Here is a 55,468-nt window from a genome sequence, read left to right on the forward strand (position 1 = left end):
GGAGGCCGGTGTAGCCGGCCGACTCACGTCCCGCGGTGGTCGGGGAGCCGAAGACCAGGGGTTCGGCACGGAGGTTGGCGAGGTGGACCGACCAGTCGAGGACCCAGGCGCCGGCCTCGCGGTCGACCGAGTGGACGGTCAGTCCCCGGGTCTCGCGCGCCCATTCGCCGCCGCCGTTCTCGATCCAGGTGAGTTCCTCGGTGAGAGCGAGCCGGTCGTCCTCCACGGTGAACGCGGGGAAGCCGTCGTGCCGCATGGAGCCGATGCGCTCGGGCAGGGGCAGGTAACCCCGGCCGTGGACATAGGAGTTGCCGCCCCAGAAGTTCTGGCCGGAGAGATGACTGGCCGTCAGCTGAAGCCCCTTGTGCCAGCGGTGGTCGCTCGGGCGGTAGCCGGTGACCGTGCGTCCGGCGAGGGTGCGCACGGGATGGGCGTAGGGCTTGCGCGACTCGAACGCCTCCGGGTCGGGGCGGTAGACGTAGCGGAGGATCTCGGTTCCGTCCGCCGCGGCGACCGCGACGTGCTCGCCGTGCGTGTGGCTGACGCGGATGCTCATGCGCGCTCCTTGGGGGCCCAGTCGGGGTGGCCGCCGTGCATGGCCGGGTAGTACGGGTCGCCGGGGCCGATCTCCCCCGCGTGCACGGGCCGTCCCGTGAAGGCCGACTTGTAGAGGGCCGCCGCGAACTCCAGGGTGGCGCGGGCGTCCGCTCCGCTGCCCGGAGGCCGCACCCCGCTGTCGTACGCGTCGAGGAGGGCGCCGAGCTGCGCGGTGTGCGAGCTGGGCACGTCCGCCGCGGGGACCCGCCAGGCGGCGGCCCGCTCGGCCGGCACGTGGGGCGCCGGGGTGTAGACCCAGTCGTCGTTGCGGTGGCCGTACAGGTGGGTGAGTTCGACGGTCGCGTCGGCGCAGTCGACGCGAACACGGCTCACCTCGTCGGGGGACAGCACGCTGTTGACGACGGTGGCGAGGGCGCCGCCGCGGAAGCGGACGAGGGCCGTCGAGACGTCCTCGCTCTCGGTGTCGTGCACCAGGCGGGCCGCCATCGCCCGCACCTCCGTCCACGGGCCGAGCAGATGCAGCAGCAGGTCGTACTGGTGGATGCCGTGGCCCATCGTCGGTCCGCCGCCCTCGGTGGCCCACCGCCCGCGCCACGGCACCGCGTAGTAACCGGTGTCGCGGTGCCAGGTGGTCTGACAGTGCGCGACCCGCGGGGCACCGAGTTCGCCGCCGGCGATCAGGCGGCGGGCGTGCACGGCGCCGGATCCGTAGCGGTGCTGGAAGACGACGGCCGCGTAGGCCCCGGACGCCTCCTCGGCGGCGGCGATCTCGTCGTACTCCGCCAGCGACAGGCACAGCGGCTTCTCGCACAGCACCCAGGCGCCGGCCTTGAGCGCGGCCACCGTCTGCTCGCGGTGCAGCGACGGGGGCGTGCCGATGAGCACCAGATCAGGACGTACGGCGTCGAGCATCGCCTCGACCGAGGTGTACCCGGCGACCTCCTCGCCCGCGAGCGCCCGGAAGTTGCCGAGCCGCTCCTCGTCCACGTCGACGGCGGCGACCAGTTCGACCCGCTCGGCGTGGGCCCGGAGCGCGGGGAGGTGGCTGCCGCCGACGATGGCGCCGGTGCCGACCACGGCGGCGCGGCGACGGACTGGGCGTGCGGGCATGCGGTCCTCCTGGGACAGCCGCGGACAAGGCATGGAGAAAGCGCTTGCTCTCGCAGGCGACCCTAAGTGAGCCCCGAATGTCAGGACAACCCCTCCACGGCGACGGAAGGAAAAGTCCCGCCGAAAGGACGCGGGACCGGCGAGCGGGCCGTGCCCTCGGCTTCGGGCCTGGCGGAGGCCCGCGTTGGTCCCGGCGGAGGCCCGCGTCGGTCCCGGCGGAGGTCCCCGTGCGTTCCGGCAAGGGTCCACGTGGGTTCAAGCGGTGGCCCGCGTGGGTTTCGGCGGAGGCCCGCGAGTCCCGCCGAGGCCCGCGTGGGTTCAAGCGGGCCCGCGTGACGTCTGGCGAGGGTCCGGGTCCGCGTGGGTGAGGCGGATCTTGGACTGGCCGTGCGGCAGCTCCTCCCAGTCGTCCATGAAGCGGGCGCGCAGGCCGTGCTCGGCGGCCAGCGCCACCAGCGTCTCGGTGCGGTAGTAGAAGTCCTCCCGCAGGACGTGGTGCTCCTCGCCCTCGGTGCGGTCGAAGGTGAAGTCGAACCAGCCACCCGGCGCCAGCACCCGGCCGACGTTGGCCAGGCACTCCTCGATGACCGGGAGCGGCGAGTGCGAGAAGACGCTGTGCGCGTGCACCACGTCGAAATGGGCGTCGGGCAGGAACCGCAGCGTCAGGTCGCGTACCGGGGCCAGTACCGGAAGCCGCTTCTGCAGCCCCATCTCCACCACGGTGTCCTGCGCGGAGAGCAGGATGTCGGGTGAGATGTCGATGCCGTAGTAGTGGCCGGGCTCCAGGTGCCGGACGAACCGCCAGCCACCGCGCAGGTTGCCGCACCCGATCTCCAGCATGCGGTGGCCGGGCAGCAGACCGTGGCCGAGCAGGTAGTCGAACTGCATGGCTCCCAGCGCCAGCCACCGCTCGCGGCTGCGGCTGCCGACGGCCGCGTCCGGGTCGGCCCGGGTGTCGGAGCGCATCACCGCCCGGTAGTAGGACACGTGGTCCGGGTGGCGGTGGCGGAGCCACATGTCCCGCGCGGTACGGACGAGATGGCGCGGCACCCGCTCGGGGTGGCGCAGGGCGTAGCCGACGCGGTGGCCGAGGGCGGCGCGGTTGACGGTGACGTTCTTGGCGGGCACGAGGTCCTTGCCTTTCCGGGTGACGTCTCCCGAGCGGTGCGGACCGTCCGGGACCTGATGCCAGCCTCGGTGCGGACACGGCCGGTACGGCTCGGACAACCGGATGCACAGGGCGGGAGGTTCGGGTGACAGGCGGGTCAACCGATCGGTTGATGCGGGCCGTCGCGTCGCGCGGTAGACACGGGGGATGGACCACACCGATCCGGACGAGCGCTGGCTGCTCGCGGTCGTGCACGCCGCGTTCTTCGTGCTGCTCGGCTCCTCACTCGCCCGCTTCCTGAGCCGCGACCGGGGTGAGGCGCGGACCGGGTGGGTGGTGGCGTTATTCGCGGTCTTCTGTGTGCTCTACGTCCTCGGACGCTTCCTGGCCCCGGCTCCCCGCCCCGGTTGCGAGCCCACCATCCGGTATCTGGTCTGGCTGGGCTCGGCGACCGCTGTGTGGATCGTCCTGCTCGCCCTCGCGCCGAGCGCCACCTGGTGTGCCATGCCCCTGCTGTTCGCGGGCCTGCACGCGCTGCCCACGCGGTGGGCGGTGCCGCTGGCGGGCGCGCTGACCGCGCTGGTGGTCGCCTCCGAGGTGCGGGTGGCCGAGGGCACGCTCAACCCCAACATGGTCCTCGCCCCGCCGGCCGTCGCCGCGGTCGCCACCGCCGTACTCGTGCATCTGCGGCGCCAGGGAGCCCGGCAGCGCCTGCTGATCGAGGATCTGGTCCGCACCCGGCGCGAGCTCGCGGCCACCGAACGCCGGGCGGGGATCCTCGCGGAGCGCCAGCGGTTGTCCACCGAGATCCACGACACCCTCGCGCAGGGCCTGTCCAGCCAGCAGATGCTGCTCCAGGCCGCCGAGCGCTTCTGGACGACGGACCCGGACACGGCCCGTGGGCACGTCCGCGAAGCGGCGGACATCACCTCCCGGGGCCTCGCGGAGGCGCGCCGTTTCGTGCACGATCTGGCGCCCGCCGACCTGGCCGAGCAGTCGCTCCCCGACGCGCTCGCCGGGCTCGCCGAGCGGGAGGGCCGTCCGGGCCTGAGTGTGGAGTTCCGGCTCGACGGCACCCCGGGCGCGGGCACGCTGCCGGAACGGGCCGAGGCGGCACTTCTGCGTATCGCCCAGGGGGCGTTGGCCAATGTGCGGGAGCACGCGGCGGCGACCAGGGCCGTGCTGACCCTGACCTGCCTCGACGACCAGATCTCGCTGGACATCGCCGACAACGGCCGCGGCTTCGACATGGGGAGTGCGCGTGGGACGGCGGGGGACGCCATGAACCGCCCGCGCGAGGTGACGGGTCACGGCATGAACGGCCAGGGTGACGTGCCGAGTCACGGTGTGAACGCCGCCGGGGGCGTGCCGGGCCTCGGCACCGAACACCCTCGCGACGCGCCGAGTTGCGACACGAACGACCCCCGCCGTGGGCCGGGACATCGCCCTGACGACTCCCCCGCCCTGCCGGAGCACGGCGCCAACGACCCGCCTGGCGCGACCGGTTCGCCCGACCAGGACCGCGCCCCGGCGTCCGTGCCGGACCGGGTGCGCGGGCACGGGCTGCCGGCCATGCGTATCCGGGCCCGGCAGGCGGGCGGCACACTCACCGTGGAGTCCACGCCGGGCGAGGGCACCGTCGTGACGGCGGCCCTCCCCTGGTCCCCCTCGACAGCCACCGGTCCCGACGTCCCGGACAGCCACAAGGAGCTCGCCCTGTGATCACACCGGAGCCCCCGCCCCCCGTCTCCCCCGGCTGCCCCGTCCGGCTGCTGCTGTGCGACGACCATGCCGTGGTCCGCGCCGGGCTGCGCGCCCTGCTGGCCAGTGCCGACGGCATCGAGGTGGTCGGTGAGGCGGCCGACGGGGAGGAGGCGCTCGCCATGTCCGCGCGCCTGCGCCCCGACGTCGTACTCATGGATCTGCAGCTCGACGGCGGTATGGACGGCGTGACGGCCACCCGGAGTCTCACCTCCGGCGGTACCGGTCCGCGCGTCCTCGTGCTCACCATGTTCGACACCGACGCCGACGTCACCCGCGCCATCGAGGCGGGGGCCACCGGCTACCTGCTCAAGGCCGAACGGCCCGAGGAACTGTTCACGGCGATACGCGACGCGGCGTCCGGCCGCACGGCCCTGTCCGCCCCCGTGGCCGACCGGCTGCTGACCCGGCTGCGCAGCCCGCGCCCCGCCCTGTCGGCCCGCGAGCACGAGATCCTCGGGCAGCTCGCCCGCGGCCTGGGCAACCGGGAGATCGCCCGCGCCCTGTTCATCAGCGAGGCGACGGTCAAAACCCATCTCGGGCGCATCTACGGCAAGTTGGGCGTGGAGACCCGCTCCGGCGCGGTGGCGGCGGCCAACCGACTCCGGCTCCTGCCGTGACCGGCGACCTCCGAGCACCGGACTCCCGCGGTCACCGAAGACCGACACGCTCCGGACTCCGGCCGTGACCACGACCGAGAACGTGAGCCTCGTGCCATGACCGACCTCCGGCGCCGAGCGGGGAACGGACGCGGTGGCCCCGCGACGCTTGTGGCGGCACGGACCGACCGCGCTCGGCGCCGCACATACGCGCCTACGTGCGGCGCACCGGCGCACCCGGCCCCCTGACCCCGCCGCGGCCCGGCCCGGCCGGCCGCGGTGCGGGTGCGTCACGGCCGGCCGGGTCTCGCACGGCGTGTCCGGATGCCGGACGGCGGCCGGTCAGGGACGGACGGGCTTGCCGCGTCCCCAGGCCCAGGCGAGCCGGTCGGCGCCGGACTGGTTGGTGGTGGCCAGCCAGGGCCGGGAGGCGGGACCGGTCAGCTTCTGGACCGAGTAGATGTCGTCGGTGCGCAGGCCGGGCCAGTACACGGACCCCATCTTGAGCTCGCGGAAGGTGTCGGTCACGGCCTGGACGTAGTTGACGAAGTTGTCGGACGGAGCCGGTTTGTCGTAGTCGAGGCCGGTGGTCATCGGGGCACCGAACTCGTCGGCCACGGTCCGGCCGGCGCAGTCACCGATGCGCTCCTTCAGGTCGGCCACCCACTGGTCGTAGGTCGCGTACTCCTTCCAGAACCCGTAGTGGTGCAGCGACAGATACGTGCCCTTGAGGCGCGGGTCGGCGCAGACCGAGGTGACGTGGTCGTTGTAGCCGGCGCCGCTGACGAAGACCCGGTCGCGCGGGACCGACGGGTAGGTCTGCAGCCACTTCGCCGCGATGTCGGCCCACTCGGTCTCGGTGTAGCCGTGCGGCTCGTTCATCGGCTCGAAGTAGACGTGCCTGTCGTTCTTGTAGGCCTTGACGACGGTGTTCCACATGGGCCAGTAGGTGGCCTGGTCGTCGATGAAGCCGTCCTTCTGGGCGCCCGTGCCCTCCCAGTAGGAGACGATGACCTTGAAGCCCTTGGCGGAGGCCGCGTCGATGACCCCGCGGTAGGACTTCCAGTAGGCGCCGTTGACCGTGTACGGGTTGATGGGCAGGCGCACGGTGTTCGCGCCGAGGTTCGCGCGGAACGCCGAGATGATCCGGCTCGCCTTGGCGTACGTCTGCGCGTAGCTGTCGGAGAGGGACAGCCCGGACAGCACCACCGGGTCGTCGGCGAAGTTGTCGCGCGGGTCGGCCCAGTTGACGCCCTTGAACTGCGTGGTGTCGTGCCTCGTCGCGGCGGAGGCGGGGCTGCCGGCGATGGTCGTACCGCCGATCGCGGCGATCGCGACCGCCACGAGGGCGGCACGCCGCCGGGGGGTGATCCGGCTTCCGGTGGGGGTCTTGCGCATCAGCTTGCCCTTTCAGGAGTGGCGGCTCGGCGCAGGGGGGTCGCGCGTGGACGAGCCGCCGTCAGAACGTGTACCGGGCCGGACGGGCGGACCCTGTGGGCCGACGCGTTCTCGACCGCACCGCTGGGGACCATCCGCTCCGCTCCTCCCTGCACTGTCGACCGCCCGTCATGTTTGCGTAAACATCCCGCCGACAGGTGGGGGCCTGTTCTGGGCCGGATGGCCCGCGGGGCGGGGATGTTTACGTAAACGTCGGGGCGTCGGCATCGTGGCACCCGCCCCAGCGACCGTCAAGGTTTCCCACGCGTAACATCCGCCGCGCCGCCGGGAACGGGTGCGGAGGGCTTCGACGCTCCTACGGCCCCGGAGTGTGCCCCGCCGGCCGGTCCCGAGCCGGCGCTCACCGGGGGATCGACACTGCGGCCGGTTTTGCAGGTGCCAACGGAACGGCACGGCTGGGTGGCCGTGTTGACGGCGCCGCGTGGCCTTGCTCGTCGCACGCCGGCCCTCTCACCGCAGAGCGCCCTTCGTCGCGTCGGCGATGAATCCGCGGGCGAAGAAGGCGAACACCGTCACCAGGGGGACGACGGACAGCAGCACTCCGGCCACCACGATGCCAACTCGGTGGAGTGTCCGGCGTACAACCGTGCCAGCGCGACCTGGAGGGTGAGCCGGTCGGGGTCGACCGACGTCACCAACGGCAGGATGTAGTCGTTCCAGGCGCCGATGAAGGTGTGGATGCCGAGGAACGCCAGGGCCGGGCGGACGCACGGCAGTACCACGTGCCGGTACAGGCGGAGGAAGGCCGACCCCCTCGGTGCGGGCGGTGTCCAGCAGTTCGTCGGGGACTCCGCTGCCGGTGTACTGGCGCATCCGGAAGATGCCGAAGGCGTTGGCGGCGGCCGGGGCGATCAGCGCTTTGAGGGTGCCCAGCCAGCCCAGCCGCACCATGATCTCGTACTGCGGGATGATCGCGAGCTGGGTCGACGGACGTACATCGCCAGCAGGACGCCGAACAGGAACTTCTTCCCGGGGAAGTCGTACTTGGCGAAGGCGAACGCCGCCGGCGGGTCGAAGAACAGCACGAGGAGCGTCGTACAGACCGCCACCGTCACCGTTGGACGGCGAGACGGTTCTGCTCGGCCGGACCACGCCGGCCGGCAGGATCAGCTGCACGGCCCTGCCGTCCTGGAGCTCCTCGTAGACGGCCAGCTTGCTGGTGATCACGGTGAGGGCCCGGCCGTGCAGATGGCGGGCCACCCGGTGCGCCGTGGTGCCGATGTCCTCACCGAGGACAACCTGCGGCGGATCCACGCCGACCGGCTGTTCCTCGGTACCAGCGGGTCCGCCCCGACGGCCAGGTGCTGGACACCACCGCCGTGGAGGTGCCGGTCAAGCGGGCGATGATCGCCGCCAGCGCCCAGGTGGTCCCGCTCGCCGACGCGGGCAAGTTCCCCGGCACCGGAATGGCCCGGCTGTGCGGGCCGCAGGACCTCGACATCGTGGTCACCAACGCCGGGGCCGACGGCAGGACCTGCACCCGGTTGCTCGAGGCGGGGGCCGAGGTGATCGAGGTGTGAGACGCGGTTCCGCGGGTTCGCGCGACCCTCGTGGAACCACGGCCTTATTGTCCGCTCGCGGGCGGCGGCTTTGCCTGATTTTGTGCCGCTTATAAACAAACTCGGGGCGCGCGCCCCGGCCCGGGACAGTGCCCTCACCAGGCTCCGCGTGGTCCTCACCGTCTTCTTCGCGCTCGACGGCTTCCTCTTCGCCGGCTGGGTCGTCCGCATCCCCGCCGTCAAGCAGCAGACGCACAGCTCCACCGGCGCCCTGGGTCTGGCACTGCTGGGGGTCTCCGCCGGCGCGGTCCTCACCATGGTGTTCACGGGACGGCTCTGCCGCCGCTACGGCAGCCACCCGGTCACCGTCGCCTGCGCCGTCCTTCTCTCCCTCAGCATCGCGCTGCCCCCGCTGACCCACTCCGCACCCGCCCTCGGCGCGGCGCTCTTCGTGCTCGGCGCGGGCTACGGCGGCATCAACGTGGCCTTCAACAGCGCGGCCGTGGAACTGGTGAACGCCCTCGGCCGGCCCATCATGCCCAGCTTCCACGCCGCGTTCAGCCTGGGCGGGATGGCCGGCGCGGGCCTGGGCGGACTCGTCGCCGGCCAACTGTCGCCCATGCGGCACCTGTTCGGGCTCACTCTCGTCGGACTGGCGGTGACCGCCGTGGCCGGTCGCGTCCTGCTGCGCACCGATCCCCCGACACCCGCGGACGACGCCCCTCGGCAGGAGGGCGTGCCCCGGCAGAAGGGCGAACCCGGGCAGGAGGGCGCGCCTCGCCGCCTCGACGGCCGTACCCGCGGTCTCGTCATCGTGTTCGGCCTCATCGCGCTGTGCACCGCGTACGGCGAAGGCGCCCTGGCCGACTGGGGCGCGCTGCACCTGCAGCAGGATCTCGACGCCTCCCCCGGTCTCGCGGCCGCGGGCTACTCCTGTTTCGCGCTGGCCATGACGGTCGGCCGGCTCGGCGGCACCAGGCTCCTCGAACGTCTGGGCCGGACCCGTACCGTCGTCGCGGGCGGTACCACGGCCGCGTCGGGCATGCTGGCCGGCTCGCTCGCCCCCACGGTCTGGCTGGTGCTGCTGGGCTTCGCCGTCACCGGACTCGGTCTCGCCAACATCTTCCCGGTGGCGATCGAACGCGCCGGCACGGCGGCCGGCCCCACCGGTGTCGCCGTCGCGTCCACCCTCGGCTACGGCGGCATGCTGCTGGGGCCGCCGGCCATCGGCTTCATGGCCGCATGGTTCTCCCTGCCCGTCGCCCTCACCAGCGTCGCGGCGCTCGCGGCCGTCGCCGCACTCGTCGGCCTCACCACCCACCGGACGTGACCCTGCCCAGCCCCGCGCGTCCGGCGGCGCGCCCTCGTCCGCGTCGATGCCCCGACCATCGCCGGAGCCTCGCTTCGTCAGGCAGACTCACCCGCATGGAGACTGCCGAGTTCGTCGAGATCCTGGACCGGGAGGGCCGCGCGCTGGCCGTGGCCGCCGAGGCGGCCGGTCTGGGTGCCAAGGTGCCCACCTGCCCGGAGTGGCAGGTGCGCGACCTGGTGCGACACACCGGCATGGTGCACCGTTGGGCAGCCGCGTTCGTCACGGAGGGGTACACCACCTGGCATCCGGACGGTGGCCTGCCCGACCTCGACGGCGCCGGGCTGCCGACCTGGTTCCGTGAGGGGCATCGGCACCTGGTGGACAGCCTCCGCTCCGCCCCGCCCGGCCTCGCGTGCTGGTCCTTCCTGCCCGCCCCCTCGCCGCTCGCGTTCTGGGCGCGGCGGCAGGCGCACGAGACGACCGTGCACCGGTTCGACGCGCAGTCGGCGCGCGGCGGAACCCCCGACACCGTCGCTCCCGGCTTCGCGGCCGACGGCATCGACGAGTTGCTGCGCGCTTTCCACGCCCGCCCCAGGAGCCGGCTCCGCAGCGACCGGCCCCGTGTGCTGCGGGTGCGGGCGACGGACGCGGAGGACGCCGTGTGGACGGTGCGCCTGTCCCCCGAGCCGCCCGCGGCCGTCCGGGGCGAGGACGGTGACGCCGACTGCGAGATTGCCGGACCGGCCGCCCAGGTGTACCTGTCGCTGTGGAACCGGCTGCCGTTCCCGGAGGTCACCGGCGACCGCGCGATCGCCGACCTGTGGCGCGAGAGGTCCGCCGTCACCTGGAGCTGAGCGCGCGGGGCACCCCGGCGGAGCGGCACGGGCACCCCGGGTCGGGACGCTGAGCGCGAGGGGGCGCCCCCGGCCAGTGCGGCACCGGCGCCCCGAGTCGGGGCGGCGGGTGATGACGCGTCGTCAGGTCGCCAACATGCGCGTCAGGACCGCGCGTTGCACCGGCAGGACGTCGACGTGCAGCGTGCGCCCCTTCGCCGTGAGCGCCACCCGTACGCCCCGCCGGTCCTCCGGGCACATCTTCCGCTCGACGAGGCCGTCCTTCTCCAGCCGGGCGATGAGCCGGGACAGCGCGCTCTGGCTGAGGTGGACCCGTTCGGCGATCTCCTGGACGCGGTAGGTGCAGGCGCCGTCTGCGGAGCGGGCCTCGGCCAGCACGTCGAGCACCTCGAAGTCGCTGGCGCCCAGGCCGTGTTGGTGCAGGACGCGGTCGAGTTCGCACTGGGTGCGCGCGTGCAGCGCCAGGATGTCCCGCCACTGGTCCACGAGCGCCTGCTCGGCCTTCTCCGCCGCCATGGCCGCACCGTAGCAGAGCCAGGAATTTATTGCATCAGCATTAAATGCGTTTGCATTGAATGCATGCGCATGTAGTGTCTCCGGCATGACCTCTCCGCTCACCCACCCCGTGTCCGAGGGACGCTGGACGCCCCGGCTGTGGGGCACTCTCCTGGTGCTGTGCGCCGCCATGTTCCTGGACGCGCTGGACGTGTCGATGGTCGGCGTCGCCCTGCCGTCCATCGGTTCAGAGCTCGATCTCTCCACCTCGACGCTGCAATGGATCGTCAGCGGCTACATCCTCGGCTACGGCGGCCTGCTCCTGCTCGGCGGACGCACCGCCGACCTGCTGGGCCGGCGTCAGGTCTTCCTGGTGGCCCTCGGTGTCTTCGCGCTCGCCTCCCTGCTCGGCGGACTCGTCGACTCCGGGCCACTGCTGATCGCCAGCCGTTTCATCAAGGGGCTGAGCGCCGCCTTCACGGCGCCCGCCGGCCTCTCGATCATCACCACGACCTTCGCCGAGGGCCCGCTGCGCAACCGCGCGCTGTCCATCTACACCACCTGCGCGGCCACCGGCTTCTCGATGGGCCTGGTCCTGTCCGGCCTGCTGACGGAGGCCAGTTGGCGCCTCACCATGCTGCTGCCCGCGCCGATCGCCCTGATCGCCCTGGTGGCGGGCCTGAAGCTGCTGCCGCGCAGCGAGCGGGAGAAGGACCACAACGGGTACGACGTCCCCGGCGCCGTCCTCGGCACCGCGTCGATGCTGCTGCTGGTCTTCACCGTCGTACAGGCCCCGCGGGAGGGCTGGACATCGGCCCGCACGCTGTTGTCCTTCCTGGCCGTCGCCGTGCTGCTGACCGTGTTCGTCGCGGTCGAGCGGCGCTCGGCGGGTCCGCTGATCCGGCTCGGCGTGCTGCGCTCCGGCAGCCAGGTCCGCGCCCAGCTCGGCGCCATGGCCTTCTTCGGGTCGTACGTCGGCTTCCAATTTCTGGTCACGCTCTACATGCAGTCGCTGCTCGGCTGGTCCGCCCTGCACACGGCGCTCGCGTTCCTGCCGGCGGGCGCGCTGGTGGCCGTGTCCTCGACCAAGGTGGGCTCGATCGTCGACCGCTTCGGCACCCAGCGGCTGATCGCGGCCGGCTTCGCGCTGATGGTCGTCGGGTACGCGCTGTTCCTGCGGGTGAACCTCGACCCCGTGTACGCCGTGGTCGTACTGCCGTCGATGCTGCTCATCGGCGCGGCCTGCGCGCTGGTCTTCCCCTCGCTCAACATCCAGGCCACCAACGGCGTCGAGGACCACGAGCAGGGCATGGTCTCGGGGCTGCTCAACACCTCGGTGCAGGTGGGCGGGGCGATCTTCCTGGCCGTCGTGACCGCCGTGGTCACGGCCGGCACCCCCGAGGACGCGGGGCCGCTGGCCGTCCTCGACAGCTACCGGCCCGGACTGGTGGTGGTGACCGGCATCGCCGTCGCCGGCCTGCTGATCAGCCTGACCGGGCTGCGCAACGGACGCCCGCGCCAGTCCGTCGTGGTCGCCAAGTCGCCTTCTTCGAGCGCGACTTCGGCCGACACCTCGCTCGCACCTTCGTCCGCCACGCCGTCCCCGGAGGCGGAGCGGGTGACGGTGCGCGACTAGTCGCACCGGCCGCGGCCGATCACCGGCCCGTCCATCGACCCGGTGTGAGGCGCCCCGTCAGGCGCCGATCACCTCGCCAGGAGCGCGTCGCGACCGGGCCGACGGCCCGAAGCCGGCTGCCGGGCCCGGTCCGGGGGAACGCCTCCGACACCGTGTGCCCGGCGGGGCCCGCTTGCCCCGCCGGGCGCACGGCTGTGACACTCGGGCGCATGGAGAGCTACGGGGGACGGCGTGGTCAGGCCGAGCGGGACGCGATCACCGTCGAGATCGGATACGCCCTGTGCAGCGCGCTGTTCGCGGCGGCGGTCGTCTTCGGGGCGATCGCCGGTCCCGCCCTGCTGTTCGAGCTGCCGGACACCGTCAGCCGGCTGATGCTGCGCGCGGGACTCGTCCTCGCCCCCGCCCTGTTCGCCATCCGTACGATCAGTGTGCTGATGCGCTTCCGGCCCGGGTCTCAGCCCAGCCAGCCCGGCCGTACCAACCCCGACTCGTAGGCCAGCACCACCAGTTGGGCTCTGTCTCGGGCACCCAGCTTCACCATCGTGCGGCTCACGTGGGTCTTGGCGGTGAGCGGGCTGACCACCAGCCGGCGGGCGATCTCCTCGTTGGACAGACCGATCCCGACCAGGGCCATCACCTCCCGCTCCCGCTCGGTCAGTCCGGCGAGCGCGCCGTCGGCCGCGGGCTCCTTGGAACGGGCCGCGAACTCGGCGATCAGCCGGCGGGTCACCCCCGGGGAGAGCAGCGCGTCGCCCCCCACCACCGCCCTTACGGCGCGCAGGAGTTCCTCGGGCTCGGTGTCCTTCACCAGAAAGCCGGAGGCGCCCGAGCGGATCGCCTCGAAGACGTACTCGTCGAGTTCGAAGGTGGTGAGCATGACGACCCTGACGTCCGCGAGCTCCGTGTCGGCCGAGATACGGCGGGTCGCGGCCAGTCCGTCGAGGGCGGGCATGCGGATGTCCATCAGGACGACGTTGGGGCGCAGTTCACGTGCCTGGCGCAGCGCCTCCGCGCCGTCCGCGGCCTCCCCGGCCACCTCGATGTCCGGCTGTGCGTCGAGCAGTGCCCGGAAGCCGGCCCGCACCAGTGCCTGGTCGTCGGCGAGCAGTACGCGGATCACCGGTCCTCCTCGGTCGTGAGCGGCAGGACGGCGAGCACCTCGAAGCCGCCGTCCGGGCGCGGGCCCGCCTCGATCGTGCCACCCAGGGCGGCGGCCCGCTCCCGCATCCCGGCCAGCCCGTTGCCGCTGCCGCCCGGGTGGCCGCCGGTGGCCGGCCCGTCGTCGTCGATCCGCAGCCGCAGCGCCGCATCGCCGTGTTCGAGGCGCACGTGCGCGCGGCGGGAGCCGGAGTGCCGTACGACATTGGTGAGGGCCTCCTGGACGATGCGGAAGGCCGCGAGGTCGGCGGCGGGGGCGAGGCCGGGCGGCCGGCCCTCGACGTCGACCGTGAGGCCCGCGGCCGCCGCCTGCTCCACCAGTTCCGGCAGGCGGTCCAGGCCCGGGGCCGGTGTGCGCGGCGCCGCGCCCGGCGCGCGGAGCGTGTCGAGGACCTGGCGGACCTCGCCGAGCGCCTCCTTGCTCGCGGCCTTGATCGTGGTGAGGGCGGTGCGGGCCTGCTCCGGATCGGTGTCGAGGAGGGCGAGGCCGACGCCCGCCTGCACGTTGATGACGGAGATGCTGTGCGCGAGGACGTCGTGCAGCTCGCGGGCGATGCGCAGCCGCTCCTCGTCCGCGCGGCGCCGGGCCGCCTGCGCGCGTTCGGCACGGTCGCGGGCCCACTGCTCCCGTTTCGCGCGGGCCAGTTCCGACACCGCGACGATCGCCACGACCCAGGTGGCGATGACGATCTCCTGCGCCCAGGAGGCGGACGGGTCACGGGAGGCGGGCAGCCACCGGTAGGGCCAGTGGGTCACCAGCACGTGCCCGGCCCACAGCATGCCGAGCGCGCTCCAGGCGGCCCGCCGGTGCCCGGCGACCACGGCGCTGAAGCAGGCGACGGCGACGGTGAGGAAGACCGGCCCGTACGCGTATCCGGCGCCCAGGTAGACCAGGGCGGCCGCGGCGGTGCCGAACACCACGGCCACCGGGTACCGCTTCCGCCACAGCAGCAGGCCCGAGCCGACCACCAGAAGGACGCGGGCGAAGCCGTCGGGGGCGGCCCGGTCGCCCTGCTGCAGATGGGCCGCGGCGTTCGACCCGACCAGGACGAACGCGGTGAACAGCGCGGTGGAGCGCCATGGCCACCGGGCGGGCCGCTCCTCGGCGGCCTCCCAGCCGTTCCGCCACGGCGGCCCGTGCCGCCACCGCCGACGCGGCCCGGCCGCCCCGCGCACGCGCTGCTCGTCCATGCCCGCCACGCTAGACGCCGACCGGCACCGTCGGCGTCAACCGGACGCGGTGATCACCTGTACTCCCGGGGGAGTACGTCCTTGGCGGCACGCGCGCGGGGTGCCTGGCCGGTAGGGGGGCGGGGACGCCTGCTCGGCAAGGGTGCGGGGAGCGCGCTGTCGGCGGCCCGGACGCGGGGAGTGCGCTGTCGACGGCCCGAGCGGGGGGTACGCCGTCGCCGGCCCAAGCAGGGGGCACTCGTCGGTAGCCGGAGCGCGGGGAGTGCGCTGTCGGCGGCCCGAGCGGGGGGCACGCCGCCGCTAGCCCGAGCAGGGGGCACGCCGTCGGTAGCCCGAGCGCGGGGCTGTCGGCGGCCCGAGCGGGGGGGGGACGCCGCCGCTGGCCCGAGCGCGGGGAGCACGCCGTCGGCGGCCCGAGCGGGAGGCACGCCACCGCTGGCCCAAGCAGGGGGCACGCCACCGCTGGCCCAAGCAGGGGGCACGCCGCCGCTGGCCCAAGCAGGGGGCACGCCGGCGGTGGCCCGAGCGCGGGGGCACGCCACCGCTGGCCCAAGCAGGGAGGCACGCCGCCGGTGGCCCGAGCAGGGGGCACGCCGGCGGTGGCCCGAGCGCGGGGGCACGCCACCGCTGGCCCAAGCAGGAGGCACGCCACCGCTGGCCCGAGCAGGGGGGCACGCCACCGCTGGCCCAAGCAGGAAGGCACTCCGTCGGTAACACGAGCGCGGGGAGTGCGCCGTCGCCGGCCCGAGCGCGGGGGTATGCCGGCGGTGGCCCGAGTGGGGGGTGCGCCGTCAGCAACCCGAGCGCGGGCAGACCCGCGTCCGCCCTCTCACAGCCCCACCCCCGCCGCCAGCCGGGTCGCCGCGTGGTGGAAGAACGGCTCGCGGTCCTCCACCACCCGGTGGAACTGGCCGAAGAGTTCGAATCCGATCAGCCCGTACAGCTCGGCCCAGGCCGCGACGAGGGCCGCGGCGACCGCGGGGGGCAGGTCGGGCGCGAGGTCGGCGGCCATGCGTTCCGCCTCGCCGCGCAACTCCCCCGGCAGGGCCGGTCCGGTCAGTCCACGCTCGCGGTGGGCGTCGCGGACGATGCCGATCAGCAGCAGGCCCACGCGGGACGCGGCCGGGACGGTGGTCTCCGGCGCGACGTAACCGGGCACCGGCGATCCGTAGATCAGCGCGTACTCGTGCGGGTGCGCGAGCGCCCAGTCCCGCACCGCCCCGCACACCACCGACCACCGCCGCAGCGGCTCGGCCCGGCCCACGGCGGCGTGGGCGGCCTCGACGGCCTCGCCCTGGGAGTCGTAGGCGTCGACGATGAGCGCGGTCAGCAGGTCGTCGCGGCTGGGGAAGTAGCGGTACAGCGCGGAGGAGACCATGCCGAGTTCGCGGGCCACGGCACGCAGCGACAGGCGGGCGGCTCCGTCGGCCGCGAGCTGTCTGCGCGCTTCCTCCTTGATCGCCGCGGTGACCTCGGTCCTCGCCCGGGCACGGGCGCCACTGGCGGCGTTGGGTGCAGTGCTCATGGAGGCGAGTGTTCCACGCTTTCGGAGCGGTGCACACATTCGAGAGCGTCGCTCACGAAAGAGAGCACTGCTCTTGCTTCAGCGGCCCGCCGCGTCCACACTGGAGTCGAGCGGGAGCACCGCTCTCCGATGATCTGGGGGCACCATGTCCACGCACGTGCAGAAGCCCGGCTGGTTCACCGTCAACGTCCTCAACCGCGCCGTGGCCTGGATGACCCGCCGCGGCATCAGCGTGTGGGGCTCCCGGGTCCTGGCCGTCCGCGGCCGTAAGAGCGGGGAGTGGCGCACCACCCCCGTGAACCTGCTGACCGTCGACGGACAGCGGTACCTGGTGGCCCCCCGCGGCCATGTCCAGTGGACGCACAACATGCGTGCGGCCGGCGGCGGGGAGCTGCACCTCGGCAAGTCCGTGGAGGCGTTCACCGCGGTCGAGGTGGGCGACGACGACAAGGTGCCGCTCCTGCGCGCCTACCTCAAGCGCTGGAAGGCCGAGGTGGGCGTCTTCTTCGACGGGGTCGGCCCCGACTCCGCCGACGCCGACCTGCGGCGCATCGCCCCCGACCACCCGGTCTACCGGATCACGGTCAGGAACTGACCCCGCCGTCACCCGAGCGCCGGTCCAGGGCGGCCAGCGCGCGCTGCGCCATCGGATGGGTGCGCACGAGCTCACCCAGCGACGTGGACCCCCGGGTGATGTCCCGGAAGGCGTTCCACGCGGGGCGGAAGCCGGTGAGCGCCGCGTGGAAGAGGCCGGGACGACGCTCGAACGCCGCCAGCATGCTCTTGCCGACGCTCATCTCGACGCCGAGGCCCGCCTTGACGGCGAAGGCGTAGTTGAGGGCCTGGCGCCGGGCGTCCACCGCGTCGTGGGCCTCGGCGATCCGCACCGCCCACTCCCCCGCGAGGCGTCCCGAGCGCAGCGCGAACGAGATGCCCTCACGGGTCCACGGCTCCAGGAGCCCCGCCGCGTCACCGCACACCAGCACCCGGCCGCGCGAGAGCGGTGAGTCGTCGGCACGGCAGCGGGTGAGGTGCCCGGAGGAGATGGCGGGCTCGAAGCCGGCGAGCCCGAGCCGGGCGACGAAGTCCTCCAGGTAGCGCTTGGTCGCGGCGCCCTCGCCGCGCGCCGAGATCACGCCGACCGTCAGCGTGTCGCCCTTGGGGAAGACCCAGCCGTAACTGCCGGGCATCGGACCCCAGTCGATGAGCACCCGCCCCCGCCAGTCCTCGGCGACCGTCTCCGGGACCGGGATCTCCGACTCCAGGCCGAGGTCCACCTGGTCGAGTTTCACCCCGACGTGTGCTCCTATCCGGCCGGCACTGCCGTCGGCGCCGACGACCGCCCGCGCGAGCAGGGTCTCGCCGCCCTGGAGCACGACGGCCACCGAGCGCCGGTCGGGCACCGCCGAGCCGTGCTGCTCCACCCGCGAGACCGCCACACCCGTACGCAGCTCGGCGCCCGCCTTCTGGGCGTGCTCGACCAGCTGGTGGTCGAACTCGGGGCGGTTGATCAGCCCGAACAGCATCTGCCGGGAGCGCCGGGTGCGGGTGAAGCGGCCGTTGTTGGAGAACGTCACCGCGTGCACCCGGTCCCGCAACGGCAGCTCGAAGCCGGGCGGGAGACAGTCGCGCGAGGGGCCGATGATGCCGCCTCCGCAAGTTTTGTAGCGGGGCAACTCGGCCTTCTCGAGCAGCAGTACGCGCCGCCCCGCGACCGCCGCCGCATAGGCGGCCGAAGCCCCCGCGGGTCCCGCGCCCACCACCACGACATCCCACACCTGCTGGTCGTCGTCCGCCGAAGAGTCGTCCGCCGAAGAGTTCTCGCTGCTCACGATGGTCTACTGCTCCCGATCAAGCCGCTGCCGCACCTGTCTCCCGCATCCTACGGCGGGTGTCGCCGCAGACCGCTGTGGGAGGATCTGCAGCACCCACTCGTACAACGTCGCACCCACAAGGAGCGTGCCCATGTCGTCGCATCCGGTCGCCGGGACCGTCGCCTCGCTGATGCCCACAGCGAGGGCGGAGCTCACCGAGCTGGTGGCCTTCAAGTCGGTGGCGGACTTCGACCAGTTCCCCCGCGGCGAGAGCGAGGGCGCGGCGCGGTGGGTCGCGGACGCGCTGACGGCGGAGGGTTTCCAGGACGTCGCCCTGCTCGACACCCCCGACGGCACGCAGTCCGTGTACGGCTACCTGCCCGGCCCGGAGGGCGCGAAGACCGTCCTGCTCTACGCGCACTACGACGTGCAGCCGCCGCTGGACGAGGCCGCCTGGACGAGCCCGCCGTTCGAGCTGACCGAGCGCGACGGCCGCTGGTACGGGCGCGGGACCGCCGACTGCAAGGGCGGCGTGATCATGCACCTGCTGGCGCTGCGTGCCCTCAAGGCCAACGGCGGGGTGCCGGTCCACGTGAAGGTGATCGCCGAGGGCTCGGAGGAGCAGGGCACGGGCGGGCTGGAGCGGTACGCCGAGGAGCACCCCGACCTTCTCCGGGCCGACACCATCGTCATCGGCGACGCGGGCAACTTCCGCGTCGGCCTGCCGACCGTCACCGCCACACTGCGCGGCATGACCCTCGTACGGGTGCGGGTCGACACCCTCGAAGGGAATCTGCACTCGGGCCAGTTCGGCGGCGCGGCGCCCGACGCGCTCGGCGCGCTGATCCGCGTCCTGGACTCGCTGCGCGCCGAGGACGGCTCCACGACCGTCGACGGCCTCACCCCCGAGACCCGGTGGGAGGGGCTGCAGTACGACGAGGAGCAGTTCCGCAAGGACGCCAAGGTGCTGGACGGCGTCGGACTGATCGGCTCCGGCACGGTCGCCGACCGCATCTGGGCCCGTCCGGCGGTCACCGTGCTGGGCATCGACTGCCCGCCGGTCGTCGGCGCCACGCCGTCCGTGCAGGCCGGCGCCCGTGCCCTGGTCAGCCTGCGGGTGCCGCCGGGCGTGGACGCGGCCGAGGCCACCAAGCTGCTCCAGGCCCATCTGGAGGCGCACACCCCGTGGGGTGCCCGGGTCCGGACCGAGCAGATCGGCCAGGGTCAGGCGTTCAGCGCCGACACGACCAGCCCGGCGTACGCGGCGATGGCCGAGGCGATGGCGGTGGCCTACCCGGGCCAGGAGATGCAGTACGCCGGCCAGGGCGGCTCCATCCCGCTGTGCAACACCCTCGCCGCTCTCTACCCGCACGCGGAGATCCTCCTCATCGGCCTGAGCGAGCCGGAGGCCCAGATCCACGCCGTGAACGAGAGCGTGTCCCCCCAGGAGCTGGAGCGGCTGTCGGTCGCCGAGGCCCTCTTCCTGAGCAACTACGCGGCAGGCTGAGCACGGCCGGGGCACTGGCCGGCGAGGGCCCCCGTCACATGACCGGGGCCTCCACGCGTCCGGGCTCGCGCCGGCCGCCTGTCCGGGCTCGCGCGGTCCACGCGTCCGCCGGATGAGCGCGCCCGGCGGGCGGGGCGGCACCCGCCGGGTCCGTGACGGGCGTCAGCCGACCGGTACGCCGGCCTCCAGATACAGCGCCGCGCCGCGCTCCCGCGCCCGCAGCGCCCAGCGCAGCCGCTCGTAGCGGACGGGTGGCAGCAGGTCAGCGGCCTCCTGTTCGCTCACGAACCGCCAGTCGCGCAGTTCGGGTCCGGGCAGCAGGAGCCGGGCGGCCGCGGCGGCGTCGAGCCGGCCGCCGTCGAAGAGCAGTCTCAGGCCGCCGTAGCCGGGCGGCGCGGGAGCCTCCCAGTCGACGACGAGCAACGGCGGTACGTCCGCCAGCGTGATGCCGGTCTCCTCGGCGACCTCGCGCATCCCGGCGCGGGCCGGTGCCTCGCCGGGTTCGACCACCCCGCCGGGGAACTCCCAGCCCGCCTTGTAGGTGGGGTCGACGAGCAGTACCCGGTCCTGCTCGTCGAACAGGAGCACTCCGGCGGCGAGCGTCTCGGCGGTGGGCTCGGGTGTCTGGACGATGTCGCAGACCGGTACGACACCGGCGCTCACGGCTTCGGCGACCCGCGCGGCGGTCTCGTACGGCGTCAGCGCGCCGTTGTCGACGGGGTGGGCGTCGGCGGGGAGCCAGGTGGCGAGGGCGGCGCGGTACGGCTCGATGTGGTCGTGGGACCACTGCCGGACGCGTATCTCGCCGTCCGGCAGGTCCGGCGGTGTCTCCCGCGCGGCTATGCGCTCCCGCAGGATCGTTTCCGCCGGGGTGAGAAGCACATGCCGGACCGTGATCCGGCGTGCGGCGAGCCCACCGAAGATCTCGTCGCGGTACTCCTGGCGGAGCAGGGTCATGGGAACGACGAGGGTCCCGCCGAGCTCGGCGAGCAGCGCGGCCGCCGTGTCGATCACGAGACGCCGCCAGATCGGCAGGTCCTGGAAGTCACCGACCTCGGTGAGGCGTTTGGCCGGCAGCATGTGCGTGAGCGCCCCGCCGATGACCTCGGGGTCGAAGAGCGTGCTGTTCGGGATCAGGTCGATCAGTTCCCGTGCGGTCGTGGTCTTCCCCGCACCGAACGCACCGTTGATCCAGACGATCACGGTTCCCCCTCTTCTGTTGGCCCCCTGTGGCTTGCCCGCTCCACCCTGCCACGGAAACCAGCTCCAGTTGAGGGCGCACGACTGTGGCGCCGACCCCCTCGCGGGGCAGCGGCGCCACGGTCGTACGGGGTGGCCGTCAGCCGTTCTGGCCCAGGGCGTTCTCGTCGACGGCGAGGCTGTCGCCGTCCACGGTGTGGTCGAGGCTGCTGAGGGAGTCGCCGACGTCGAGGTCACCGAGTTCGTGGGCGGCGGCGTGGGACGGGGTGATCGCCGCGACGACGAAACCGGTGGCCAGGGAGGCGATGGCGAGCATGCTGCGCTTCTTCATGGCCGGTTCAACTGGGAAACGGCGCGCGGGTCACGCCCGGGCCGCCGACGGAGTCACGGGCCCGTCCCACGAGGTCGGCGGCGGCTCGCGGCCACTGCGGGTGATCGAAGCCGAAGCCCGCGTCGAGCAGGCGGCCGGGCACGACACGGCGGCTCTTGAGCAGGAGCTCGGTGTCCGAGCGCAGCACGAGGGCGCCGATCTCGGCCATCCACTTCGTGGCGGGCAGCCCCACCGGGACTCCCCACGCGCCGCGCAGGGCCCGCATGAAGGCGCGCTGCGGCAGGGGCGCGGGCGCGGCGAGGTTCACCGGCCCGGCGAGATCCTCGCGGCCGGTGAGGAACTCGACCGCGCGCACGAAGTCGTGGTCGTGGATCCAGGAGACGTACTGCGCGCCACCCGCGACGGGACCGCCGAGACCCAGGCGCGCCAGCCGGGACAGCACGTCGAAGACGCCGCCGCGGTCGGGGCTCATCACCATGGCCGAGCGCAGGGCGACCTTGCGGGTGTACGGCGTGTCGGCCTGGTCCTGCGCCCGCTCCCACGCCCTGGCGATCTCGACGCTGTACGCCCAGTAGTCCGGTACGCCGGGTTCGGCGCCGCCGATCACACCGCTCGCCTCGTCGTTGGGGGCGTCGAGGCGGTGGGCGTAGACGGTGGCGGTGCTCATCTGGAGCCAGGCCCGCGGCGGGTGCGCGGCGGCGGCGATCGCCTCGCCCACGGCCCGGGTGGAGTTGACCCGCGAGTCCATCATGGCCCGCAGGTTCGCCGGGCCGTAGCGGCAACTGACGCTGCGACCGGCCAGGTTGATCACGACGTCGCTGCCGTCGATCTCGCGTGCCCAGGGCCCCGGCGTCTCGCCGTCCCACCGCACCTCACCCTCGCGCACCGGTCGCCTGGTCAGGACCACGACCTCATGACCTGCGGCGGTCAGTGCCCGCCTGAGGATCGCGCCCACCTGTCCCGTCCCCCCGGGAATCACGCACTTCATCGGGTTCCCCCTTCGTCGGAGGGAGCCTAGCGCACCTATTTGAACGCGTTCAAAGATACCGCTGAGCACGCCGAAGGCGCAGGGAGATGCGCGAGGAGTGCCGCCCTGACATCCGATGACCTGTCGCGAGAACGTGCACGGCGAGCGGCTCACGCCCGGTGCGCACCGCAACCCTTTTCACCGGCTGACAGACACACGACCGACACGCAGATCCTCCACCGCACCCCCTTTCGGACCCGGGAGCCACCGCGTCGGTTGGGTGGAACAACCGCTACCGCACCTCTTCCACCAGAGTCGAACACCGCCTACCGTAAACGCGCACCTTGGACGTGAGCATGCAGACATCCCATCTGTCGCGAGTCCGGAGGAACGTAACAATGCGTCACCTTCCCGCCCGCACCTCTCCCCGAAGATTCGCCGTGGCGCTCACCGCCGGGCTGCTGTGCGCGGCCGGGCTCGCCGCGCCGGCCGTCGCGGCGCCGCCACCTCGCGCCCCCGCGGCCCCCGCCCAGGACGACGGACTCGCCCTCACTCCCCCCATGGGCTTCAACAACTGGAACTCCACGCACTGCCGCGCGGACTTCGACGAGTCGATGGTCGAGGCGATCGCGGACATCTTCGTCAGCAAGGGCCTCAAGACCGCCGGCTACCGGTACGTCAACCTCGACGACTGCTGGGCCCTGCCCGCACGCGACGCGGACGGCCGACTCGTGCCCGACCCGGCGCGTTTCCCGAACGGGATCAAGGCCGTCGCCGACTACGTGCACGACCGGGGTCTGAAGCTCGGCATCTACACCAGCGCCGGCACCAAGACCTGCAACAGCGCCGGATTCCCGGGTGCGCTCGGCCACGAGTACAGCGACGCACGGCAGTTCGCCGACTGGGGCGTCGACTACCTCAAGTACGACAACTGCAACAACCAGGGTGTGGACGCCAAAGCCCGCTACACCACCATGCGGGACGCCCTGAAGGCCACCGGCAGGCCCATCGTCTACAGCATCTGCGAGTGGGGCGAGAACAAACCGTGGGAGTGGGCGGCCGACGTGGGCCACCTGTGGCGCACCACCGGCGACATCAGCGACAGCTGGGGTTCGATGCTGTCCATCCTCAAGCAGAACCTGCCGCTCGCGGCGCACGCCGGCCCCGGGCACTGGAACGACCCCGACATGCTGGAGGTCGGCAACGGCGGCATGACGGACACCGAGTACCGCTCGCACTTCTCCCTCTGGTCGGTCATGGCCGCCCCGCTGCTCATCGGGACGGATCTGCGCAAGGCGTCCGACGCCACCTACGACATCCTCGGCAACACGGAGGTCATCGCCGTCGACCAGGATCCGCTGGGCAGGCAGGGCACGGTGGTGTCCTCCGAGGGCGGTCGCTGGGTCGTCGCCAAGGAGATGGCCGACGGCAGCCGTACGGTGGCCCTCTTCAATGAATCCGGGCACGCCCGGCGCATCGCCACCACCGCCGGGGCCGTCGGACTGCCCGCGGCCCGCGCCTACAGCCAGCGCGACCTGTGGCAGCACCGCGGCTCCAACACGGCCGGCACCATCGCGGCGACCGTTCCCGCCCACGGCACGGTCCTCGTGCGGGTCGCCGCCGACCATGCGTGGGCCAAGCACCCGCCCGCCGTCGAACTCGGCCTGGACGGCGACCCGTTGCTGGAAGCCGGCCGGCCGCGGACGCTGACGAGCACGGTCACCGACCTGGGCCGCACGCCCGCCGAGCACGTCCGGGTCACGCTGACCGGGCCCGCGGGATGGACCGTCCGGGCCACCTCGCCGACCCGAACCGCCGTGCTGCGCACGGGCCGTTCGCTGCGCACCGGCTGGGCGGTCACCGCGCCGCCGGGGACGCCGACCGGGTCGTACGACCTGACACTCGCGGCGAGCCACCGCTCACCGGCCGGTGTCCGCGTCGACAGCGTGCTGCCGCTCACAGCGGACGTGGTGCTGCCGCCTCCCTCCGGCACCAGCCAACTCAGTGCTCTGCCATGGCTGTCGGCGACCAACGGCTGGGGACCGGTCGAGCGGGACACCAGCAACGGGGAGCAGGCAGCGGGCGACGGCGGGCCCCTCACGCTCGGCGGCACGGTGTACGCCAAGGGGCTCGGTGCGCACGCGGAGAGCGCCGTGGAGTTCTACGCCGGCGCGGCCTGCGAGACCGTGACCGCGGACGTCGGTGTCGACGACGAGAAGGGCAGCGCGGGCAGCGTCACCTTCGAGGTCTGGGCCGACGGTACGAAGGCGGCCGCGACCGGCGTCCTCACCGGCGCGACGCCCGCCCAGCCGCTCACCGCGGACGTGACCGGCGCCCAGCTGGTCCGACTCGTCGTCACCGACGCCGGCGACGGCATCGACTCTGACCACGCCGACTGGGCGGACGCCCGCCTGAGTTGCTGAGCGGCGGGGCGGGGCTGAACCGGCAGCCGCGGCCCGGCTGCCCGGCCACCGGGCTGCCGGGCTGCCGGGCTGCCGGGCTGCCGTACGACCCGACCAACGCGCCACCCCCCTCCCGGCCACCGGCCTGACCGGCCCGGGGCATCACGCCCCACGCCTGAACGTTCCTGCTGCCCCGTGCCCGGTCAGACCGCCGCCGCGGACTCGCGGCCCGCGAGGGCCGCCGCCGCCGCTCCCACCAGGCCGGCGTCCGTGCCCATCTGCGCGGGTGTCACCGTCAGCCGGCGGACGAAGGACAGGGTCGCGTAGTCGGCCAGCGCCTTCCGCAGGGGGGCGAACAGGACCTCGCCCGCCTTGCCCACTCCCCCGCCGACGACGGCGATGTCGATCTCGACGAGGGTCGCGGTGGCGGCGATGCCCGCGGCCAGCGCCCGCGCGGCGCGCTCGAAGGAGGCGACGGCCACCGGGTCGCCGGCGCGGGCCGCGGCGGCCACCGCCTCGGCGGAGGTGTCACCGTCCGGGCCGGGCAGCCAGCCGCCCTCGACAGCGCGCCGGGCGATGTTCGGGCCGCTCGCGATGCGCTCCACACAGCCGCGCGAGCCGCACGCGCAGGGGTCACCGTCGAGTTCGACGCTGATGTGCCCGATGTGGCCCGCGTTGCCGGTCGGGCCGGGATGCAGCTGCCCGTTGAGGACCAGGCCGCCGCCGACGCCAGTGGAGACCACCATGCACAGCGCGTTGTCATGTCCCCGCGCCGCGCCCTGCCAGTGTTCGGCCGCGGTGATGGCCACCCCGTCGCCGATCAGCTCGACGCGCAGCCCCCCGGCCGCCTCCTGGACCCGCCGGACCAGCGGGTAGTCACGCCAGCCCGGCACGTTCACCGGGCTGACCGTGCCCGCCGAGGCGTCCACCGGGCCGGCGCTGCCGATGCCGATGGCCGTGGCATTTCCCCACTGGGGTGCGGCGCTCAGCTCGCCGAGCACCTCCTCGACGGCCCGCATCACGGTCTCACCGTCCTGCTGCGCGGGCGTGGCGCGCTGCGCGCGGACCAGGATTCTGCCGTGGCCGTCGACCAGCCCTCCGGCGATCTTGGTGCCGCCGATGTCGAGCGCGGCCACTAGGTCGGTGTGCATCAGTGTCGGATCTCCCCGTCAGCCATGAGAAAAGGGTGGCCGGTCGCAGTGGGGGGCGCGGGCCGGAGATTGCGGTGGACAGTGTCTCGCGCATCTGACAACGTTGTCCAGGCTCTATGCTCGACGCCACATCTTCATATAAATCATGGACCGCCGCATCCCCCCATGGACCGCCGCATCCCCGTGGACGACAGGACAGGACGCCGTACCGTGCCCGAGACCCATCGCCGAGCCGACCGCCTCCCCGGGAGCCGCTACGGCACCCGTCCGACCATGAAGGACGTGGCGGCGCGTGCGGGCGTCGGACTCAAGACGGTGTCACGTGTGGTCAACGCCGAGCCGGGTGTCACACCGGAGACGGAACGCCGGGTCCAGGACGCCATCGAGGCGCTGGGCTTCCGCCGCAACGACAGCGCCCGGGTCCTGCGCAAGGGCAGCACCGCGAGCATCGGCCTGGTCCTCGAAGACCTCGCGGACCCGTTCTACGGCCCGCTCAGCCGCGCGGTGGAGGAGGTGGCCCGCGCCCACGGTGCCCTGCTGATCAACGGCTCCAGCGCGGAGGACCCGGAGCGCGAGCAGGAACTGGTGCTGGCCCTGTGCGCGAGGCGGGTGGACGGGCTGGTGGTCATCCCGGCCGGGGACGACCACCGCTACCTCGAACCGGAGCTCAAGGCCGGGGTGGCGACGGTGTTCGTCGACCGCCCGGCCGGGCAGATCGACGCGGACGTCGTCCTGTCGGACAACTTCGGCGGCGCCCGCGACGGCGTGGCCCACCTCATCGCCCACGGCCACCGCCGGATCGGTTTCATCGGCGACATGCCCCGCATCCACACGGCCGCCGAGCGGCTGCGCGGCTACCGGGCGGCGATGGAGGACGCGGGCATAGCCGTCGAGGACGCCTGGATGTCGCTCGGGGTCACCGACCCCGAGCGGGTGCGCGCGGCGGCCGAGGAGATGCTGTCCGGTCCCGCGCCGGTCACGGCCGTCTTCTCCGGCAACAACCGGGTGACGGTCACCGTGATCCGGGTCATCGCCGAGCGGGGCCGGCAGGTCGCACTGGTCGGTTTCGACGACATCGAGCTCGCCGATCTGCTGCAGCCGGGCGTCACCGTCGTCGCCCAGGACGCGGCGGCCCTCGGCCGGACCGCCGCCGAGCGCCTCTTCCGGCAGCTGGACGGCACCCTGCCGGCGCCGGAGCGGATCGAGCTGCCGACCCGGCTGATCACCCGCGGCTCGGGCGAGCTGCCCCCGGCGGAGTGAGCCGGCCGTGACCGGCCGCACGCTGGAGACGCTGGGTCTCGCCGAGGCTCCGCGCGACCATCCGCTGCTCTATCCGGGAGCCTGGCCGCGGGAGTCGGGGGTCCTGCACGGGAACCGGCTGCTGCCCCTGGACGGCCCGGTGCACGAGGGCCGCAGTCCCGTCCTCGCGGTCGGCTCCAACGCCAACCCCGGTCAACTGCGGGACAAAATGGCCGAGTCCGGGATCACTTCGCCGATCCCGATGGTGAGGTCCCGGGTGACGGGCGTCGGTGTGGGCGTGTCCGCACATGTCAGCCGGCTCGGCTACGTGTCGGCGTCCCCGTTCCACGCGCCCGCGTCCGTACGGGAGTTGTTCGTCATCTGGCTCGACGACGAGCAGCTCGCGGTGGTCGACGCGAGCGAGGGGGTGCCGCTGCCCGGCGGCAACTTCGGCCGGGCCTGGCTCCCGGCGTCCGAGGTGCGGATCGAGGCCGCGGACGGTGTGCCGCTCCCAGGGGCGTACGCCTACGTCAACCGCCGCGGTGTCCTGCACGACGGTACCGGCGTCCCCCGAGGCCACCCGGGCCAGCGGGAGTTGCTCTCCGAGCTCCTGCTCGGCTCCGCGCGCTGGCGGGAGCTGTTCGGTGTCACCCCCGAGGAGTTCTGCGCCCGGGCCCGCGCCGACCACCGGCTGTGCGAGCGTGGGACGCGGCTGTTCGCCGACGAGGGCCGGGTGACGGCGTCGGGGTTTGAGGGGTACGTGACGGTCCGGCACGGCGAGAGTCCGTCGTCGGGCGCGTCCGCGTCGCCGCCCCAGCCCTGACCCGCCCGGGGCCGACCGGGTCTGCGTCTCGCCCGGATGCGACGCGCGGCGGGGAGGGGCGGAACGGCGTTTTCTCGCCCCGCCGCCCCTACCCGTCCCGTCCTTCAGGGGCTCCGCCCCTGTGCCCCGCTCCTCAAACGCCGGAGGGGCTGATTACCTTCTCACGCGCCGGACGGGCTGGGCCGTGTCAGGGCCGCTCGTCGGGGGGAGGCGAAGGTTTCCAGGTCGGCGCGGGTCAGGCCGCTCAGGCGGGCCACCTCGGCGATGTCGAGGGCACCGCAGTCCAGGCCGCGCAGCAGGTAGCCGCCGAGCGCCTTGGCGGTGGCGGGCTCGTCCATGACGTCGCCGGCGGTGCGGTTGGCGTAGCGGGAGAGGCGGGCGGCGGCTTGGGCGAAGCCCTCGCGGTAGAAGGCGAAGACGGCCGCGTAGCGGGTGGGGAGGTGGCCGGGGTGCATGTCCCAGCCCTGGTAGTACGCGCGGGCCAGGGCACGTCGGGTGAGGCCGTAGTGCAGGCGCCAGGCGTCGTGGACCTTCTCCGTGGGCCCCACCGGCAGGACGTTGGTCGAGCCGTCCGAGACGCGCACGCCGGTGCCGGCCGCCGCGACCTGCATCACCGCCTTGGCGTGGTCGGCGGCCGGGTGGTCGCTCGCCTGGTGGGCGGCGGAGACGCCGAGGCAGGCGCTGTAGTCGAAGGTGCCGTAGTGCAGGCCGGTGGCACGGCCCTGTGCGGCCTGGATCATGCGGGCGACCGTGGCGGTGCCGTCGGCGGCCAGAACGGACTGGCTGGTCTCGATCTGGATCTCGAAGCCGATCCGGCCGGGGTCGAGGCCGCGCGCCTTCTCGAACTCCGCCAGGAGCCGCACCATGGCGGTGACCTGCTCGGCGTAGGTCACCTTGGGCAGCGTGAGGACCAGGCCCGCGGGCAGGCCGCCGGCCTCCGTGAGGCCGGTGAGGAAGACGTCGAGCGTGCGGATGCCCCGTTCGCGCACGGGGGCCTCCATGCACTTCATGCGGATGCCCATGTACGGCGCCGCCGTGCCGTCGGCGCAGGCCGCGGCGATCAGCCTGGCAGCGCGGGCGGCCGCCGCGTCCTCCTCGGCGTCGGGCCGGCTGCCGTAGCCGTCCTCGAAGTCGACCCGCAGGTCCTCCACCGGCTCGCGTTCCAGCTTGGCGCGGACGCGGTCGTACACCGGGCCCGCGAGTTCGACCGACAGTCCGAGCACCGCGGCGAAGGAGGCGGCGTCGGGGGCGTGTTCGTCGAGCGCGGCGAGAGCCTGGTCGCCCCAGGAGCGCACGGTGTCGGCGCTGAAGACGTCGGCGGGGACGTAGACGGTGTGGACGGGCTGGCGGGTGCCGGGGTCTCCCGGGTAGCGGCGCTCCAGTTCGGCGTCGACCGGCGCGAGGGAGGCGCTGATCTCCTCGCTCACGGCGCCCGCGAGGCTCGTCGCGACCTTCTCCTGCTGGCCCTGACCCATCCCACACCCTCCAATTTTCCGCTCTACGGAATCAACAATCCGTAGAACGAAGCTATCCGGGGAGCTTCCCGCGGGTCAACACCCGTCCACGGCCAGGCCCGTCCGTCACTCGCTTCCCCACGCCGTCTTCCGCCCGACCGGGCACAGCCCCCATCCTGGCTCGTGAGGGAGGGATGCGTGTGACGGACGTGAGCCGGGTGACCCGCCGCGCGGGCCTGCGGACGGCGGTGGCCGCCGCGTTGACCCTCCCCCTGTTCAGCACCGCTTCCGCCTCCGCGCTGCGCGGTCGCAGTCGGCGGCTGGAGGTGATGAGCTTCAACCTCCGCTACGCCGCCGCCACCGAACCCCACAGCTGGGCCGTCCGCCGCCCGGTGATGCGCGAACTGCTGCGCCGCGCGGCCCCGGCGGTCCTCGGCACCCAGGAGGGCCTCTACCACCAGCTGCGGGACATCGGGTCCGACCTCGGCGGGCACTACGACTGGATCGGCACCGGCCGCGCGGGCGGCAGCCGCGACGAGTTCATGGCGGTCTTCTACGACACCCGCCGCCTCGCCCCCGCCGAGTACGACCACTTCTGGCTCTCCGACACCCCCGAGGTGATCGGCTCGAACACCTGGGGCGGCTCGAACATCCGCATGGTCACCTGGGTGCGCTTCCGCGATCTGCGGGACGGGGAGCGGGAGTTCTACCTGCTGAACACCCACCTGGACAGCGGCAGCCAGAACGCCCGCGTGCGTTCGGTGCCCCTGATCGCCGAGCGGACGGCTCGGCTGGACCCGGCCCTGCCGCTGCTGGTCACCGGTGATTTCAACGTCCCGGCCCACGGCGACGCCGTCTACGACGCGATGCTGGGCACCGGCCTGGTCGACACCTGGGACGCGGCGGCCGAGCGGGGGCCGCTGTACGGGACCTTCCACGGCTACCGGCCGCTCGTCCCGGACGGGGACCGCATCGACTGGATCCTGGCCGCGCCGGGGGTGACGGTGCACGACGCGCGGGTGAACACCTTCTCGCGGGACGGGCAGTTCCCGAGCGACCACCTGCCCGTTCAGGCGTCGCTCACCCTGCGCTGAGCATGCGCGAGGCCCCCGCGACCGTGGTGGTCGCGGGGGCCTCCCACGTCGGTGGTGATCAGCCCTTGCGGGTCTTGATCTCCTCGGTGAGCTGCGGGACGACGTCGAAGAGGTCGCCGACCACGCCGTAGTCGACGAGGTCGAAGATCGGGGCCTCGGCGTCCTTGTTGACGGCCACGATGGTCTTCGAGGTCTGCATGCCGGCGCGGTGCTGGATGGCGCCGGAGATGCCGTTGGCGATGTACAGCTGCGGGGAGACGGCCTTGCCGGTCTGGCCGACCTGGTTGGTGTGCGGGTACCAGCCGGCGTCCACCGCGGCACGCGAGGCGCCGACGGCCGCGCCGAGGGAGTCGGCGAGGGCCTCGATGATCGCGAAGTTGTCGGCACCGTTGACACCGCGGCCGCCGGAGACCACGATCGCGGCCTCGGTCAGCTCCGGACGGCCGGTCGACTCGCGCGGGGTGCGGCTGGTGACCTTGGTGCCGGTGGCCTGCGCCGAGAAGGTGACGTCGAGGGCCTCGACCGTGCCGGCGGCCGGGGCGGTCTCGACGGCGGCGCTGTTGGGCTTGACCGTGATGACCGGGGTGCCCTTGGCGACCCGGGTCCTGGTGGTGAAGGACGCGGCGAACACCGACTGGGTGGCCACCGGGCCCTCGTCGCCCGCCTCCAGGTCGACGGCGTCGGTGATGATGCCGGAACCGATGCGCAGCGCGAGCCGGGCGGCGACCTCCTTGCCCTCCGTGGAGGAGGGCACCAGCACGGCGGCCGGGGAGACGGCGGCGACGGCTGCCTGGAGCGCGTCCACCTTCGGTACGACGAGGTAGTCGGCGTACTCCGGGGCGTCGTGGGTGAGGACCTTGACCGCGCCGTGCTCGGCGAGGGCGGCGGCGGTGTCGGCGGCGCCGTTGCCCAGGGCGACGGCGACGGGCTCGCCGATGCGGCGGGCCAGCGTCAGCAGCTCCAGGGTGGGCTTGCGGACGGCGCCGTCCACGTGGTCGACGTAGACGAGAACTTCAGCCATGGGAATGATCTCCTGCGAAACGAAGGTGAGGGGCGGTCGGCGGGTCGGGCTCAGATGAACTTCTGGCCCGCGAGGTACTCGGCGAGCTGCTTGCCGCCCTCGCCCTCGTCCTTGACGATCGTGCCGGCCGTACGGGCCGGACGGGCTGCCGCGGCGTCGACCGCGGTCCAGGCACCCTCCAGGCCGACCTCGTCCGCCTCGAGGTCGAGGTCGGAGAGGTCCCAGGACTCCACCGGCTTCTTCTTGGCCGCCATGATGCCCTTGAAGGACGGGTAGCGGGCCTCACCCGACTGGTCGGTGACCGACACCACGGCGGGCAGCGAGGCCTCCAGCTGCTCGGACGCGCTGTCGCCGTCGCGGCGGCCCTTGACCGTGCCGCCGTCGACCGACACCTCGGACAGGAGCGTCACCTGCGGGACACCCAGGCGCTCCGCGAGGAGCGCCGGCACCACGCCCATGGTGCCGTCGGTGGAGGCCATGCCGGAGATCACCAGGTCGTAGCCGGCCTTCTCGACGGCCTTCGCCAGCACGAGCGAGGTGCCGATCGCGTCGGTGCCGTGCAGATCGTCGTCCTCGACGTGGATCGCCTTGTCCGCGCCCATCGACAGCGCCTTGCGCAGTGCGTCCTTGGCGTCCTCGGGACCCACCGTCAGGACGGTGATCTCCACGTCGTCGTCGGAGTTCTCCGAGATCTGCAGCGCCTGCTCGACCGCGTACTCGTCCAGCTCGGAGAGCAGACCGTCGACGTCGTCCCGGTCGACGGTCAGGTCATCGGCGAAGTGCCGGTCGCCGGTGGCGTCGGGCACGTACTTCACAGTGACAACGATCCTCAAGCTCACGCCGGCTCTCCTACTGCATCGTCATTTTTCGGCTGCCTCTTGCAGGCAGCATAGGCGCCTCAAGCGGCCGATCCCGGTCGGGGCGGCCTGCGCTCCGACCGGAATATTACTCGTCAGTACACCCAGATCCTGCCCGCTAAGCAAGCGCTTTGAACTGTGACCTGTGCAACGCAGCGTAATCGGAACCCGGCCGTCTCGCAGAGTGGCGAGTTCCCGGCGAGACGGCCCGCGGGTCAGTCCCGCAGGCCGTTGAACCGCCCCTGGTGATAGAGGAGCGGGCGCCCCGGTCCGGCAGGGTCGCCGACCACCACCTCGGCCACCACGATGCGGTGGTTCCCGGCCGGCACCCGCCCCACCACGCGGCACACCAGCCAGGCGAGGACGCCGTCGAGGACGGGGACGCCCTCCGGACCCTCGCGCCAGGCGGTGGGCGCCCCGAAGCGGTCCGCGCCGCTGCGGGCGAAGACGCCGGCCAGGTCCTGCTGGTGCTCGCCGAGTATGTGGACGCCCACATGCTCGGCGCCGGAGATCGCCGGCCAGCTGGAGGCGCCGGTACTGATGCCGAAGGAGAGCAGCGGGGGCTCGGCGGAGACGGAGGTGAGGGAGGTGGCGGTGAAGCCGACGGGGCCGGAGTCACCGGCGGCGGTGATCACGGCGACTCCCGCCGCGTGCCGCCGGAAGACGGAGCGCAACAGGTCGGGAGAGGCGAGCTGGGGGGTGCCGAGGCCGGGCGTGGCCGTCATGGACTTGTCCTTCTGCGGGAGGTGACGAGCTGGTCCGTGGCTGCTCAACAGCCCGGACAGCGCGCGCTCGCGGTGCGGGCCAGGTCGACGTGGACCCGTCCGACGAGAAGGAGTGGTGAAGGCATAAGGTCAGGCTGACGATACGTGGTGCGCACAGTCAAGTACGTTCCGGGATATGGGAGCTGCCTCACCGTCGGCTCACCCGCCCGTCGGGGCGTCGCCGTCGAGGACGCTTGCGCCGTTTCCGGTACGCGACCCTGTCCTGTTTCCCGTGAGTGCGCCCCGCCCCCTGTCGTACGGAGCCTTCCGGCGTATCCCGTACGCGTCGTCACACCGCCTCCCCCAGCGCGGCGATGACGTCGGCGCGGCGCGGCTGCCCGGTCGCCCGCCGCACGACCCGGCCGTCGGCGTCGAGGACCAGCACGGTCGGGGTCTTGAGGATGTCGAGCTCGCGGACGAGATCGAGGTGGTCCTCGGCGTCGAGTTCGACGTGGGTCACGCCGGGCACCATGCCGGCCACCTCGCCGAGGACCCGCCGGGTCGCCCGGCAGGGCGCGCAGAAGGCGCTGGAGAACTGGACGAGCGTCGCCCGCTCCCCCAGGTCCCGGCCCAACTCCGCCGCGCCCAGCCGCTTGCCGTCGTCCCGCCCGCGCACCCGTATCCTCCCGCTCCGCCGCCGGTGCAGCACTCCGTAGGCGCTCGCCAGCGCGAGCACCACCCCACACACCACCAGTCCGGTCATCAGCCGCTCCAGCGTTCACGAGACTGCAAAGATTCCCGGCCGCCCGAAGACGTACTCATGCGGAATGCTTGATTCATGGACATCGATGTGAGGGGTCCGCGCTTCGGGGCGGCTCTGACGGCCCTGGTGCTGGCCCTCGTGCTGATCACGGGAAGTGCCTGGCTGCTGGCCTGGCAGACTCTGGCCTTCGCGCTCGGCGCGGCGGGCGGGGTCGGCCGCTCGCCCTACGGATGGCTGTTCCGCACCGCGGTACGCCCCCGGATCGGGCCGCCGACGGAGTTCGAGTCGCCCGAACCCCCGCGGTTCGCGCAGGCGGTGGGGCTCGCCTTCGCCGGCCTCGGACTGGTGGGTCTCACGCTGGGGCCCGGCTGGCTGGGACTCGCCGCCACCGGTGCCGCGCTCGCGGCCGCGTTCCTCAATGCCGCTTTCGGGTACTGCCTGGGTTGCGAGATGTACCTGCTCATGCGTCGGATGACGGTACGCGCCGAGTAAAGGCGGCGTAAAAGCCCGAGGTGGATCACTGGCCGACGTGACGAGAATCTCGCCGTTCCCGGGTGACAGGACTGGCTCCCCGCCCGTTCTTCGGGCACGATCTGCGAGATGCCGTAAACCTACGGCTGCGTAACTTTTCACTCGGGGGCACCACCCCGGGCAGAGAAGGAAGGGCCCACTCCCTCCATGGCAGAGCTTGTCTACCGTCCCGTCGTCGGTCTCGCCCGCACGTTGTTCAAGGCGTGGGACCTCAAGATCGACCTCAAGGGCTCGGAGAACATCCCGCGCTCGGGCGGAGCCGTGCTGGTGAGCAACCACATCAGCTATCTGGACTTCATCTTCGACGGGTTGGCCGCGCTTCCGCAGAAACGTCTCGTTCGCTTCATGGCGAAGGAGGCCGTCTTCCGGCACAGGATCTCGGGCCCGCTGATGCGCGGAATGAAGCACATCCCGGTGGACCGCACGCAGGGCGAGACGGCCTACGCACGCGCCCTGGAGTCGCTGCGGTCCGGCGAGATCATCGGTGTGTTCCCCGAGGCCACGATCTCGCCCTCGTTCACGCTCAAGAGCTTCAAGTCCGGTGCCGCGCGCCTGGCCCAGGAGGCGGGCGTCCCGCTGGTCCCGATGGCGGTGTGGGGCACGCAGCGGCTGTGGACCAAGGGCCGGCCGCGCAACTTCAAGCGCAGCCACATCCCGGTCACCATCCGCGTGGGTGAGGCGATCGAGGCCTCCCGCGACAAGTACGCGGGCGTGATCACCCGGCAGTTGCGCGAGCGCGTGCAGGAACTCCTGGAAGCCGCGCAGCGCGCCTACCCGGTGCACCCCAAGGACGCCGACGACACCTGGTGGATGCCGGCCCACCTCGGCGGTACGGCACCGACACCGGAGCAGGTCCGCGAGGCCGAGGCCCGCTGACGTACGCGGAGTGGGGGCGGCCGGCATGAGGCCGCGCCCCGACACAGCTGCGCACTTGGCCGAGTCGGCGCCCGGTACCCCCCAGCCGTCCTCACAGGTCGGCGGGAAGCGTCTTCCAGAGGTGCGGCCGGTCGGGCGCGGCCCGGAGCACCTTCAGCACGACCGGGTGGGGTTCGGCGTACAGGACCGGGTGGTCCCGCTCACCGGAGGCGGGCTCCGGCGTCCAGGCCAGCCGCTCCCCGTCGAGGGAGAAACGGGCGTCCACGCCCGCTCTGTTGCCGCGCGGGTCCTGCCGGTGCCATGACCCGTCGAAGCGCACCGCGACCAGTCCGTGCAGGACATGGCCGCTGCCGTCGTCGTGCGCCAGGCGCTGGTAGCAGAACGCGGTGGGGATGTCCTCCGCGCGCAGCAGCGCGGCCAGCGCGTGGGCCTTGGCGAAGCAGATGCCGGTGCGCCGCTCCAGGACGTCCGAGGCACGCCAGGTGACCCGCGGGTCACCGCTGTCGGCGGAGTGCGGGATCGTGTCGCGCACGAACTCGAAGGCAGAGCGTGCATAGTCATACGAGTCCTGCGCGCAGCCGGCGAGTCGGGCGGCCGCCTCCCGGACCACTGGATGGTCATGGTCGATGACCTCGTCGGCGGCCAGATAGGCGGACAGGTCGGGTGTGTCCTGGATCAGCTCCATGGCCGTAGAGCATAGGAAAGCGGTCACTCGAGAGTCAATGACTTTTCGAGTGACCGCATACCTATGCACACTGTCGGCTAGTGGGCCATCTCTTCCTTGAGGGCGGCCACGAACGTGTCGACGTCGTCCTCGGTGGTGTCGAACGCGCACATCCAGCGGACGTCGCCGGCGGCCTCGTCCCAGAAGTAGAAGCGGAACCGCTTCTGCAGGCGCTCGCTCACGTCGTGCGGCAGACGCGCGAACACGGCGTTGGACTGCACCGGGTGGAGGATCTCGACGCCGTGCACGGCGCGGACGCCCTCGGCCAGCCGCTGGGCCATCTCGTTGGCGTGGCGGGCGTTGCGCAGCCACAGGTCCCTGGCGAGCAGGGCCTCCAACTGCACCGACACGAAACGCATCTTGGAGGCGAGCTGCATGGACAGCTTGCGCAGGTGCTTCATGTGCCGGACGCCGTCCTGGTCGATCACCACGACGGCCTCACCGAACAGCGCGCCGTTCTTCGTCCCGCCCAGGGAGAGGATGTCGACGCCGGCCGCGTTGGTGAACGTGCGCATCGGCACGTTCAGGGAGGCGGCCGCGTTCGATATCCGGGAGCCGTCGAGGTGCACCTTCATGCCGCGGGCGTGCGCGTGGTCGCAGATCGCGCGGATCTCGTCCGGGGTGTAGAGGGTGCCCAGCTCCGTGCTCTGGGTGATCGAGACCACCTGCGGCATCGCGCGGTGCTCGTCCTCCCAGCCCCAGGCCTGCCGGTCGATCAGCTCGGGGGTGAGCTTGCCGTCCGGCGTGGGCACGGTGAGCAGCTTCAGTCCGCCCATGCGCTCGGGGGCGCCGCCCTCGTCGACGTTGATGTGCGCGCTCTCCGCGCAGATCACCGCACCCCAGCGGTCGGTGACCGCCTGGAGCGCCACGACGTTGGCGCCGGTGCCGTTGAACACCGGGAACGCCTCGGCCGTGGCCCCGAAGTGGCTGCGGATGATCTGCTGCAGGTTGCCGGTGTAGTCGTCCTCGCCGTAGGCGACCTGGTGCCCGCCGTTGGCCAGGGCCAGGGCGGCGAGCACCTCCGGGTGGGCCCCGGCGTAGTTGTCGCTGGCGAAGCCGCGCAGGCCCGGGTCGTGGTGACGCCGGGCGTCGGTCCTGGGAGGGTTCACGGCTTCTCGGTCAGCCACAGACGGTTTCCGTTCACTTCGGCCGCGGACTTCGCCCAGACGTCGACGATGGCCTCGGCCAGGTCCTTGACGTCGGTGAAGCCCGCGAATTTGGCGTTGGGGCGCTCGGCACGCATCGCGTCGTGCACCAGCGCCTTCACCACCAGGATCGCAGCCGCGGACGTCGCCCCGTCGGCACCCTCGGAGATCCCCGCCTTGCGGAAGTAGTCGGCGAGGGCGAGCGTCCAGGCCTCGGCGGCGGCCTTCGCGGCGGAGTAGGCGGCGTTCCCGGCGGTCGGGTGGCTCGCGCCCGCCGCGCTGATCAGGACGTAACGGCCGCGGTCGCTGCGCTGCAACGCCTCGTGGAAGGCGAGGGAGGTGTGCTGCACGGTGCGGATGAGCAGCATCTCCAGCAGGTCCCAGTCGTGCAGGTTGGTCTTGGCGAAGGTCTCGCTGCCGCGCCAGCCGCCGACGAGGTGGACCACGCCGTCGACGCGGCCGAACTCCTTCTCCACGCGGACCGCCCAGTCACGGGTCGAGTCCAGGTCCAGCAGGTCCACCGTCTCGCCGACCACGGTGGCACCGCCGTGCCCGTAGCGGGCGGCGTCCACGGCCTCGGCCAGCCGCTCGGGATCGTTGTCCGCGCCGACGACGGTCGCGCCCGCCTCCGCGAGCCGGACGATCGCCGCCCGTCCCGCGGGTCCGCCCGCGCCGGCCACCGCGATCACCGCACCGCTGAGAGCCCCGTTCCCCACCATGTTCCTCGCCTCCTGAGCAGTGTTCTGTGCGCGGTCGCTCACGCGGCGACCGGTTCGGCGCTCTCCGCGGTGATGCCCCGAGTGGAGGCGATCACGTTCTTCAGCTTCTTGGAGAGTGCTTCATAGAACATGCTCAGCGGAAACTCGTCGGGAAGCACGTCGTCCACGAGTTTCCGCGGCGGCAGGCTCAGGTCGAGGGCGTCGGGACCCTTGGCCCAGCGGGAGCCGGGGTGCGGGGCGAGGTAGGTGGCGACGAGCTCGTAGCCGGCGAACCAGTGGACGAGCTTGGGCCGGTCGATGCCGTCGCGGTAGAGCCGCTCGATGTCGGCGCACAGCTGGTTGGTGACCTGCGGAGCGCGCTGCCAGTCGATGTGCAGCTTGTTGTCGGTCCAGCGGACGACGTCGTGCTTGTGCAGGTAGGCGAAGAGGAGCTGGCCGCCCAGGCCGTCGTAGTTGCGCACGCGGTCGCCGGTGACCGGGAAGCGGAACATGCGGTCGAAGAGCACCGCGTACTGCACGTCACGGGCCTGCGGGACGCCGTCCTCGGCCAGCTTCACGGCCTCCTTGAAGGCGGTGAGGTCGCAGCGCAGCTCTTCGAGGCCGTACATCCAGAACGGCTGGCGCTGCTTGATCATGAACGGGTCGAAGGGCAGGTCGCCGTGGCTGTGGGTGCGGTCGTGGACCATGTCCCACAGGACGAACGCCTCCTCGCAGCGCTTCTGGTCGTGGACCATCGCGGCGACGTCCTCGGGCAGCTGAAGGCCCAGGACGTCCACGGCGGCGTCGGTGACCCGGCGGAAGCGGGCCGCCTCGCGGTCGCAGAAGATGCCGCCCCAGGTGAAACGCTCGGGCGCCTCGCGCACGGCGATCGTCTCGGGGAAGAGGACGGCCGAGTTGGTGTCGTAGCCGGCCGTGAAGTCCTCGAAGGTGATCCCGCAGAACAGCGGGTTGTCGTAGCGGGTGCGCTCCAGCTCGGCCAGCCACTGGGGCCAGACCATCCGCAGGACGACCGCTTCGAGGTTGCGGTCCGGGTTGCCGTTCTGCGTGTACATCGGGAAGAGGACGAGATGCTGGAGGCCGTCCTCGCGGTGCAGGGCGGGCTGGAAGGCCAGCAGCGAGTCGAGGAAGTCGGGCACCTCGAAACCGTCGTCGACCCAGCGGCGCAGGTCCTTGGCGAGGGCCTCATGGTAGGCGGCGTCGTGCGGAAGCAGCGGGGAGAGCTCCTCGACGGCCTGTACGACACGTTGTACGGCGCGCTCGGCGTCCGCCCGGGCGGGGGCGCCCTCGGCCTCGAAGTCTATGGACCCGTCCTTGGACTGCCATGGCCGGATCTGCTCCACGGCATCCTTGAGCACGGGCCAGGCAGGGTGCTCCACCATCCTGGCCGCGGGAGGAATGCGTCCCTCCGAACCCACCTGCGCAAGAATTTCCGTCATGTCCCATCCTTCACGGGAGAAGCTAGCGTGTGGAGACCGTATACACACGAGCTTCCTTCCAGCAAGTGGAGGCCCGGGAAATTATCCTGCATAGCGAGGTTGTCACCTCACTTTTTCCTGCCTGAAACCACCGGTGTCCCTACCCAGGCCCCGCCCGGTCACACGCGAGGCCGCCCCCGAAGGCGGCAACCGGTCAATGCGGGCGGGACTCGCCCACCGCCGGGTGACGGCCTCGCGCCGTGCCGGGCAGGTCGGCACGCCCGCCGGGCGGATCGCCGGTGTACGCGCGGGTTCATCGGGGGACGTGGCCGTTAGGCTGCGGCTCTGTTCGCGCGGCCGTCCGCCACGGTCGCGCGTGCGACCGAGCCGCCGTCGACGGAAGCGAGTTGTACCTTGAACTTCCTTACCATCGGTCATCGCGGAGTCATGGGCCTGGAGCCCGAGAACACCCTCCGTTCCTTCGTCGCCGCCCAGCAGGCCGGCCTCGACGTCATCGAACTCGATCTGCACCTGAGCAAGGACGGCGCTCTCGTCGTCATGCACGACGCGGACGTGGACCGCACGACCGACGGCACCGGCCCGATCGCCGAGAAGACCCTCGCCGAACTGCGCGCCCTGGACGCGGGGCACGGCGAACGCGTCCCGGTCTTCGATGAGGTCCTGGACGGTGTGCGTTCGCCGCTCCAGGCCGAGATCAAGGACGTGGCGGCGGCCCGCGCGCTGGCCGAGGTCATGGTCCGGCGGGACCTGGTCTCCCGGGTGGAGGTGTCCTCCTTCCACGACGAGGCGATCGCCGAGATCGCCCGCCTGGTGCCCGGTGTCCGGACCGCTCTGATCGGCAGCCGCTTCGGCCCCGACATCGTGGACCGCGCCGTCGAGGCGGGCGCCGCGACCGTGTGCCTGAACATCCGCCGGCTGACCCTGGAGGTCGTCGAGCACGCGCGGAAGGCGGACCTCAAGATCATCGGCTGGGTGGTGAACACGCAGGACCAGCTGCGTCTCGTCCGTGCCCTGGAGCTGGACGGCGCGACCACCGACTACCCGGAGATCAAACGCACCGGCCGCTTCACGGCGTGAGGCCGGTGCGGGCCGCGCAGGTCAGGCGAGTTCCTTGACCAGGAGCTCGAACTGCAGGTCGTCGCGCTGCGGAACGCCGAAGCGCTCGTCGCCGTACGGGAACGGGGTCATCCGGCCCGTACGGCGGTAGCCGCGCCGCTCGTACCAGGCGATGAGGTCCTCGCGCACGGAGATCACGGTCATGTGCATCTCCGTGACGCCCCAGCTCTCCCGGGCGGCCCGCTCGGCCTCGGCGATGATGACCTTGCCGAGGCCGGCGCCCTGGAGGGCCGGGCTGACCGCGAACATCCCGAAGTAGGCGTGCTCGCCGCGGTGTTCGAGCTGGCAGCAGGCGACGATCCGCCCGTCGCGCTCGACGGTCAGCAGTCGGCTGTCGGGCGACTTGACGACGGCCCGCACACCCTCGGGGTCGGTCCGCTGTCCTTCCAGGATGTCCGCCTCGGTGGTCCATCCCGCCCGGCTGTCGTCCCCGCGGTAGGCCGACTCGATCAACGCGACCAGGGCGTCCACGTCGGCGTCGACGGCGTCACGGAAGGTCAGTCCGGTGGCGGTGGTGTCCATGGGGGGTGGCTCCGATCTGCGGCACGGCTCGGCACGGATGAGGGTAGCGCCGCACCATGAGGCCCTAAGCTCCGGGTGCATGGTCCACGTACTGAGCGGCAGGATCCTGCTCCGCCCCACCGACCCCGCGCGTTCCCACGCCTTCTACGGCCGACAGCTGGGCCTCGCCGTCCACCGCGAGTTCGGCACCGGGCCCGAGCGCGGGATCGTCTACTTCCTCGGCGGCGGTTTCCTGGAGGTGTCCGGACGGTCCGAGACCCCGCCGTCCCCGGCCCTGCGGCTGTGGCTCCAGGTCGAGGACGTCACCGCGGCGCAGGACGAACTGATCGACCGGGGCGTACCGATCGTGCGGCCGCCGCTGCGGGAGCCCTGGGGGCTGATCGAGATGTGGATCGCCGATCCCGACGGCACGCGGATCGTCCTCGTGGAGATCCCGCCGGACCACCCGCTGCGTTACCGGCCTGGGATCTGAGGTCACCGGGGGCGGTGCTCCCAGCCGCGGTCGGTACGCGTCAGCTCCCGGAAGCCGGCGGCGCGCAGGACGTCGACGGCGGCGCTGTCGGCGGCCTTCTCGTAGGCGAGGAGCCGGTCGGTGCCGCTCAGCCGCAGCCAGTCGGCGGCGTGGCCCAGCAGGCGGTGCTCCCAGCCCGCACCGGCGGCCGGGGTGACGTGCAGATTGCCGATGTCGGCAAGTCCCGGGGCGCGTGTATGCCGTTCGGGCCGCGCGAGTGCCGTGTCCACCTCGACGAAGCCGAGGACGCGTCGCCGCTCGTACGCCGTGAAGCGGGTTCCGCACTCCCCCAGGGTGCGCTCGAAGGTCACGCCGGGGCGGGTTTCGGGCCGGGGCAGGTCCTCCACGCGCGCGATGAGCAGCACCTCCGTGCCGCCGGTGTGCCGGAAGCCCGCGCGGTCGTACACGGCGCGGATGTGCGGCCAGGGACGCGGGAGTCCGTACACGGCCGGGGCCGGCAGGGCACCCTCGGCGTAGCGCACCCGCACCCGCCAGCGGGCCAGCCGCGCCAGACAGGCGCTCATCAGCAGGTCGGCCGCCTCCCCGGCGTCCGACCGGGAGGACGCCTCGGGGCGGCTCACGAACCATTCGACCGTGCCCGCGTCCCGGTAGTGGTCGCCGACCTCGGGGCCGGAGCGGTAGCGCAGCAGATGGGCGGCGGCGACGACGGTTCCACGCTGTTCGGCGACGAGCGTCGCCCGCTCGCTCACCCACGGATCCGTGACGAACTCCGCCGGCTGCCGTTCCAGGCCGCTGAGCACGGTGTTCGTCGAGACCAGGACTCCGGGGATGACGGCGGCCACGTGCAGGTTGACCAACTCGGTGAGCTGGTCGCGGTCGGCGCGGTGGAAGGGGCGCACCTCGAGCGCGGACATGCGGGACCTCCGGAGGCAGGGAGTTGAACCGGGAGGCCGCCATGCGATGCGGTACGGGTCGAGCGTACGGCGAGGTCGTGGCCGGGGGCGAGGGGCGTGCGCCGGATGGCCCTCGCCTGTGCCGGGGACTAGCGTGCTGGAGGGGGCCGTGCCTGCGGAAGGAACGCCATGAAGCTTGAGAAGCCGGTCTACGGCGGGCCCTGCTGGACCGAGCTGGGGACCAGCGACGTGGCGGCGGCCAAGGGGTTCTACGCGGAGCTGTTCGGCTGGCGCCCCGAGACGGACCCGCGCCAGGAGGCGGGGGGTTACACCGTCGCGCACCTGGGGGACGCGGCCGTCGCCGCGCTGTCCCCGCTGTACCAGGAGACGCAGCCGGTGGCGTGGAACGTGTCCTTCGCGGTGCCGGACGCGGACACCGCCGCGCGCGAGGTGACCGGTGCGGGCGGCACGGTGCTGGTCGGACCGATGGACGTGTTCGACGCGGGCCGGTTCACGGTGGCGCTCGATCCGGGCGGCGCCGCCTTCCAGATGTGGCAGGCGCGCGCCTTCCCGGGCGCCGGCCTGTTCAACGCGCCCGGCGCGCTCGGCTGGGTGGAGCTGATGACGCGGGCCCCCGAGCGGGCCACGGCCTTCTACACGACGGTGTTCGGCTGGAGCGTCAACTCCTCGGCGCACTACACCCAGTGGGGCATCGAGGGCGCCGACTTCGGCGGCATGGTGACGATGGACGACAAGTTCCCGCCCGAGGTGGCGCCGCACTGGCTGCCGTACTTCGCCGCCGCGGACGTGGACGCCCTCTCGGGTGTGGCAGCCGGCGCGGGCGGCACCGTCCTGATGGAGCCGACCTCCGTGCCCGACGGACCCCGCATCGCGGTACTGCGCGATCCGCAGGGCGCGGTGTTCGGCGTGTACCGGGCGGGCGACGAGCGGTGACCGGGGCCGGGCTCCCGGCCGCCGCCGCACACCTGTCAGGCGAGCGGTGTCACCGTGACCTGGTCGATCACCGGGGCGTAGGCGGAGCGTTGCCCGAATGCGTTGTACGTCTCGCCGTCGAAGTCGGGGAGTTGGTCGGCGGTGAAGGTGACCGTGTTGGCTCCCGGCACCAGCGTGACGGGGACGGACAGGTCCCAGAAGTTGTTGAAGTGGAAGGTGGTGGGGAACAGGACACGCACCGGCGCGGCCCCGTTGACGGAGATGTCCGCGTGCCGGCAGACGGGGTCGGGGTTGTAGTGGGTCGCGGGCGCCTGCTCGCCGTTGGAGTAGCGGACGGTCAGCGCGTGCCGTCCGGCGCGCTCGGCGCTCACCGTCAGCGTGAGGGCGTTGCCGGGCCCGGCGCCGATGCCGTCGACCGCCTTGCCTCCGGTGGCGTAGGAGTAACCGCCGGTCACCGTGGCCGCGCCGGTGAGGGTCCCTTCCTCGGCGGCGTACACCGTGCTGGGCAACTGCCCCCGGGACGGGCCCACGCACACCCGGTCCAGCACCAGGGCCTGCGAAGTCCCTGTGACCGTCAGCTTGTTGACGCCTCCGGACAGGAACACGGCGCGGGCGCCGGGCACGAGGGCCCCGAGGTCCTCGCCGTTGACCGCGATCCGCCCCCGGCCCGGCCCGAGGAGGTCGACGGTCACCGTGGCCTCGCCGTCCTCGGCGGCGTGCACCCAGAAGGTGGCGGTGGCGCCCGGCGGCAGTACGGCGGCTCCGGGGCCCGAGGCGCCGGGGCGGTCGTAGGCGGGGTGCGCGCCCCCGCCGAGGTCGGCGTACTCGGCGTCGTAGCGTGCGGTGGGGTCGGCCTCGCGCAGGGTCAGGTCGAGCCTGTCGACGACCGCGTCGCCCCGGGTGACCCCCAGCTCGGGGTCCTGCGCCGCGAGGGTGATCCGGTGCCGTCCCGCGGTCAGTGTCACCTCGGTGTCGGTGTGGCCCCACACCGCCCACTTGTAGCCGAGGGGCAGCCGCAGTTCGCGCGCCTGCCCGCCGTCGACGCGCAGGAAGACGTTGGTGGGGCCCTGTTCGCGGACCAGGTCGGCGAGGTTGTGGGAGTTGGCGAGGACACTGACGACGTACGTGCCGTCCTGCGGGGCCTCGACGTCGAAGGTGAGCATCCCGTCGGAGCCGGTGCGCAGCCCGCCCACGTGATGTCCGCCGGACGTCGCGAACTTGTCGACGTTCGCCGGCGACCCCTCCGGACCGTTCAGACGGCGACCGCCGCCGGTGTACGCGGCGTCCTCGGCCTCGTACGTCCGCCGCCACCCGGCCGCGGCCGGGGCGGCGGCCTGCCCTCTGCCGCCGGGCGCGAGGATCAGCTGGTAGGCGGACATCTCCCGCAGGTCGCCGGCGCGCAGGGTCACCCGGCCGTCCTGGACGGGCACCAGGGTGTCGAGCAGCACCGTGGGCTGGGCGCAGGAGCCGACCTGGCCGGTCCAGGGGATCTCAAGGAGCCGTGCGTGCACGACCGGCCCGAAGACGTCCGCGTCGACGTGCTCGAAGACGAGGTCCGCGACTCCGCCCGCGCCGCCGAACAGCAGCCGCGCCTGCCGCTTCGCGCGGTCCAGCGCGGCGACGCCCTGCAGGGTGTACTGCGCTCCCGGGTGCGGCGCGGTGACCCGCACGGTGTCGCCGGTCAGTTGCCCGTAGGCGTTGAACAGCCACCACTGGCCGTTGCCCTTGTTCGCCTCCACCGCCGAGTCGTTCAGGTTGCCGGCGATGTTCCAGTAGGCCATGTCGGCGTCGACCTTGGACTCCTCGACGGCGGCGATCCACTGGACCATCTGCCCGGGGACCGACAAGTGGTAGTTGTGCGCGTACTCGTTGAGGTTGACCGGCAGCGGGCCGATGCCCAACTCCCGTTCCAGGGCCCGGTACCGGTCGACATTGATCCGCACCTCGGCGGGCGAGGAGAGTTCGTGCCAGGTGACCACGTCGGGCAGGACGCCGTGGTCCCGGGCGAACTCCAGGAAGTCCCGCACCTCCGGGTACAGGACGCAGGTGTTGGGGCCCGCGATCCGCGCGCCGGGGTGAAGGCCCCTGATCAGGCGGTGGAAGTCCGCCCAGGCCGCGAAGTAGTGCCGGGGGTCGGTGCGCCAGGACACCCGGTCGTGGCTCCACTCCCCCTCGCCGAACATGTTGCCCTCGGGCTCGTTGAACGGCACGTACACGACGTGTGAGGCCAACTCCCCCAGGGTCACCACCTGTTCGACCTGGCGGCGGACGCTCTCCCGGTACCCGGCGAGCCGCTCCGCGCCGCTCGCGCCGGGCCACTCGTAGGGGAAGCCGCGGTGGATGTCGGTCAGGTACAGGTACAGGTCCCTGCCGCCCGCCGCGACGAACGACGGCAGGACCTCCAGGGCGTCGGCGCCGGGGTGCTGGGTGCCGTCCTGGGCCTTGGTGGTGACGGTGCGGACGTACATGCCCTCGACGACCGCGCGGCTGGGCACTCCGTCGCCGTACAGGCCGTAGAGCGTTCCGCTCGCGCCGCCGTGGAAGGGGCCCGTCCCGGCCCCGAGGTCGACGGTGAGCCTCTCGGGAGCGGAGGCGGGCGTGACGGTGGTCGCGGGGGCCTCGGCTGATGCCACGGCACACATCCTTCGTCCGACATCTCGTACACCGGCCGGCGATCCGAACCGATCCGCTCGAACGTAGGAAGGAGGCGCCGGTCACGTCAATAACCGGTCACCCACCGGGACTTGCGTGCCCGGGGGGCCCCGGCTCAGCCGCGCAGGGCCCCGAGGCGTCCTTCGAGCTGTTCCAGCAGGCCGCCCAGCAGTCCGGCGAGTTCGTCCTGCCCCGCCGGGTCGAGGCCGGACAGCACGGCGGTCTCGTAGGCGAGTTGGGCGGGCAGGATGCCGTCCACCAGGTCCCGCCCGGCGTCCGTGAGGCGCACGTGGGCGACGCGGCGGTCGCGGGTGTCGCCCCGGCGCTCCACCAGGCCGCGCTCGGTCAGCACCTTGAGGCGTTTGGTGACCGCCGCCCCGGAGGAGAACGTCTCCCGGGCCAGGTCCCCCGGGGTCAGTTCGTGGCCGGTGCGCCGCAGCGCGCCCAGCAGGTCGAACTCGGGGCGGCTGAGTCCGGCCCGGCGCAGCGGGGCGTCCTCGGCCTGCTGGAGGAGGGCGGCGCAGCGGTTGACGCGGCCGATGATCTCCATGGGGCCGGTGTCGAGGTCGGGATGGACGGCCTGCCACTGCCGGACGACCGCGGCGACCGTGTCGTCCCTGGTCGCGCCCGCCTGCCGCCCGTTCGGTGCCGTCATGGCCGTACACCCTCCGTCGTCCTGCCCTCACGCGGGTCCAGGAGCAGCCCCTGGCGCCGTACCGTCGCGGCGAGCGTACGGTGTGCGGTCCGCTCGGTGAGCACCACCCGCTCGTGCGGCAGGGCTCGCTGCCACCACTCGCCGGACGCGGCCTCCGCGGTGACGCGCAGCTCGACCAGGGCGGCGGCCAGGCTGCGGCGGGCGTCCTCCAGCGCCACGGGGGCGGGACCCGTTCCCGCCAGCAGGGCGGCGGCCTCCGCGCGGGCCCCCTCGACGGCGGTCAGGGCGTCCTCGATGCGGTCGCCCGCGCGCCGGTTGGTGACCGCGACGGCGGCGACGAAGCCGACCAGCGCGCCGACCACGGTGTCCACGACCCGCTCGGTGATCAGCCGCCCCGGCTCCTGCGTCCCGGCGAACTCGGAGATGAGCAGCGCCATCGGCGTCACGCAGACGCTGCCGAGCCAGTAGTTGCGGCCGATCAGCGCCTCGGCGCCGAAGTTGAACGCCAGGCAGCACAGCACGAGGGCTGCCCCGCCGAGGTGGGCGAGCGGGGCGACGGCGGCGAACAGCAGCACGCCGGCGAGGTTGCCGACGACGCGCTGGACACCGCGGCTCCAGGTCAGGGTGAGGTTCGCCTGGTAGAGCGACGCGGCGGTGACCAGGGCCCAGTAGGGGCGGCCGACACCGAGGGCGAGGGAGGCGTAGCCGGCGAGGGCGCAGCCGAGTGCCGTGCGCACCGCGAGAGGGGTGAGCGGCCCGAGCCGGGTCCACCAGGGGCGGGCCGTGGCGGCCAGTTCGGCATCCACGCCGAGGAGTTCGTCGTCGTCGGCCGCCGGGTGGCCGGGCCGCGGGAGCGGACCGTTGCCGCGCAGTTGGCGGGCCCAGGCGGACAGCCGCTCCGGGTCGGTGTCGGCGGGCGCGGCGAGGGCGACCTCCGCCCGGACCACGAGCCGTTCGAGAGTGCGCCGGGTGGTGTTGCGCGGGCCGGCCGACAGCAGCGACTGCCAGGCCGCGTGTACGGCGGCGGCCGCGCCGGCACGGGCCCGGGCGGGGCCGTCGCCGGCGCCGGTGCCGCGCGTGGCGGCGTACGCGGCGGCGGCGTTCAGGGCGTGCGCGGTGGCCCGGCGTTCGGGGCCGTGCGGGCGCAGCAGTCCGGGCGCCATGCCGACGAGCCAGGCCCAGACGCCCGCCGCGGCGGCCAGGCCCAGGTGGCCGGGGACCTGGCCGAGGGTCTGCGGGGCGAACAGGGAGGCGGAGGTGACGAAGGTGAGGACCACATTGCCGGGCGGCCCGACACGGGACGCGTCGCACACCGCCTTCTGGGCCGCCGCCAGCAGTGCGCCGACGGTGACCAGCACGACGGCACTGCCGGTGAGCGAGGCCGTGACCAGGGAGACTGCCAGGCCGCCCAGCATGCCGAGCACGACCCAGGCCAGGGCGCGGGCGCGGGCGGCGTAGGGGCGGTTGTGGGCGTAGAGCGCGCACAGGGAGCCGGCCATGGTGTACATCGCCAGATCGAGCCGGCCCAGCGCCAGCAGGGTCAGGTTCGGCGGGGCGACCGCCGCGACCACGCTCAGCGCGGGCTTGAACCAGATGTCGGAGGGCCGCCCGAGGCGCAGCACGCCGGCCAGCGGAAGACGTCGGGCGGGCGGAGTACCGGGGGTGGGGGGCGCGCTGCTCATGACCATCAGCTTAACAGGTGTTTTACTTGTAAACAGTCCAGCCTCTCTCGCGGTCACCAGCTGTGCTCCGTCGAACGCGCCCCGTGTACATCCCTGCGCTCGCTTGCGCGCCGCGCGGCCCGGGCATTCCTTGACCGATCGTCGGACCGACCGTCGAGCGCGGAGGTGGGCGTGCACGGACCGGCTTCGCCCGGCTGGCTGCTGGTGGCACTGTGCGCGGCCACCGGCGCCTACTGTCTGCTGCGGATGCGCAGCACCGTCGAGGAACAGCGCCGCGCCGCCGGGGGTGAGGCGGTGATGGGCTTCGGGATGGCCGCGATGGCCGTGCCCGCGACCGCGTTCACCCCGCCCCCCTGGGCCTGGCCCGGCTACCTGGCCGTCTTCGGCGCGGCCACCGTGCACGCCCTGTGGGCGGCCCGGGCCGGCGGCCACCACCTGCACCATCTGGTCGGGGCCTGCGCCATGGTCTACATGGCGGTGGCGATGGGCGCCTCCCCCGCGCCGCCCGGCGGACACGCCGGGCACGGCGGCTCCGGCTTCCCCCCGCTGACGGTGGTACTGCTCCTGTACTTCACCGCCTACGTCCTGCTCTCCGGCGCCCGCCTGGTACCCGCCACGGCCGGCGCGGGCACCGCCGCCTGGGGCGACCGCCCGGAACTGGCCCGGGCCTGCCGACTCGCGATGGGCATCGCGATGGTGGCGATGCTGCTGACCCTGTGAGCAGGGGTGGGTCGGGGGGAGCGACGAGACCCCGTCCGGGGCGCGCTGGTGGCGATGTCGCCGACCCTGTGGGGGTGCCGGATCGAGGCGCGGGTGAGCCCCCTCGGGCGTCGCCATGGTGGCGCTGCCGCTCGCCGCTGCTCGCTGCTGCTCCTGTGACCGGGGGCGGGCACGGGCACGGCGGGCGACAGGCGTCGGGGGCCTCGGGAGGGGGCCGCCCATCCCCGGACATACGCATGCCAAGACGACACGACCCGTCAGGGACACCGTGCCGGGCGCGGCCGTTGTCTGCGTCACTTTGCCGCGGCAGGCCGTTACGGCTCCGCTCCCCGCTCATAGGCTGCCCCCATGATGGTCCCCGCGGCACTGTTGCTGCTCGGCGCGCTGGCCGCCGTCGTCGCCCCACGGCTGCTGGCCCGGGCCGACTGGCCGGACCGCGAGCCGGTGCTCGCCCTGTGGGTGTGGCAGTGCGTGGTGGCGGCCGTCCTGCTGTGCTGCGCGCTGTCCATGACGCTCAGCGCGGCGGCCTCCTGGCAGGCGCTGCACGGTCACCTTTTCGCCCCGGCACCGCGTTCCGTCGTACGGGCCTACGCGACCGGTACGGCGGCGGGCCCCTGGGCGGCGGCGACAGCGGTGGCGCTCGCCTGCGGAGGCGTGTGGACCGCGGCGATGCTGGTGCGCGAGGTGGCGGGGGCGCGCAGCCGGCGTCGGCTGCGACGGGCCGAACTTCTCGTGCGGGCCCCGCAGTTGCCCGGCGAGGACCCGGCGGGCCGACTCGTGGTCCTGGAGGGCGAGAGGTGTGACGCCTGGTGGCTGTCGGGCACCGCGCCCCGGCTCGTGATCACGACGGCCGCGCTGCGCCGGCTGAAGGGCCGGCAGGTGGACGCCCTCGTCGCCCACGAGGAGGGCCACGCCCAGGCCAGGCACGACTGGCTGCTGCACTGCTCGGCCGCGCTGGCCGACGGGTTCCCGCGGGTGCCGGTGTTCGCCGCGTTCCGCGACGAGATGCACCGCCTGGTCGAACTCGCCGCCGACGACATGGCCTCCCGCCGCTTCGGCCGGCTGACGACAGCGCTCGCACTGGTGGAGGTCAACGAGGACCGGGGCGTGTTCGGCCCCGGGCCGACACCCCAGGCCCATGTGCCGCGGCGGGTGGACCGGTTGCTCGCTCCGCCCGACCGCTTCACCGCGGGCCGCCGCCTGCGCCTCATGGCAGCGGCCGCGCTGGTCCCGGCGGTTCCCGTGCTGGTGGCCTTCGTACCGGGGCTCAGGGCGCTGGGATAAGGCGCGGGACTCGGGCGGCGGCCAGCGGGATCGGGACCTGGGCGGCGGGAGCGGGCGCTGGGGCCAGGCGCCGGGTCGGGGGCCGGGATCGGGACCCAGGCGCCGACGCCGGGCGCAGGCATCGGGAGCCAGGCGGCGGGAGGCCGGACACCGGGGCCGGAAAGGGGACAGGGCGCTGCAAAAGCGTGCCCGCTGCCCGAAGGTGGCGGCGATCGCGGCCCGCCACGGCGACCGCATCGCACCTGAAATCCCGCAGCACTGGAAGACCACCACGCACCCCGAACCCACCGCACCCGACCACCGAACGCAGCCACCGCACACCCCCCGACTCCCGTCGCCCGCCCCGGAACTGGCCTCCCGCCCCGCCGGTCGGCGAGGATCGCAGCATGCACCCGCCCCCCGTCGACTCCCCTCCCCGTCCGTCGGAGCACCGCGCCGCCGCCCGTCTCGCCTGTGCTCTGGCCGCGTGCTCCGCGCTGCTGCTCACCCTGGTGGCTGTGCGGTGGCACCCCCTGATCAGCGTCGACGGCGCCGTCGCGCGCACCACCCATCGCTGGGCGGTCGACGAACCCGGCACCACGCATGTGTTCCGCGTTCTGACGGACTGGGTCTGGGATCCCCTGACCCTTCGCATCGTGTGTGCCGTCGCCATGGTGTGGCTGGTGTGGCGGCGCTCGGCATGGTGGACCGCACTATGGCTGGCGGCCACATGTGCGCTGGCCACACTGCTGCAGCAGGGGCTCAAGGCCGCGGTGGACCGGCCCCGGCCCGTCTGGCCGGACCCCGTCGACTCCGCCCACTACACGGCCTTCCCCTCGGGCCACGCCCTGACGGCCACGGTCGTGTGCGGACTGCTCCTGTGGCTGCTCCACCACCACCGCGCCGGCCGCACCCTGTGGCGTACGGCGCTGGCCGCGGCCGTGCTCTCCGTGCTGGGCGTCGGCCTCACCCGGGTGTGGCTCGGCGTCCACTGGCCCTCGGACGTGGTGGGCGGCTGGCTGCTCGGCGGGCTCGTGGTGGCGGCGGCCGTGTCGGTGTACGACCGCCTGCCCCGGAGTGGAGAACTGCCGACGCGAGCCACGTGAGGCGCCCCACGGGCCTGACGGACCGACAGCGAACTTCTTGGGGTACCCACCTTGGCTTTCCGGACGCCGGACCGCGGCACCCCCGGCGGGGCGTTCGCCGGTGAAGGGCGCCGGTACAGTCCGGCGCATGTCTGCCGTCCTGTTCGACTTCTCCGGAACCCTCTTCCGCATCGAGTCCGCCGAGTCCTGGCTGCGCGCCGTCCTGGACGACTTCGGGCTCCGCCTCGGCGACACCGAGCTGAGACAGACCGCGCAGGCACTGGAGAGCACCGGCGCCCTGCCCGGCGGCGCCCCCGCCGAGAAGATCCCCGAGCCGGTCGCCGGCATCTGGCGCGTCCGCGACGAGAGCGCCGCGCTGCACCGGGCCGCGTACACGGGCCTCTCCCGCCAGGTGCCGCTGCCCGACCCCCGGCTGCACGACGCGCTCTACGACCGGCACATGACGCCGGCCGCCTGGGCCCCCTACCCGGACGCCGCCCACGTCCTGCGGACCCTGCGCGAGCGCGGGATCGGTGTCGGTGTGGTCAGCAACATCGGCTGGGACCTGCGGCCCGTCTTCCGCGAGCACGGCCTCGACGCCTACGTGGGCACGTACGTCCTGTCGTTCGAGCACGGCATCCAGAAGCCGGACACGCGGCTGTTCGCGACCGCGTGCGACGCGCTCGACGCCGATCCGCGCCGGACCCTGATGGTGGGTGACGACCGGCGGGCCGACGGCGGTGCGGCGGCCCTCGGCTGCCGCCTGCACTTCGTGGACCATCTGCCGGTGTCCTCGCGGCCGGACGGACTGCTGCCGGTGCTGGACCTGGTGGACGCCGGCCCGGCCGGGAAGTACCGGGGCGACGACCCCGGGTGTGCTCACCCGCCCTGGACGATCCCCCGCGCCGCCCAGGGCAGGCAGCAGCCCGGACAGAGCCCGGGTACGGGCTTGTCCGGTCGCGTTGAGTATAGTTGGCTGGCAACCAGTCAACGCAGGAGTTACAGCATGTCCCCGCGCAGCGCCTCGGTCAATGAAGAGTTGCGCCGGCGTTCCCGGGAGCGGCTTCTGCAGGCGGCGGTCGAGCTGGTCGGCGAGCGCGGCTACGACGCGACGACGCTCGGCGACATCGCGGACCGGGCGGGCTCGGCCCGGGGTCTGGCGTCGTACTACTTCCCCGGCAAGCGCCAGTTGGTGCAGTCGGCCGTGCACCGGCTGATGCACCGCACGCTGGAGGAGGCCCTGGAGCGTGAGCCGCGCACGGAGGACGGGCGGGAGCGCCTGGCGCGGGCCGTCGACGCGATCCTGGGTCTGGCCCGGGACCGGCCGGTGCTGATGCGCCAGCACATGGCGGGCCTGCTGCAGGCGGAGGGGTTCGTGCAGTGCCCGGAGCAGCAGCGGCTGTCCGAGCTGCTCGGGGACACCGTCGCCCGCTACGGCTCGCAGAACGTCGGCAGCGACTACCCGATGCTGCGCGCCGCGCTCATGGGCGCGGTCTTCGCCGCTCTGGTCCCCGGAGTCCCGATGCCCGTGCCGACGCTGCGCGCCGATCTGTTCCGGCGCTACGGGCTGGCCCCGGAGCTGGGGGTCCCGCCGGACGGCGAGGCGTCCGGCGGGACCTGTGAGACCGATCTGTCACGGTTCTTCGCGACGGGTGAGCAGGCGTCCGGTCAGCCGGGTCAGTCGGGTCAGCTGGGTCAGTCGAAGTAGTCCGGCTGCGTCTGGACGTTGAGCTCACGCACATGGACCCGCCGGGCGGGGTCGGTGCGCCGGTCGCTGAGTTTGAGGACGTCGAAGCCCTTCACGATGTCGTTGGAGTAGATGTAGCCGTTGTAGTAGTACGCCGACCACGCGCCGCCGACCGACAGCGCGTCGGTGGCGAGCGGCCCGCGCTCGAAGTAGGCGATCTCCTTCGGGCTGGTGGAGTCGGTGAAGTCCCAGACCGACACGCCGCCCTGATACCAGGCCTGGACCATGATGTCCTTGCCCTTGACCGGGATCAGCGAGCCGTTGTGCGCCACGCAGTTCTCGGTGTCGGCCTGGTGGCGGGGGATCTTGTAGTAGCCGCGGAAGACGAGCTTGCGCTTGTCGCCCTTGCCGACGATGTCGTAGATGCCGTCGGCGCCGCGGTTCGGTCCGATCGCCGCGTTGCAGGTGGCCGCGCCGCCGCCGCCCAACTCGTCGGTGAACACGACCTTGTTGGCCTTCTGGTTGAAGGTCGCCGAGTGCCAGAACGCGAAGTTGACGTTGTCCTGCACCCGGTCGATGACCTTCGGATGCTCGGGGTCCTTGACGGAGAAGAGGATGCCGTCGCCCATGCAGGCGCCCGCGGCCAGGTCCTTGGAGGGCAGGACGGTGATGTCGTGGCATCCGGTCGTCTTGGAGACGCCGGGGTTGGTGGGCGCGCCGGGGTTGCCGCCGCCGTCCGGGCCCTCACCGGGGAAGAGCACCGGGAAGCCGACGACGGCCGCCTGCTCGGGGGCCTTGCGCGGCACCTTGATGACCGAGATGCCGTCGTGCGGGGGCTGGCAGTCGGGGTAGGCGGCGTTCGGCGAGTACGAGGAGACGTAGATGTAGACGTCTTTGCGCTCGGGCACCAGCGAGTGGGTGTGCGAGCCGCAGGCGGTCTCGACGGCGGCGACGTACTTCGGGTTGGTCTTGTCGCTGATGTCGAAGACCTTCATGCCCTCCCACGACGACTTCTCGGTGACGGGTTGCGTGGTGCTGTTGCAACTGCTGTCGCTGCGCGAGGAGTCGGTGGACAGGAACAGCAGGTCGCCGGAGACGGAGATGTCGTTCTGCGAGCCGGGGCACAGGACCTGGGCGACCGTCTTCGGGGCCTTCGGGTCGCTGATATCGAAGATGCGGAAGCCGTCGTAGTTGCCGGCGAAGGCGTACCTGCCCTGGAAGGCCAGGTCCGAGTTGAAGCCGGCGAGGGCCTCCTTGGGGACGTTGGCGAGGTGCTCGATGTTCGCCGAGTGGACGATCTCGTCCTGCCCGGGTATCGCGCCGTCGGAGATGGCCGCTCCGACCTCGGCCCGGGCGCTGCGGGACACCTCTTTCGCCGTGCCCGTGCCGTCCCCGGGGTCGGGGGTCGCGGCGGCTGGGCCGGCGGTCAGCAGCGCCGCCAGGAGCCCGGCCGCGGCGGTGGCGACTCCCAGCCGTCTGCGCCGTGTTCGGGGGTCGTTTAACAGGATCACTGTTTCCTCCCTTGTTCCGTTCCGCGCCGGAACGGTTCACGCACCCCCGCAGTATCGTCTTCACCATGCACATATCAACAGATGGCAACGAAGACGTAATGAAGGTTTTTGATCACTCGCGGGCGGAAGCGTGTTAGGACGGTCCTCGGCACCCACCACTTGCGCCCCAACCCGCCTGCCACCGGAGGTCGTTGTGCTCTTACCTCGCGCGTCGCGCGCGTCCCTGGTCATGGCCGCGCTGGCCGCTGTGGCCGTCCTCGGGGTGAGCGGCTGCGACTCCTCGTCCGACGCGAACCCGCCCGCGGCGAGCGGGCCGTCGGTCCTCGTGCCGGGCAGGCCGGGCGAGGCGAACCGGACCCTGTCCGCCGCGGACGCGGCGGAGCAGCGCGCCGACGACGACTCCCCCAACGCGGCCGACCTGTCGTACGCGCGCAGGATGATCGAGCACCACACGCAGGCCCTGGAGATGACCGAACTCGTGCCGGACCGCGCCGAGTCGGCGAAGCTCAAGCGGCTGGCCGAGCGCATCGCCGCCGCGCAGGGCCCGGAGATCGACGGCATGCGGGGCTGGCTGCGGACGTACGGCGAGGACGAGTCGGGCGGCGGCCACACGCACTCCGCGATGCCCGGCATGGCGACCGAGGCCCAACTGGGCGCGCTGCGGGCGGCGAGGGGGAAGGCGTTCGACGCACTCTTCCTGAAGCTGATGGTCACTCACCACGAGGGCGCGCTCACCATGGCCGCGGAGGTGAAGGGGCAGGGCAACAACATCCGCATCGAGGAGATGGCCGACGACGTGGTCGCCCAGCAGACGAGCGAGATCACCCGGATGCGGGAGATGCAGTAACGGGGCTCGCACGTCGGACCGTTGGCCCGCGGATGCCGCCGGGCCCCGCGCCGCGCTCAGCGTCGGGCGTGGCCGGGTGCCAGGAAGCCCGCGTCACGCGCCTGGGCGATCAGGCGCAGTGACCGGCGACGGCTGTGCCCGCTCGCGCACATCACCGCGAGCACCGGATCGACGCCCCTCTCCTGTGCCGCGCGGTACTCCTGCGCGACCAGCCACCGCCCCTCAACCCCGCACGGCCACGGCGGCCTGGCCCGGCCGGGTCCGGTCCGCTCCCCCGGCTCGGGCTCCGCGCCGCACGTCTCGGCCAGCGGCCCCTCGATCCAGTCGGCGAGCACCGCGAGGTCGTCCAGGGACAGCGCCGGCCGGGCCCGCACGTCCTCCAGGCAC

52 protein-coding genes and 2 pseudogenes (1 of these 54 cut by a window edge) are annotated in these 55,468 nt (G+C 72.9%); 24 read left to right on the forward strand and 30 right to left on the reverse strand.

Annotated elements, in window-relative coordinates; translation table 11 throughout:
• From ABZT03_RS14215 to ABZT03_RS14225, 3 genes are all read right to left on the reverse strand, one after another.
• Positions 1–556: DUF6807 family protein (locus tag ABZT03_RS14215; protein WP_356038296.1), on the reverse strand; the 556-nt coding region annotated here is incomplete at its 3' end.
• Complete coding sequence (locus ABZT03_RS14220) at positions 553–1,668, reverse strand: Gfo/Idh/MocA family oxidoreductase (RefSeq protein ID WP_356038299.1); 1,116 nt, start codon at positions 1,666–1,668, stop codon at positions 553–555. The genes ABZT03_RS14215 and ABZT03_RS14220, both read right to left, overlap by 4 nt.
• Positions 1,669–1,986: 318 nt before the next feature.
• Positions 1,987–2,796: a class I SAM-dependent methyltransferase gene (locus ABZT03_RS14225; protein WP_356038301.1), complete on the reverse strand. Its 810-nt coding sequence runs from the start codon at positions 2,794–2,796 to the stop codon at positions 1,987–1,989.
• A 187-nt stretch (positions 2,797–2,983) separates the two neighbouring features.
• Between ABZT03_RS14225 and ABZT03_RS14230 the strand changes: the two genes are divergently transcribed.
• Positions 2,984–4,498 carry a sensor histidine kinase gene (locus ABZT03_RS14230; protein ID WP_356038304.1) on the forward strand — a complete coding sequence of 505 codons (1,515 nt, stop codon included), beginning with the start codon at positions 2,984–2,986 and terminating at the stop codon, positions 4,496–4,498.
• Entirely contained in the window at positions 4,495–5,157 is a 663-nt protein-coding gene (locus tag ABZT03_RS14235) for a response regulator transcription factor (protein WP_356038306.1), read from the forward strand. Before ABZT03_RS14230 ends, ABZT03_RS14235 begins: the two co-directional genes overlap by 4 nt.
• A 321-nt stretch (positions 5,158–5,478) precedes the next feature.
• Here ABZT03_RS14235 and ABZT03_RS14240 read toward each other — a convergent pair whose 3' ends face one another.
• Together ABZT03_RS14240 and ABZT03_RS14245 are read right to left on the reverse strand one after the other, a co-directional pair.
• The gene (locus ABZT03_RS14240) at positions 5,479–6,534 is read right to left on the reverse strand and encodes a cellulase family glycosylhydrolase (protein ID WP_356038309.1); all 1,056 of its coding nucleotides are present in this window, start codon (positions 6,532–6,534) and stop codon (positions 5,479–5,481) included.
• Positions 6,535–7,044: 510 nt separating this feature from the next.
• Positions 7,045–7,848 (reverse strand): hypothetical protein, encoded by an 804-nt coding sequence (locus tag ABZT03_RS14245; protein WP_356038580.1) that lies wholly within the window; start codon positions 7,846–7,848, stop codon positions 7,045–7,047.
• Between ABZT03_RS14245 and ABZT03_RS14250 the strand changes: the two are divergent.
• From ABZT03_RS14250 to ABZT03_RS14260, 3 genes and pseudogenes are all read left to right on the forward strand, one after another.
• A pseudogene (locus tag ABZT03_RS14250) lies at positions 7,729–8,114 on the forward strand (ArsR family transcriptional regulator); the annotation flags it as partial. The gene ABZT03_RS14245 and the pseudogene ABZT03_RS14250 overlap by 120 nt on opposite strands.
• An 82-nt stretch (positions 8,115–8,196) precedes the next feature.
• Positions 8,197–9,423: an MFS transporter gene (locus tag ABZT03_RS14255; protein ID WP_356038311.1), complete on the forward strand. Its 1,227-nt coding sequence runs from the start codon at positions 8,197–8,199 to the stop codon at positions 9,421–9,423.
• Positions 9,424–9,518: 95 nt separating this feature from the next.
• The gene (locus tag ABZT03_RS14260) at positions 9,519–10,259 is read left to right on the forward strand and encodes a maleylpyruvate isomerase family mycothiol-dependent enzyme (RefSeq protein WP_356038313.1); all 741 of its coding nucleotides are present in this window, start codon (positions 9,519–9,521) and stop codon (positions 10,257–10,259) included.
• Between the two features lie 123 nt (positions 10,260–10,382).
• Here the strand turns inward: ABZT03_RS14260 and ABZT03_RS14265 are convergent, their stop codons facing one another.
• Positions 10,383–10,775 carry a MarR family transcriptional regulator gene (locus tag ABZT03_RS14265; RefSeq protein WP_356038316.1) on the reverse strand — a complete coding sequence of 131 codons (393 nt, stop codon included), beginning with the start codon at positions 10,773–10,775 and terminating at the stop codon, positions 10,383–10,385.
• A gap of 85 nt (positions 10,776–10,860) precedes the next feature.
• On the opposite strand from ABZT03_RS14265, the gene ABZT03_RS14270 reads away from it, so the two are divergent.
• Both ABZT03_RS14270 and ABZT03_RS14275 read left to right on the forward strand, forming a co-directional pair.
• The gene (locus ABZT03_RS14270; protein WP_356038319.1) at positions 10,861–12,390 is read left to right on the forward strand and encodes an MFS transporter; all 1,530 of its coding nucleotides are present in this window, start codon (positions 10,861–10,863) and stop codon (positions 12,388–12,390) included.
• Positions 12,391–12,599: 209 nt separating this feature from the next.
• A complete protein-coding gene (locus tag ABZT03_RS14275) occupies positions 12,600–12,884 on the forward strand; it encodes a DUF6332 family protein (RefSeq protein ID WP_356038321.1) in 285 nt (94 codons plus the stop codon).
• Here ABZT03_RS14275 and ABZT03_RS14280 read toward each other — a convergent pair.
• The 3 genes from ABZT03_RS14280 to ABZT03_RS14290 all read right to left on the reverse strand — a co-directional run bounded on the left by ABZT03_RS14280 (position 12,845) and on the right by ABZT03_RS14290 (position 16,264).
• Positions 12,845–13,510 carry a response regulator transcription factor gene (locus tag ABZT03_RS14280; protein WP_356038324.1) on the reverse strand — a complete coding sequence of 222 codons (666 nt, stop codon included), beginning with the start codon at positions 13,508–13,510 and terminating at the stop codon, positions 12,845–12,847. The two genes, ABZT03_RS14275 and ABZT03_RS14280, sit on opposite strands and share 40 nt — an antisense overlap.
• Positions 13,507–14,739: a sensor histidine kinase gene (locus ABZT03_RS14285; RefSeq protein ID WP_356038326.1), complete on the reverse strand. Its 1,233-nt coding sequence runs from the start codon at positions 14,737–14,739 to the stop codon at positions 13,507–13,509. The genes ABZT03_RS14280 and ABZT03_RS14285 overlap by 4 nt, the downstream gene beginning before the upstream one ends.
• A gap of 829 nt (positions 14,740–15,568) precedes the next feature.
• Positions 15,569–16,264, reverse strand: coding sequence for a TetR/AcrR family transcriptional regulator (locus ABZT03_RS14290; protein WP_356038329.1), 696 nt, complete (start codon positions 16,262–16,264; stop codon positions 15,569–15,571).
• A 145-nt stretch (positions 16,265–16,409) separates the two neighbouring features.
• On the opposite strand from ABZT03_RS14290, the gene ABZT03_RS14295 reads away from it, so the two are divergent.
• Entirely contained in the window at positions 16,410–16,859 is a 450-nt protein-coding gene (locus ABZT03_RS14295) for a nitroreductase family deazaflavin-dependent oxidoreductase (RefSeq protein WP_356038332.1), read from the forward strand.
• On the opposite strand, the gene ABZT03_RS14300 is transcribed toward ABZT03_RS14295, so the two are convergent.
• A complete protein-coding gene (locus ABZT03_RS14300) occupies positions 16,849–18,096 on the reverse strand; it encodes a geranylgeranyl reductase family protein (protein ID WP_356038334.1) in 1,248 nt (415 codons plus the stop codon). The genes ABZT03_RS14295 and ABZT03_RS14300 overlap by 11 nt on opposite strands.
• Positions 18,097–18,229: 133 nt before the next feature.
• On the opposite strand from ABZT03_RS14300, the gene ABZT03_RS14305 reads away from it, so the two are divergent.
• A complete protein-coding gene (locus tag ABZT03_RS14305) occupies positions 18,230–19,585 on the forward strand; it encodes a dipeptidase (RefSeq protein WP_356038337.1) in 1,356 nt (451 codons plus the stop codon).
• 162 nt (positions 19,586–19,747) lie between these two features.
• Here ABZT03_RS14305 and ABZT03_RS14310 read toward each other — a convergent pair whose 3' ends face one another.
• The 3 genes from ABZT03_RS14310 to ABZT03_RS14320 form a co-directional block, all read right to left on the reverse strand.
• Positions 19,748–20,788 (reverse strand): NUDIX domain-containing protein, encoded by a 1,041-nt coding sequence (locus ABZT03_RS14310; RefSeq protein ID WP_356038340.1) that lies wholly within the window; start codon positions 20,786–20,788, stop codon positions 19,748–19,750.
• A gap of 136 nt (positions 20,789–20,924) precedes the next feature.
• Positions 20,925–21,116, reverse strand: coding sequence for a hypothetical protein (locus tag ABZT03_RS14315; protein WP_356038342.1), 192 nt, complete (start codon positions 21,114–21,116; stop codon positions 20,925–20,927).
• Positions 21,117–21,123: 7 nt separating this feature from the next.
• Positions 21,124–22,104: a DUF1731 domain-containing protein gene (locus tag ABZT03_RS14320; protein WP_356038345.1), complete on the reverse strand. Its 981-nt coding sequence runs from the start codon at positions 22,102–22,104 to the stop codon at positions 21,124–21,126.
• A 377-nt stretch (positions 22,105–22,481) separates the two neighbouring features.
• On the opposite strand from ABZT03_RS14320, the gene ABZT03_RS14325 reads away from it, so the two are divergent.
• A complete protein-coding gene (locus ABZT03_RS14325; protein ID WP_356038347.1) occupies positions 22,482–24,506 on the forward strand; it encodes an NPCBM/NEW2 domain-containing protein in 2,025 nt (674 codons plus the stop codon).
• Between the two features lie 182 nt (positions 24,507–24,688).
• Here ABZT03_RS14325 and ABZT03_RS14330 read toward each other — a convergent pair whose 3' ends face one another.
• Positions 24,689–25,636: an ROK family protein gene (locus ABZT03_RS14330; RefSeq protein ID WP_356038350.1), complete on the reverse strand. Its 948-nt coding sequence runs from the start codon at positions 25,634–25,636 to the stop codon at positions 24,689–24,691.
• Positions 25,637–25,801: 165 nt separating this feature from the next.
• Between ABZT03_RS14330 and ABZT03_RS14335 the strand changes: the two genes are divergently transcribed.
• On the forward strand, positions 25,802–26,896 hold the full coding sequence (locus tag ABZT03_RS14335; protein WP_356038353.1) for a LacI family DNA-binding transcriptional regulator: 1,095 nt from the start codon (positions 25,802–25,804) through the stop codon (positions 26,894–26,896).
• A 7-nt stretch (positions 26,897–26,903) separates the two neighbouring features.
• Positions 26,904–27,698, forward strand: coding sequence for a hypothetical protein (locus tag ABZT03_RS14340; protein ID WP_356038356.1), 795 nt, complete (start codon positions 26,904–26,906; stop codon positions 27,696–27,698).
• A 161-nt stretch (positions 27,699–27,859) separates the two neighbouring features.
• On the opposite strand, the gene ABZT03_RS14345 is transcribed toward ABZT03_RS14340, so the two are convergent.
• A complete protein-coding gene (locus ABZT03_RS14345; protein ID WP_356038359.1) occupies positions 27,860–29,173 on the reverse strand; it encodes an aldolase/citrate lyase family protein in 1,314 nt (437 codons plus the stop codon).
• A 179-nt stretch (positions 29,174–29,352) separates the two neighbouring features.
• Between ABZT03_RS14345 and ABZT03_RS14350 the strand changes: the two genes are divergently transcribed.
• Positions 29,353–30,246 carry an endonuclease/exonuclease/phosphatase family protein gene (locus tag ABZT03_RS14350; RefSeq protein WP_356038361.1) on the forward strand — a complete coding sequence of 298 codons (894 nt, stop codon included), beginning with the start codon at positions 29,353–29,355 and terminating at the stop codon, positions 30,244–30,246.
• Positions 30,247–30,304: 58 nt separating this feature from the next.
• Here ABZT03_RS14350 and ABZT03_RS14355 read toward each other — a convergent pair whose 3' ends face one another.
• The 4 genes from ABZT03_RS14355 to ABZT03_RS14370 form a co-directional block, all read right to left on the reverse strand.
• Positions 30,305–31,267, reverse strand: coding sequence for an electron transfer flavoprotein subunit alpha/FixB family protein (locus ABZT03_RS14355; RefSeq protein WP_356038364.1), 963 nt, complete (start codon positions 31,265–31,267; stop codon positions 30,305–30,307).
• A 50-nt stretch (positions 31,268–31,317) separates the two neighbouring features.
• Positions 31,318–32,106, reverse strand: a complete 789-nt coding sequence (locus ABZT03_RS14360; RefSeq protein WP_356038367.1) for an electron transfer flavoprotein subunit beta/FixA family protein — start codon at positions 32,104–32,106, stop codon at positions 31,318–31,320.
• 233 nt (positions 32,107–32,339) lie between these two features.
• Complete coding sequence (locus ABZT03_RS14365; protein ID WP_356038370.1) at positions 32,340–32,849, reverse strand: flavin reductase family protein; 510 nt, start codon at positions 32,847–32,849, stop codon at positions 32,340–32,342.
• A 328-nt stretch (positions 32,850–33,177) separates the two neighbouring features.
• Positions 33,178–33,591 carry a thioredoxin family protein gene (locus ABZT03_RS14370; protein ID WP_356038373.1) on the reverse strand — a complete coding sequence of 138 codons (414 nt, stop codon included), beginning with the start codon at positions 33,589–33,591 and terminating at the stop codon, positions 33,178–33,180.
• Between the two features lie 75 nt (positions 33,592–33,666).
• On the opposite strand from ABZT03_RS14370, the gene ABZT03_RS14375 reads away from it, so the two are divergent.
• Both ABZT03_RS14375 and ABZT03_RS14380 read left to right on the forward strand, forming a co-directional pair.
• Entirely contained in the window at positions 33,667–34,083 is a 417-nt protein-coding gene (locus ABZT03_RS14375) for a DUF4395 domain-containing protein (protein ID WP_356038376.1), read from the forward strand.
• A gap of 186 nt (positions 34,084–34,269) precedes the next feature.
• On the forward strand, positions 34,270–34,998 hold the full coding sequence (locus ABZT03_RS14380; protein WP_356038379.1) for a lysophospholipid acyltransferase family protein: 729 nt from the start codon (positions 34,270–34,272) through the stop codon (positions 34,996–34,998).
• A 91-nt stretch (positions 34,999–35,089) separates the two neighbouring features.
• Here ABZT03_RS14380 and ABZT03_RS14385 read toward each other — a convergent pair whose 3' ends face one another.
• The 4 genes from ABZT03_RS14385 to ABZT03_RS14400 all read right to left on the reverse strand — a co-directional run bounded on the left by ABZT03_RS14385 (position 35,090) and on the right by ABZT03_RS14400 (position 39,022).
• Complete coding sequence (locus ABZT03_RS14385; RefSeq protein WP_356038382.1) at positions 35,090–35,683, reverse strand: transglutaminase domain-containing protein; 594 nt, start codon at positions 35,681–35,683, stop codon at positions 35,090–35,092.
• Positions 35,684–35,760: 77 nt separating this feature from the next.
• Positions 35,761–36,831, reverse strand: a complete 1,071-nt coding sequence (locus tag ABZT03_RS14390) for a low specificity L-threonine aldolase (RefSeq protein ID WP_356038385.1) — start codon at positions 36,829–36,831, stop codon at positions 35,761–35,763.
• A complete protein-coding gene (locus tag ABZT03_RS14395) occupies positions 36,828–37,586 on the reverse strand; it encodes an SDR family NAD(P)-dependent oxidoreductase (protein ID WP_356038387.1) in 759 nt (252 codons plus the stop codon). Before ABZT03_RS14395 ends, ABZT03_RS14390 begins: the two co-directional genes overlap by 4 nt.
• Before the next feature lie 38 nt (positions 37,587–37,624).
• The gene (locus tag ABZT03_RS14400; protein ID WP_356038390.1) at positions 37,625–39,022 is read right to left on the reverse strand and encodes a DUF6421 family protein; all 1,398 of its coding nucleotides are present in this window, start codon (positions 39,020–39,022) and stop codon (positions 37,625–37,627) included.
• A gap of 393 nt (positions 39,023–39,415) precedes the next feature.
• Here ABZT03_RS14400 and ABZT03_RS14405 point away from each other — a divergent pair, with 393 nt between their 5' ends.
• On the forward strand, positions 39,416–40,099 hold the full coding sequence (locus tag ABZT03_RS14405; RefSeq protein WP_356038393.1) for a glycerophosphodiester phosphodiesterase family protein: 684 nt from the start codon (positions 39,416–39,418) through the stop codon (positions 40,097–40,099).
• A 21-nt stretch (positions 40,100–40,120) separates the two neighbouring features.
• On the opposite strand, the gene ABZT03_RS14410 is transcribed toward ABZT03_RS14405, so the two are convergent.
• Complete coding sequence (locus ABZT03_RS14410) at positions 40,121–40,660, reverse strand: GNAT family N-acetyltransferase (protein ID WP_356038396.1); 540 nt, start codon at positions 40,658–40,660, stop codon at positions 40,121–40,123.
• A 79-nt stretch (positions 40,661–40,739) separates the two neighbouring features.
• Here ABZT03_RS14410 and ABZT03_RS14415 point away from each other — a divergent pair, with 79 nt between their 5' ends.
• The gene (locus ABZT03_RS14415; protein WP_356038399.1) at positions 40,740–41,132 is read left to right on the forward strand and encodes a VOC family protein; all 393 of its coding nucleotides are present in this window, start codon (positions 40,740–40,742) and stop codon (positions 41,130–41,132) included.
• 2 nt (positions 41,133–41,134) lie between these two features.
• On the opposite strand, the gene ABZT03_RS14420 is transcribed toward ABZT03_RS14415, so the two are convergent.
• Positions 41,135–42,046, reverse strand: coding sequence for an N-acetyltransferase (locus ABZT03_RS14420; protein WP_356038402.1), 912 nt, complete (start codon positions 42,044–42,046; stop codon positions 41,135–41,137).
• Between the two features lie 168 nt (positions 42,047–42,214).
• Here ABZT03_RS14420 and ABZT03_RS14425 point away from each other — a divergent pair, with 168 nt between their 5' ends.
• The gene (locus ABZT03_RS14425) at positions 42,215–42,979 is read left to right on the forward strand and encodes a VOC family protein (protein WP_356038405.1); all 765 of its coding nucleotides are present in this window, start codon (positions 42,215–42,217) and stop codon (positions 42,977–42,979) included.
• 35 nt (positions 42,980–43,014) lie between these two features.
• Here the strand turns inward: ABZT03_RS14425 and ABZT03_RS14430 are convergent, their stop codons facing one another.
• The 3 genes from ABZT03_RS14430 to ABZT03_RS14440 form a co-directional block, all read right to left on the reverse strand.
• A complete protein-coding gene (locus tag ABZT03_RS14430; RefSeq protein WP_356038408.1) occupies positions 43,015–45,621 on the reverse strand; it encodes a cellulosome protein in 2,607 nt (868 codons plus the stop codon).
• A 125-nt stretch (positions 45,622–45,746) separates the two neighbouring features.
• The gene (locus ABZT03_RS14435; RefSeq protein ID WP_356038410.1) at positions 45,747–46,286 is read right to left on the reverse strand and encodes a MarR family transcriptional regulator; all 540 of its coding nucleotides are present in this window, start codon (positions 46,284–46,286) and stop codon (positions 45,747–45,749) included.
• Positions 46,283–47,968: an FUSC family protein gene (locus ABZT03_RS14440; RefSeq protein WP_356038413.1), complete on the reverse strand. Its 1,686-nt coding sequence runs from the start codon at positions 47,966–47,968 to the stop codon at positions 46,283–46,285. Before ABZT03_RS14440 ends, ABZT03_RS14435 begins: the two co-directional genes overlap by 4 nt.
• 171 nt (positions 47,969–48,139) lie before the next feature.
• On the opposite strand from ABZT03_RS14440, the gene ABZT03_RS14445 reads away from it, so the two are divergent.
• From ABZT03_RS14445 to ABZT03_RS14465, 5 genes and pseudogenes are all read left to right on the forward strand, one after another.
• The gene (locus ABZT03_RS14445) at positions 48,140–48,688 is read left to right on the forward strand and encodes a DUF5134 domain-containing protein (RefSeq protein WP_356038416.1); all 549 of its coding nucleotides are present in this window, start codon (positions 48,140–48,142) and stop codon (positions 48,686–48,688) included.
• A 348-nt stretch (positions 48,689–49,036) separates the two neighbouring features.
• Entirely contained in the window at positions 49,037–49,972 is a 936-nt protein-coding gene (locus ABZT03_RS14450; protein WP_356038419.1) for a M56 family metallopeptidase, read from the forward strand.
• A 386-nt stretch (positions 49,973–50,358) separates the two neighbouring features.
• Positions 50,359–51,057, forward strand: coding sequence for a phosphatase PAP2 family protein (locus ABZT03_RS14455; RefSeq protein WP_356038422.1), 699 nt, complete (start codon positions 50,359–50,361; stop codon positions 51,055–51,057).
• 127 nt (positions 51,058–51,184) lie between these two features.
• Positions 51,185–51,868: pseudogene (locus ABZT03_RS14460) on the forward strand (HAD family hydrolase); the annotation flags it as partial.
• A 174-nt stretch (positions 51,869–52,042) separates the two neighbouring features.
• Entirely contained in the window at positions 52,043–52,744 is a 702-nt protein-coding gene (locus ABZT03_RS14465) for a helix-turn-helix domain-containing protein (protein WP_356038576.1), read from the forward strand.
• Here ABZT03_RS14465 and ABZT03_RS14470 read toward each other — a convergent pair.
• Positions 52,732–54,234 carry a hypothetical protein gene (locus ABZT03_RS14470; protein WP_356038425.1) on the reverse strand — a complete coding sequence of 501 codons (1,503 nt, stop codon included), beginning with the start codon at positions 54,232–54,234 and terminating at the stop codon, positions 52,732–52,734. The genes ABZT03_RS14465 and ABZT03_RS14470 overlap by 13 nt on opposite strands.
• A 229-nt stretch (positions 54,235–54,463) precedes the next feature.
• On the opposite strand from ABZT03_RS14470, the gene ABZT03_RS14475 reads away from it, so the two are divergent.
• Positions 54,464–55,081, forward strand: a complete 618-nt coding sequence (locus tag ABZT03_RS14475; protein WP_356038578.1) for a DUF305 domain-containing protein — start codon at positions 54,464–54,466, stop codon at positions 55,079–55,081.
• Positions 55,082–55,137: 56 nt separating this feature from the next.
• Here the strand turns inward: ABZT03_RS14475 and ABZT03_RS14480 are convergent, their stop codons facing one another.
• Positions 55,138–55,468 carry the 3' portion of a DUF6214 family protein gene (locus tag ABZT03_RS14480; RefSeq protein WP_356038428.1) on the reverse strand. Its footprint extends 125 nt past the window's final position, so the window shows 331 of its 456 coding nt (coding positions 126–456); its start codon lies beyond the right edge, outside the window; it ends in the stop codon at positions 55,138–55,140.

Source organism: Streptomyces sp. NPDC005574 (assembly GCF_040605435.1).
In the GTDB taxonomy this organism is placed as follows: domain Bacteria; phylum Actinomycetota; class Actinomycetes; order Streptomycetales; family Streptomycetaceae; genus Streptomyces.

Coding starts and splice junctions, on each gene's coding strand:
- ABZT03_RS14330 (WP_356038350.1), bottom strand. CDS start 25,636: ATGCACACCGACCTAGTGGCCGCGCTCGACATCGGCGGCACCAAGATC.
- ABZT03_RS14260 (WP_356038313.1), top strand. CDS start 9,519: ATGGAGACTGCCGAGTTCGTCGAGATCCTGGACCGGGAGGGCCGCGCG.
- ABZT03_RS14455 (WP_356038422.1), top strand. CDS start 50,359: ATGCACCCGCCCCCCGTCGACTCCCCTCCCCGTCCGTCGGAGCACCGC.
- ABZT03_RS14365 (WP_356038370.1), bottom strand. CDS start 32,849: ATGACGGCCACGCCCGGCCTCGGCACCCCCCAGCTCGCCTCTCCCGAC.
- ABZT03_RS14465 (WP_356038576.1), top strand. CDS start 52,043: ATGTCCCCGCGCAGCGCCTCGGTCAATGAAGAGTTGCGCCGGCGTTCC.
- ABZT03_RS14425 (WP_356038405.1), top strand. CDS start 42,215: ATGAAGCTTGAGAAGCCGGTCTACGGCGGGCCCTGCTGGACCGAGCTG.
- ABZT03_RS14440 (WP_356038413.1), bottom strand. CDS start 47,968: ATGAGCAGCGCGCCCCCCACCCCCGGTACTCCGCCCGCCCGACGTCTT.
- ABZT03_RS14400 (WP_356038390.1), bottom strand. CDS start 39,022: ATGACGGAAATTCTTGCGCAGGTGGGTTCGGAGGGACGCATTCCTCCC.
- ABZT03_RS14375 (WP_356038376.1), top strand. CDS start 33,667: ATGGACATCGATGTGAGGGGTCCGCGCTTCGGGGCGGCTCTGACGGCC.
- ABZT03_RS14285 (WP_356038326.1), bottom strand. CDS start 14,739: ATGGACGAGCAGCGCGTGCGCGGGGCGGCCGGGCCGCGTCGGCGGTGG.
- ABZT03_RS14325 (WP_356038347.1), top strand. CDS start 22,482: ATGCGTCACCTTCCCGCCCGCACCTCTCCCCGAAGATTCGCCGTGGCG.
- ABZT03_RS14230 (WP_356038304.1), top strand. CDS start 2,984: ATGGACCACACCGATCCGGACGAGCGCTGGCTGCTCGCGGTCGTGCAC.
- ABZT03_RS14410 (WP_356038396.1), bottom strand. CDS start 40,660: ATGGACACCACCGCCACCGGACTGACCTTCCGTGACGCCGTCGACGCC.
- ABZT03_RS14385 (WP_356038382.1), bottom strand. CDS start 35,683: ATGGAGCTGATCCAGGACACACCCGACCTGTCCGCCTATCTGGCCGCC.
- ABZT03_RS14305 (WP_356038337.1), top strand. CDS start 18,230: ATGTCGTCGCATCCGGTCGCCGGGACCGTCGCCTCGCTGATGCCCACA.
- ABZT03_RS14435 (WP_356038410.1), bottom strand. CDS start 46,286: ATGACGGCACCGAACGGGCGGCAGGCGGGCGCGACCAGGGACGACACG.
- ABZT03_RS14475 (WP_356038578.1), top strand. CDS start 54,464: ATGGCCGCGCTGGCCGCTGTGGCCGTCCTCGGGGTGAGCGGCTGCGAC.
- ABZT03_RS14370 (WP_356038373.1), bottom strand. CDS start 33,591: ATGACCGGACTGGTGGTGTGTGGGGTGGTGCTCGCGCTGGCGAGCGCC.
- ABZT03_RS14355 (WP_356038364.1), bottom strand. CDS start 31,267: ATGGCTGAAGTTCTCGTCTACGTCGACCACGTGGACGGCGCCGTCCGC.
- ABZT03_RS14335 (WP_356038353.1), top strand. CDS start 25,802: ATGGACCGCCGCATCCCCGTGGACGACAGGACAGGACGCCGTACCGTG.
- ABZT03_RS14295 (WP_356038332.1), top strand. CDS start 16,410: ATGTCCACGCACGTGCAGAAGCCCGGCTGGTTCACCGTCAACGTCCTC.
- ABZT03_RS14395 (WP_356038387.1), bottom strand. CDS start 37,586: ATGGTGGGGAACGGGGCTCTCAGCGGTGCGGTGATCGCGGTGGCCGGC.
- ABZT03_RS14420 (WP_356038402.1), bottom strand. CDS start 42,046: ATGTCCGCGCTCGAGGTGCGCCCCTTCCACCGCGCCGACCGCGACCAG.
- ABZT03_RS14450 (WP_356038419.1), top strand. CDS start 49,037: ATGATGGTCCCCGCGGCACTGTTGCTGCTCGGCGCGCTGGCCGCCGTC.
- ABZT03_RS14265 (WP_356038316.1), bottom strand. CDS start 10,775: ATGGCGGCGGAGAAGGCCGAGCAGGCGCTCGTGGACCAGTGGCGGGAC.
- ABZT03_RS14345 (WP_356038359.1), bottom strand. CDS start 29,173: ATGGGTCAGGGCCAGCAGGAGAAGGTCGCGACGAGCCTCGCGGGCGCC.
- ABZT03_RS14220 (WP_356038299.1), bottom strand. CDS start 1,668: ATGCCCGCACGCCCAGTCCGTCGCCGCGCCGCCGTGGTCGGCACCGGC.
- ABZT03_RS14415 (WP_356038399.1), top strand. CDS start 40,740: ATGGTCCACGTACTGAGCGGCAGGATCCTGCTCCGCCCCACCGACCCC.
- ABZT03_RS14270 (WP_356038319.1), top strand. CDS start 10,861: ATGACCTCTCCGCTCACCCACCCCGTGTCCGAGGGACGCTGGACGCCC.
- ABZT03_RS14290 (WP_356038329.1), bottom strand. CDS start 16,264: ATGAGCACTGCACCCAACGCCGCCAGTGGCGCCCGTGCCCGGGCGAGG.
- ABZT03_RS14320 (WP_356038345.1), bottom strand. CDS start 22,104: ATGAAGTGCGTGATTCCCGGGGGGACGGGACAGGTGGGCGCGATCCTC.
- ABZT03_RS14240 (WP_356038309.1), bottom strand. CDS start 6,534: ATGCGCAAGACCCCCACCGGAAGCCGGATCACCCCCCGGCGGCGTGCC.
- ABZT03_RS14315 (WP_356038342.1), bottom strand. CDS start 21,116: ATGAAGAAGCGCAGCATGCTCGCCATCGCCTCCCTGGCCACCGGTTTC.
- ABZT03_RS14430 (WP_356038408.1), bottom strand. CDS start 45,621: ATGTGTGCCGTGGCATCAGCCGAGGCCCCCGCGACCACCGTCACGCCC.
- ABZT03_RS14380 (WP_356038379.1), top strand. CDS start 34,270: ATGGCAGAGCTTGTCTACCGTCCCGTCGTCGGTCTCGCCCGCACGTTG.
- ABZT03_RS14275 (WP_356038321.1), top strand. CDS start 12,600: ATGGAGAGCTACGGGGGACGGCGTGGTCAGGCCGAGCGGGACGCGATC.